Annotated in this window: 56 protein-coding genes and 1 pseudogene (1 of these 57 running past the window's edge); 30 read left to right on the forward strand and 27 right to left on the reverse strand. The window is 65.8% G+C overall.

Annotated elements, in window-relative coordinates:
• Window positions 1–234: 234 nt before the first annotated feature.
• From AC5Y4C_RS11660 to AC5Y4C_RS11675, 4 genes are read left to right on the forward strand one after another with little or no spacing between them, the layout of a single operon-like run.
• Window positions 235–1,416: an acyl-CoA dehydrogenase gene (locus AC5Y4C_RS11660; protein WP_499907479.1), complete on the forward strand. Its 1,182-nt coding sequence runs from the start codon at window positions 235–237 to the stop codon at window positions 1,414–1,416.
• Between the two features lie 9 nt (window positions 1,417–1,425).
• Window positions 1,426–2,523 (forward strand): acyl-CoA dehydrogenase family protein, encoded by a 1,098-nt coding sequence (locus tag AC5Y4C_RS11665; protein ID WP_499907038.1) that lies wholly within the window; start codon window positions 1,426–1,428, stop codon window positions 2,521–2,523.
• A gap of 4 nt (window positions 2,524–2,527) precedes the next feature.
• Window positions 2,528–4,036: a long-chain-fatty-acid--CoA ligase FadD17 gene (fadD17, locus tag AC5Y4C_RS11670; protein WP_499907040.1), complete on the forward strand. Its 1,509-nt coding sequence runs from the start codon at window positions 2,528–2,530 to the stop codon at window positions 4,034–4,036.
• Window positions 4,037–4,067: 31 nt separating this feature from the next.
• Entirely contained in the window at window positions 4,068–4,676 is a 609-nt protein-coding gene (locus AC5Y4C_RS11675; RefSeq protein ID WP_499961557.1) for a helix-turn-helix domain-containing protein, read from the forward strand.
• Here the strand turns inward: AC5Y4C_RS11675 and AC5Y4C_RS11680 are convergent.
• Window positions 4,626–5,621: an NAD-dependent epimerase/dehydratase family protein gene (locus AC5Y4C_RS11680; protein WP_499961556.1), complete on the reverse strand. Its 996-nt coding sequence runs from the start codon at window positions 5,619–5,621 to the stop codon at window positions 4,626–4,628. The genes AC5Y4C_RS11675 and AC5Y4C_RS11680 overlap by 51 nt on opposite strands.
• A gap of 30 nt (window positions 5,622–5,651) precedes the next feature.
• On the opposite strand from AC5Y4C_RS11680, the gene AC5Y4C_RS11685 reads away from it, so the two are divergent.
• Complete coding sequence (locus tag AC5Y4C_RS11685) at window positions 5,652–6,875, forward strand: NADH:flavin oxidoreductase (RefSeq protein WP_499961554.1); 1,224 nt, start codon at window positions 5,652–5,654, stop codon at window positions 6,873–6,875.
• Window positions 6,876–6,949: 74 nt separating this feature from the next.
• Here AC5Y4C_RS11685 and AC5Y4C_RS11690 read toward each other — a convergent pair whose 3' ends face one another.
• The 3 genes from AC5Y4C_RS11690 to AC5Y4C_RS11700 all read right to left on the reverse strand — a co-directional run bounded on the left by AC5Y4C_RS11690 (window position 6,950) and on the right by AC5Y4C_RS11700 (window position 10,108).
• Window positions 6,950–7,180 carry a hypothetical protein gene (locus tag AC5Y4C_RS11690; protein ID WP_499913806.1) on the reverse strand — a complete coding sequence of 77 codons (231 nt, stop codon included), beginning with the start codon at window positions 7,178–7,180 and terminating at the stop codon, window positions 6,950–6,952.
• Between the two features lie 157 nt (window positions 7,181–7,337).
• Window positions 7,338–8,459, reverse strand: coding sequence for an NAD(P)H-dependent flavin oxidoreductase (locus AC5Y4C_RS11695; RefSeq protein WP_499907048.1), 1,122 nt, complete (start codon window positions 8,457–8,459; stop codon window positions 7,338–7,340).
• Window positions 8,459–10,108, reverse strand: coding sequence for an acyl-CoA synthetase (locus AC5Y4C_RS11700; protein WP_499961552.1), 1,650 nt, complete (start codon window positions 10,106–10,108; stop codon window positions 8,459–8,461). Before AC5Y4C_RS11700 ends, AC5Y4C_RS11695 begins: the two co-directional genes overlap by 1 nt.
• A 49-nt stretch (window positions 10,109–10,157) precedes the next feature.
• Here AC5Y4C_RS11700 and AC5Y4C_RS11705 point away from each other — a divergent pair, with 49 nt between their 5' ends.
• Window positions 10,158–10,958, forward strand: coding sequence for a crotonase/enoyl-CoA hydratase family protein (locus AC5Y4C_RS11705; protein WP_499961551.1), 801 nt, complete (start codon window positions 10,158–10,160; stop codon window positions 10,956–10,958).
• Between the two features lie 169 nt (window positions 10,959–11,127).
• Window positions 11,128–11,964 carry a type IV toxin-antitoxin system AbiEi family antitoxin gene (locus AC5Y4C_RS11710; protein WP_499961549.1) on the forward strand — a complete coding sequence of 279 codons (837 nt, stop codon included), beginning with the start codon at window positions 11,128–11,130 and terminating at the stop codon, window positions 11,962–11,964.
• 56 nt (window positions 11,965–12,020) lie between these two features.
• On the opposite strand, the gene AC5Y4C_RS11715 is transcribed toward AC5Y4C_RS11710, so the two are convergent.
• Genes AC5Y4C_RS11715 through AC5Y4C_RS11725 form a run of 3 tightly spaced genes read right to left on the reverse strand, consistent with a single transcriptional unit; the run spans window position 12,021 to window position 15,069 of the window.
• Window positions 12,021–13,244, reverse strand: coding sequence for a cytochrome P450 (locus AC5Y4C_RS11715; protein WP_499961548.1), 1,224 nt, complete (start codon window positions 13,242–13,244; stop codon window positions 12,021–12,023).
• The gene (locus AC5Y4C_RS11720) at window positions 13,241–13,993 is read right to left on the reverse strand and encodes an acetoacetate decarboxylase family protein (protein WP_499961546.1); all 753 of its coding nucleotides are present in this window, start codon (window positions 13,991–13,993) and stop codon (window positions 13,241–13,243) included. Before AC5Y4C_RS11720 ends, AC5Y4C_RS11715 begins: the two co-directional genes overlap by 4 nt.
• Window positions 13,994–14,037: 44 nt before the next feature.
• Window positions 14,038–15,069 (reverse strand): LLM class F420-dependent oxidoreductase, encoded by a 1,032-nt coding sequence (locus AC5Y4C_RS11725; protein ID WP_499961545.1) that lies wholly within the window; start codon window positions 15,067–15,069, stop codon window positions 14,038–14,040.
• 68 nt (window positions 15,070–15,137) lie between these two features.
• On the opposite strand from AC5Y4C_RS11725, the gene AC5Y4C_RS11730 reads away from it, so the two are divergent.
• From AC5Y4C_RS11730 to AC5Y4C_RS11765, 8 genes are all read left to right on the forward strand, one after another.
• Complete coding sequence (locus AC5Y4C_RS11730; protein WP_499961544.1) at window positions 15,138–16,130, forward strand: Zn-ribbon domain-containing OB-fold protein; 993 nt, start codon at window positions 15,138–15,140, stop codon at window positions 16,128–16,130.
• 11 nt (window positions 16,131–16,141) lie between these two features.
• Window positions 16,142–17,206, forward strand: a complete 1,065-nt coding sequence (locus AC5Y4C_RS11735) for a thiolase family protein (RefSeq protein ID WP_499907064.1) — start codon at window positions 16,142–16,144, stop codon at window positions 17,204–17,206.
• Window positions 17,206–18,396 carry a thiolase family protein gene (locus AC5Y4C_RS11740; protein WP_499907066.1) on the forward strand — a complete coding sequence of 397 codons (1,191 nt, stop codon included), beginning with the start codon at window positions 17,206–17,208 and terminating at the stop codon, window positions 18,394–18,396. The genes AC5Y4C_RS11735 and AC5Y4C_RS11740 overlap by 1 nt, the downstream gene beginning before the upstream one ends.
• 5 nt (window positions 18,397–18,401) lie before the next feature.
• On the forward strand, window positions 18,402–19,283 hold the full coding sequence (locus tag AC5Y4C_RS11745; protein ID WP_499907481.1) for a TIGR03619 family F420-dependent LLM class oxidoreductase: 882 nt from the start codon (window positions 18,402–18,404) through the stop codon (window positions 19,281–19,283).
• Window positions 19,280–19,681, forward strand: coding sequence for a nuclear transport factor 2 family protein (locus tag AC5Y4C_RS11750; RefSeq protein ID WP_499907483.1), 402 nt, complete (start codon window positions 19,280–19,282; stop codon window positions 19,679–19,681). The genes AC5Y4C_RS11745 and AC5Y4C_RS11750 overlap by 4 nt, the downstream gene beginning before the upstream one ends.
• A gap of 218 nt (window positions 19,682–19,899) precedes the next feature.
• A complete protein-coding gene (locus AC5Y4C_RS11755) occupies window positions 19,900–20,229 on the forward strand; it encodes a hypothetical protein (RefSeq protein ID WP_499907068.1) in 330 nt (109 codons plus the stop codon).
• A 192-nt stretch (window positions 20,230–20,421) separates the two neighbouring features.
• Window positions 20,422–21,570: a 3-ketosteroid-9-alpha-monooxygenase, oxygenase component gene (locus tag AC5Y4C_RS11760; RefSeq protein ID WP_499907070.1), complete on the forward strand. Its 1,149-nt coding sequence runs from the start codon at window positions 20,422–20,424 to the stop codon at window positions 21,568–21,570.
• 47 nt (window positions 21,571–21,617) lie between these two features.
• Complete coding sequence (locus AC5Y4C_RS11765; RefSeq protein ID WP_499907485.1) at window positions 21,618–22,019, forward strand: hypothetical protein; 402 nt, start codon at window positions 21,618–21,620, stop codon at window positions 22,017–22,019.
• Here AC5Y4C_RS11765 and AC5Y4C_RS11770 read toward each other — a convergent pair.
• The 3 genes from AC5Y4C_RS11770 to AC5Y4C_RS11780 are packed head-to-tail and all read right to left on the reverse strand — an operon-like array spanning window position 22,016 to window position 25,077.
• Window positions 22,016–23,164, reverse strand: coding sequence for a sulfotransferase family protein (locus tag AC5Y4C_RS11770; protein ID WP_499907072.1), 1,149 nt, complete (start codon window positions 23,162–23,164; stop codon window positions 22,016–22,018). The genes AC5Y4C_RS11765 and AC5Y4C_RS11770 overlap by 4 nt on opposite strands.
• Window positions 23,161–23,946, reverse strand: coding sequence for an SDR family oxidoreductase (locus tag AC5Y4C_RS11775; RefSeq protein ID WP_499907074.1), 786 nt, complete (start codon window positions 23,944–23,946; stop codon window positions 23,161–23,163). Before AC5Y4C_RS11775 ends, AC5Y4C_RS11770 begins: the two co-directional genes overlap by 4 nt.
• Window positions 23,947–23,949: 3 nt before the next feature.
• Complete coding sequence (locus tag AC5Y4C_RS11780; protein WP_499907076.1) at window positions 23,950–25,077, reverse strand: hypothetical protein; 1,128 nt, start codon at window positions 25,075–25,077, stop codon at window positions 23,950–23,952.
• A 62-nt stretch (window positions 25,078–25,139) separates the two neighbouring features.
• Between AC5Y4C_RS11780 and AC5Y4C_RS11785 the strand changes: the two genes are divergently transcribed.
• Both AC5Y4C_RS11785 and AC5Y4C_RS11790 read left to right on the forward strand, forming a co-directional pair.
• Window positions 25,140–26,045 carry an IclR family transcriptional regulator gene (locus tag AC5Y4C_RS11785; protein WP_499907078.1) on the forward strand — a complete coding sequence of 302 codons (906 nt, stop codon included), beginning with the start codon at window positions 25,140–25,142 and terminating at the stop codon, window positions 26,043–26,045.
• Window positions 26,046–26,108: 63 nt separating this feature from the next.
• Window positions 26,109–26,672: a hypothetical protein gene (locus tag AC5Y4C_RS11790; protein WP_499907487.1), complete on the forward strand. Its 564-nt coding sequence runs from the start codon at window positions 26,109–26,111 to the stop codon at window positions 26,670–26,672.
• Window positions 26,673–26,761: 89 nt separating this feature from the next.
• Here AC5Y4C_RS11790 and dmpG read toward each other — a convergent pair whose 3' ends face one another.
• From dmpG to AC5Y4C_RS11805, 3 genes are read right to left on the reverse strand one after another with little or no spacing between them, the layout of a single operon-like run.
• The gene (dmpG, locus tag AC5Y4C_RS11795) at window positions 26,762–27,802 is read right to left on the reverse strand and encodes a 4-hydroxy-2-oxovalerate aldolase (protein ID WP_499907080.1); all 1,041 of its coding nucleotides are present in this window, start codon (window positions 27,800–27,802) and stop codon (window positions 26,762–26,764) included.
• Window positions 27,799–28,731 (reverse strand): acetaldehyde dehydrogenase (acetylating), encoded by a 933-nt coding sequence (locus tag AC5Y4C_RS11800; RefSeq protein ID WP_499907082.1) that lies wholly within the window; start codon window positions 28,729–28,731, stop codon window positions 27,799–27,801. Before AC5Y4C_RS11800 ends, dmpG begins: the two co-directional genes overlap by 4 nt.
• A gap of 14 nt (window positions 28,732–28,745) precedes the next feature.
• Entirely contained in the window at window positions 28,746–29,531 is a 786-nt protein-coding gene (locus AC5Y4C_RS11805) for a 2-keto-4-pentenoate hydratase (protein ID WP_499907084.1), read from the reverse strand.
• Between the two features lie 74 nt (window positions 29,532–29,605).
• On the opposite strand from AC5Y4C_RS11805, the gene kstD reads away from it, so the two are divergent.
• Window positions 29,606–31,288, forward strand: coding sequence for a 3-oxosteroid 1-dehydrogenase (gene kstD, locus AC5Y4C_RS11810; RefSeq protein WP_499907086.1), 1,683 nt, complete (start codon window positions 29,606–29,608; stop codon window positions 31,286–31,288).
• 1 nt (window position 31,289) lies between these two features.
• The gene (gene chsH3 / locus AC5Y4C_RS11815) at window positions 31,290–32,150 is read left to right on the forward strand and encodes an enoyl-CoA hydratase ChsH3 (RefSeq protein WP_499907088.1); all 861 of its coding nucleotides are present in this window, start codon (window positions 31,290–31,292) and stop codon (window positions 32,148–32,150) included.
• 144 nt (window positions 32,151–32,294) lie between these two features.
• Here chsH3 and AC5Y4C_RS11820 read toward each other — a convergent pair whose 3' ends face one another.
• The 7 genes from AC5Y4C_RS11820 to AC5Y4C_RS11850 form a co-directional block, all read right to left on the reverse strand.
• The gene (locus AC5Y4C_RS11820; protein WP_499907090.1) at window positions 32,295–32,846 is read right to left on the reverse strand and encodes a hypothetical protein; all 552 of its coding nucleotides are present in this window, start codon (window positions 32,844–32,846) and stop codon (window positions 32,295–32,297) included.
• A gap of 578 nt (window positions 32,847–33,424) precedes the next feature.
• Window positions 33,425–34,585 (reverse strand): 17-hydroxy-3-oxo-4-pregnene-20-carboxyl-CoA lyase, encoded by a 1,161-nt coding sequence (gene ltp2 / locus AC5Y4C_RS11825; RefSeq protein ID WP_499913779.1) that lies wholly within the window; start codon window positions 34,583–34,585, stop codon window positions 33,425–33,427.
• A complete protein-coding gene (locus tag AC5Y4C_RS11830; protein ID WP_499951711.1) occupies window positions 34,582–34,983 on the reverse strand; it encodes a MaoC family dehydratase in 402 nt (133 codons plus the stop codon). The genes ltp2 and AC5Y4C_RS11830 overlap by 4 nt, the downstream gene beginning before the upstream one ends.
• A complete protein-coding gene (locus AC5Y4C_RS11835; protein ID WP_500008424.1) occupies window positions 34,980–35,939 on the reverse strand; it encodes a bifunctional MaoC family dehydratase N-terminal/OB-fold nucleic acid binding domain-containing protein in 960 nt (319 codons plus the stop codon). Before AC5Y4C_RS11835 ends, AC5Y4C_RS11830 begins: the two co-directional genes overlap by 4 nt.
• Window positions 35,936–37,099, reverse strand: coding sequence for an acyl-CoA dehydrogenase FadE29 (gene fadE29, locus AC5Y4C_RS11840; RefSeq protein WP_499961541.1), 1,164 nt, complete (start codon window positions 37,097–37,099; stop codon window positions 35,936–35,938). Before fadE29 ends, AC5Y4C_RS11835 begins: the two co-directional genes overlap by 4 nt.
• On the reverse strand, window positions 37,099–38,121 hold the full coding sequence (locus tag AC5Y4C_RS11845; RefSeq protein WP_499961539.1) for an acyl-CoA dehydrogenase family protein: 1,023 nt from the start codon (window positions 38,119–38,121) through the stop codon (window positions 37,099–37,101). The genes fadE29 and AC5Y4C_RS11845 overlap by 1 nt, the downstream gene beginning before the upstream one ends.
• On the reverse strand, window positions 38,121–39,410 hold the full coding sequence (locus tag AC5Y4C_RS11850; protein ID WP_499907102.1) for a cytochrome P450: 1,290 nt from the start codon (window positions 39,408–39,410) through the stop codon (window positions 38,121–38,123). The genes AC5Y4C_RS11845 and AC5Y4C_RS11850 overlap by 1 nt, the downstream gene beginning before the upstream one ends.
• 116 nt (window positions 39,411–39,526) lie before the next feature.
• Here AC5Y4C_RS11850 and AC5Y4C_RS11855 point away from each other — a divergent pair, with 116 nt between their 5' ends.
• Window positions 39,527–40,690, forward strand: coding sequence for a steroid 3-ketoacyl-CoA thiolase (locus AC5Y4C_RS11855; protein ID WP_499907104.1), 1,164 nt, complete (start codon window positions 39,527–39,529; stop codon window positions 40,688–40,690).
• A 57-nt stretch (window positions 40,691–40,747) separates the two neighbouring features.
• On the opposite strand, the gene AC5Y4C_RS11860 is transcribed toward AC5Y4C_RS11855, so the two are convergent.
• Entirely contained in the window at window positions 40,748–41,128 is a 381-nt protein-coding gene (locus AC5Y4C_RS11860; protein WP_499961538.1) for a DUF8021 domain-containing protein, read from the reverse strand.
• 23 nt (window positions 41,129–41,151) lie between these two features.
• Here AC5Y4C_RS11860 and AC5Y4C_RS11865 point away from each other — a divergent pair, with 23 nt between their 5' ends.
• The gene (locus AC5Y4C_RS11865) at window positions 41,152–41,610 is read left to right on the forward strand and encodes a nitroreductase family deazaflavin-dependent oxidoreductase (protein WP_499907108.1); all 459 of its coding nucleotides are present in this window, start codon (window positions 41,152–41,154) and stop codon (window positions 41,608–41,610) included.
• Between the two features lie 7 nt (window positions 41,611–41,617).
• Here the strand turns inward: AC5Y4C_RS11865 and AC5Y4C_RS11870 are convergent, their stop codons facing one another.
• A complete protein-coding gene (locus AC5Y4C_RS11870; protein ID WP_499961537.1) occupies window positions 41,618–42,517 on the reverse strand; it encodes an SDR family oxidoreductase in 900 nt (299 codons plus the stop codon).
• Window positions 42,518–42,529: 12 nt separating this feature from the next.
• Window positions 42,530–43,309, reverse strand: coding sequence for an SDR family oxidoreductase (locus tag AC5Y4C_RS11875; protein ID WP_499907112.1), 780 nt, complete (start codon window positions 43,307–43,309; stop codon window positions 42,530–42,532).
• Window positions 43,310–43,365: 56 nt separating this feature from the next.
• Here AC5Y4C_RS11875 and echA20 point away from each other — a divergent pair, with 56 nt between their 5' ends.
• From echA20 to AC5Y4C_RS11910, 7 genes and pseudogenes are all read left to right on the forward strand, one after another.
• Window positions 43,366–44,124 carry a (7aS)-7a-methyl-1,5-dioxo-2,3,5,6,7,7a-hexahydro-1H-indene-carboxyl-CoA hydrolase gene (gene echA20 / locus AC5Y4C_RS11880; protein ID WP_499907114.1) on the forward strand — a complete coding sequence of 253 codons (759 nt, stop codon included), beginning with the start codon at window positions 43,366–43,368 and terminating at the stop codon, window positions 44,122–44,124.
• Window positions 44,121–45,002, forward strand: coding sequence for a cholesterol ring-cleaving hydrolase subunit IpdA (gene ipdA / locus AC5Y4C_RS11885; protein WP_499961535.1), 882 nt, complete (start codon window positions 44,121–44,123; stop codon window positions 45,000–45,002). Before echA20 ends, ipdA begins: the two co-directional genes overlap by 4 nt.
• Window positions 44,999–45,748: a cholesterol ring-cleaving hydrolase subunit IpdB gene (ipdB, locus tag AC5Y4C_RS11890; protein WP_499907119.1), complete on the forward strand. Its 750-nt coding sequence runs from the start codon at window positions 44,999–45,001 to the stop codon at window positions 45,746–45,748. Before ipdA ends, ipdB begins: the two co-directional genes overlap by 4 nt.
• Window positions 45,745–46,806, forward strand: a complete 1,062-nt coding sequence (gene ipdC, locus AC5Y4C_RS11895) for a (3aS,4S,5R,7aS)-5-hydroxy-7a-methyl-1-oxo-octahydro-1H-indene-4-carboxyl-CoA dehydrogenase (protein WP_499961533.1) — start codon at window positions 45,745–45,747, stop codon at window positions 46,804–46,806. The genes ipdB and ipdC overlap by 4 nt, the downstream gene beginning before the upstream one ends.
• Before the next feature lie 104 nt (window positions 46,807–46,910).
• Window positions 46,911–47,558 (forward strand): SatD family protein, encoded by a 648-nt coding sequence (locus AC5Y4C_RS11900; protein ID WP_499961532.1) that lies wholly within the window; start codon window positions 46,911–46,913, stop codon window positions 47,556–47,558.
• Window positions 47,555–48,286, forward strand: a complete 732-nt coding sequence (locus AC5Y4C_RS11905; protein WP_499961531.1) for a hypothetical protein — start codon at window positions 47,555–47,557, stop codon at window positions 48,284–48,286. The genes AC5Y4C_RS11900 and AC5Y4C_RS11905 overlap by 4 nt, the downstream gene beginning before the upstream one ends.
• 107 nt (window positions 48,287–48,393) lie before the next feature.
• Window positions 48,394–48,996: pseudogene (locus AC5Y4C_RS11910) on the forward strand (cutinase family protein); the annotation flags it as partial.
• Window positions 48,997–49,302: 306 nt separating this feature from the next.
• Here the strand turns inward: AC5Y4C_RS11910 and fadA6 are convergent.
• The 4 genes from fadA6 to ipdE1 are packed head-to-tail and all read right to left on the reverse strand — an operon-like array spanning window position 49,303 to window position 53,023.
• Window positions 49,303–50,451, reverse strand: a complete 1,149-nt coding sequence (fadA6, locus tag AC5Y4C_RS11915) for a steroid 3-ketoacyl-CoA thiolase FadA6 (RefSeq protein WP_499907129.1) — start codon at window positions 50,449–50,451, stop codon at window positions 49,303–49,305.
• A gap of 11 nt (window positions 50,452–50,462) precedes the next feature.
• Window positions 50,463–51,059: a TetR family transcriptional regulator KstR2 gene (gene kstR2, locus AC5Y4C_RS11920; protein WP_499961530.1), complete on the reverse strand. Its 597-nt coding sequence runs from the start codon at window positions 51,057–51,059 to the stop codon at window positions 50,463–50,465.
• Window positions 51,056–51,844 (reverse strand): (5R,7aS)-5-hydroxy-7a-methyl-1-oxo-2,3,5,6,7,7a-hexahydro-1H-indene-carboxyl-CoA reductase, encoded by a 789-nt coding sequence (gene ipdF, locus AC5Y4C_RS11925; RefSeq protein WP_499961528.1) that lies wholly within the window; start codon window positions 51,842–51,844, stop codon window positions 51,056–51,058. The genes kstR2 and ipdF overlap by 4 nt, the downstream gene beginning before the upstream one ends.
• Window positions 51,845–53,023 carry an acyl-CoA dehydrogenase IpdE1 gene (ipdE1, locus tag AC5Y4C_RS11930; RefSeq protein ID WP_499961527.1) on the reverse strand — a complete coding sequence of 393 codons (1,179 nt, stop codon included), beginning with the start codon at window positions 53,021–53,023 and terminating at the stop codon, window positions 51,845–51,847.
• Between the two features lie 47 nt (window positions 53,024–53,070).
• Here ipdE1 and fadD3 point away from each other — a divergent pair, with 47 nt between their 5' ends.
• Entirely contained in the window at window positions 53,071–54,639 is a 1,569-nt protein-coding gene (gene fadD3 / locus AC5Y4C_RS11935; protein WP_499961526.1) for a 3-((3aS,4S,7aS)-7a-methyl-1,5-dioxo-octahydro-1H-inden-4-yl)propanoate--CoA ligase FadD3, read from the forward strand.
• Window positions 54,639–55,391, forward strand: partial view of an acyl-CoA dehydrogenase family protein gene (locus AC5Y4C_RS11940; RefSeq protein WP_499961524.1) — the 5' portion only. Its footprint extends 381 nt past the window's final position; only the first 753 of its 1,134 coding nucleotides appear in the window; its start codon is at window positions 54,639–54,641; its stop codon lies beyond the right edge, outside the window. Before fadD3 ends, AC5Y4C_RS11940 begins: the two co-directional genes overlap by 1 nt.

The raw sequence follows: 55,391 nt of genomic DNA on the forward strand, positions 1-55,391 counted from the left end.
ATTCCCACGCACACCGCGTTACCTTCACAGCGATCGCGGTCCACTTCAACCCGCACGACAACCTCCTCGCAATCACCTGGGCACTGCCGTTTTAGCGCAGCACCCACAATACGGACCAGGCTGGCGCGCAGCTGGCGGAAACCATGCCTGGACCGCAAGACTAGAACGTGTTACAACCAGGAATACGCCGGGGTAGCGGCCCGGCGGTTGTCAACGACGAAGGACGACGACGCGATGCGGATCAGCTACACCCCTGAGCAGGAGGAGTTGCGCCGCGAGCTGCGGTCGTACTTCGCCAAGCTCATGACACCGGAGCGCACCGAAGCGCTGTCCATGACGTCGGGCGAATACGGGTCCGGCAATGTCTACCGGGAGACGGTCGCGCAGATGGGGCGCGACGGCTGGCTGGCGCTGGGCTGGCCCAAGGAGTACGGCGGGCAGGCCCGCTCGGCGATGGATCAGCTGATCTTCACCGACGAGGCCGCGATCGCCGGCGCACCGGTGCCGTTTCTGACCATCAACAGTGTCGCGCCGACGATCATGGCGTACGGCACCGACGAGCAGAAGCGTTTTTATCTGCCCAAGATCGCGGCGGGCGAGATCCACTTCTCGATCGGCTATTCGGAGCCGGGTGCCGGTACCGACTTGGCCGCGCTGCGCACCACCGCCGTCCGCGACGGCGACGACTACGTGATCAACGGCCAGAAGATGTGGACCAGCCTGATCCAGTACGCCGACTACGTGTGGCTGGCCGTGCGCACCAACCGGGAAGCCAAGAAGCACCGAGGGATCTCGGTGCTGATCGTGCCGACCGATGCACCCGGCTTCTCGTGGACGCCGGTGCACACGATGGCCGGGCCGGACACCAGTGCCACGTATTACCAAGACGTTCGGGTGCCTGCGACCAATTTGGTCGGCGAGGAGAACGGCGGCTGGAAGCTCGTGACCAATCAGCTCAACCACGAGCGGGTCGCACTGGTATCGGCGCAGCCGATCTTCTTGGCGCTCAACGCCGTTCGCGAATGGGCGCAGAACACCAAGGACGTGCACGGGTCGCGGCTGATCGACTCTGAGTGGGTGCAGCTGAACCTCGCCCGAGTGCACGCGAAGGCCGAGGTGCTCAAGCTGATCAACTGGGAACTGGCCTCCGCGGGGGAGGCTGCGCCGTCACCGGCAGACGCGTCGGCGGCGAAAGTGCTCGGCACCGAACTGGCCACCGAGGCCTACCGGCTGCTGATGGAAGTGCTCGGCACGGCCGCGACGCTGCGCCAGGACTCCCCCGGCGCGCTGCTGCGCGGACGCGTCGAGCGGATGCACCGCGCCTGCCTGATCCTGACCTTCGGCGGCGGCACCAACGAGATACAGCGCGACATCATCGGCATGGTGGCGCTGGGCCTGCCTCGAGTGGATCGCTGAGAGGACGTCATGGATTTCTCGCAAACCGAAGCCGCCGACGATCTCGCCGGGCTGGTACGCACCATCACCGAGGCGGTGTGCACACCCGAGCATCAGCGTGACCTCGACGGCTTGGAGCAACGGCTCGACCGCGAACTGTGGTCGAAACTGATCGACGCTGACGTCCTCAGCGCTGCCGCGCCGGAACCATTGGGCGGCGGTGGCTTCGGGGTGCTGGAGCAGGCTGCGGTGCTGACAGCGCTGGGCCGGCAGCTGGCGGCCGTGCCGTACCTGGAGTCGGTGGTGCTGGGGGCCGGTGCCCTGGCGCAATTCGGCACCAGCGACCTACAGCAGGCGTGGGCGGTGCCTGCCATCTCCGGCGAGAAGATCATCACCGTGGCACTCGACGCCGAGATGGGTGAGGGGCCAGTGCAGGCGACGCCGAGCGGAGCGGGCTACCGGCTCACCGGCACCCGCACCCAGGTGAACTACGCTCCCGTGGCCGACGCATTCCTGGTGCCCGCCGAAACCGATTCCGGCACAGGGGTTTTCCTCGTCGCATCGTCTGACCCCGGCGTGTCGGTGACCGCACTGCAGACCACCGGGCAGGGCAGTGTCGGACATCTCGACCTGCACGGCGTCGAAGTCGACGCGGGCCGGGCAGCCGGCGGCACGGACGCCGTCGACTGGCTCACCACGCTGGCCACGCTGGGCCGCGCCGCGTATCAGCTGGGGGTCTTGGAGCGGTCGCTGGAGCTGACCGCCGAATACGCGCGCACGCGCGAGCAATTCAACCGGCCGATCGGGAGTTTCCAGGCGGTGGCGCAACGTCTCGCCGACGGCTACATCGACGTAAAAGGACTGCGCCTGACGCTCACTCAGGCGGCGTGGCGGTTGTCCGAAGGCCTGCCCGCGGACGTCGAGGTGGCGACGGCCGCGTTCTGGGCGGCCGACGCCGGCCATCGCATCGCGCACACCACCGTGCATGTGCACGGCGGCGTCGGAATCGACATCGACCATCCCGTGCACCGCTACTTCCTGGTGGCCAAGCAGATCGAGTTCGGGATCGGTTCCGCCACAGGCCAACTGCGCCGGATTGGCCGCGAGCTGGCCGACACGCCGGTGTGACCGCGTGACCGACGAGCTTCCGACCGTCACCGAGCTGGTGACTCCGCTCGTCGAGGTCGACGACCGTGGAGTGTTCTTCGAAGACGAGTTCATCAGCTGGCGCAACCACATTCAGCAGGGCGCCGCGGTAGCCGCGGCACTGCATGCGCGTCTCGATCCGACCCGCGCGCCGCATGTCGGTGTGCTTCTTCAGAACACGCCGTTCTTCTCGTCGGTGCTCCTCGCAGCGGCGCTCACCGGGATCGTTCCGGTGGGGCTGAACCCGGTGCGCCGCGGCGCCGCTCTGGACCGCGATGTCCGTCATGCGGACTGTCAACTGGTACTTGCCGATTCCGCATTGGCCGAGGGTCTGGGCGACACGGACTACGTCGACGTCGACTCCGCCGAGTGGGCAATCGAACTCGAGAAGTTCGCGGATGCACCGGTGGTCGCGCAGACCGCGAAACCGTCGGATCCGTTCATGTTGATCTACACGTCGGGCACCAGCGGTGACCCGAAGGCGGTGATCTGCAGTCACGGAAAGGTGGCGATCGCCGGTGTCACGATGACCGAGCGCTTCGGCCTGGGCCCCGCTGACGTGTGTTACGTGTCGATGCCGTTGTTCCACTCCAACGCAGTTCTCGTCGGATGGTCGGTCGCGTTGGCGTGCCGCGGGTCAATGGCGTTGCGCCGCAAGTTTTCTGCGTCGCAGTTCTTGGCTGACGTCCGCCGATACGGTGCGACGTACGCAAACTACGTCGGCAAGCCGTTGTCGTATGTGCTCGCCACCCCCGAACGTCCCGACGACGCCGACAACCCGTTGCGCGTGGTGTACGGCAACGAGGGTGCACCTCGTGACATCGAGCGGTTCGCCCGCCGCTTCGGCACGCTGGTGGTCGACGGATTCGGCTCGACCGAAGGCGGGGTGGCGATCGCGCGGACTCCTGACACACCAGCTGGGTCGTTGGGGCCGCTGCCCGACGGCGTCGAGATCGTCGACGTCGACACCGGCGAGCCGTGCCCGCCCGGGGTAACCGGCGAGCTGGTCAACATCTCAGGCGCAGGCCGATTCGAGGGCTACTACAACGACCCGAATGCCGATGCCGAGCGGATGGCCGGCGGCGTGTACCACAGTGGCGATTTGGCGTACCGCGACGAAGCCGGCTATGTGTACTTCGCGGGCCGGCTAGGCGACTGGATGCGGGTGGACGGCGAAAATCTGGGCGCCGCACCGATAGAACGCGTGCTGCTGCGCCACCCGGATGTCGTCGAGGCCGCGGTGTATCCGATACCGGCCCGCGACGTCGGCGACCAGGTGATGGCAGCGCTGGTGTTGCGCGACGGCGCGGCATTCGACCCACAAGCGTTCCGCGAGTTCCTCGCGGACCAGCCCGATCTGGGACCCAAGCAGTGGCCGTCGTTCGTGCGGATCAGCACAGATCTCCCCCGCACGCACACGTTCAAAGTGCTCAAACGGCAGCTTTCGGCGCAAGGCGTCCAATGCGACGACCCGGTGTGGGAGATCGTGCGGTAGAACCTGCGCGCTTCTGCTGTTCAATGGCTTGGTGGAACGGGACACCGGTACCAGAGGCAGGCCACGCGATTCGTCTATCGACGATCGGGTCCTGGCAGCGACGCGCGAGTTGCTGGTCGAGGTCGGATGGCATCGGCTCAGCGTGCGGCTGATCGCGGCGCGAGCGGGTGTCGGCCGGGCAAGCCTGAACCGGCGCTGGCCGTCGAAGGCCGCCCTGGTCCTGCATGCAATTCTCGGCGAGTCACCGGATCTCACGCCGTTCGACGGAACCGACGTGGCGGGCTGGATCGACTGGGTGGTCCGCGGCAGTCATGAGCTGTTCAGCCGCCCGGACGTGAAGGCCGCCGTGCCGGGATTGCTTCTGGCGCTGCAAGACAACGAGGAGTTGCGACGGTCGCTGTGGTTGTCGTTCAGCGGGCCTGCGGTGGAGTTGTTCGTCGCCGACGTCGATGCCGTGGGGCACGACCAGCGTCGCGAGGCGGATCTCGACGCGCGGGCAGTGCTTGCGATGGCTGCAGGCGCGGCGCTGTTCCTTACGTCGGTAGCCACCGACGACGACACCGATGCGCTGTACGAGCGGATCGCTGAACTATTGAGGACGGCCATCGCTGCGTCCGCTACGCAGCGACTCGACAATTGACTCCTCGGGCGAACGCCATTCGATGCCGAGGTCGGTGAGCGTCGCCGAGTCGTCGGTAGGGATGGCCGCGGTCAGCAGCAGAGCCGCTTCGTAGCTCAACCCGGCACCCACCGGCACGAACCGGCTGGCGATGTCGCAGCACCGTCCAATGCCGCGAAACACACTCGTGCGCAAGGGAATCCGCTTCACACGCCGACCGGTCCCCTTTTCCAGTGCGGTGATCATGTCGTCGAACGCGACCATCTTTCCGCCGCACAGGTAGCGCCGAGGCCCTCGACCCGGCTGCATCACTCTGCGATGGACCTCCGCGACGTCGCGAACGTCGACCATAGCCATTCCGCCGTGCAATCGCGGTGCAATCCCGGCTCGCACGATCGGCGCCCATCCGCTTTCGGTCACGCCGGGTCCGCTGCAGAACGCAGGCCCCACCACGCTCGATGGGTAGGTGATGACCACCGGCGCCCCGGCATGCTGCAGGCGCCGGGCAACCCGGTCGGCGTACGCCTTGGTCTTCCCATAGGCCGTCCGACCTGTCACAGGAGGGCTGTCAGGTCCAATCACCTTGTCAGGCGGCGGAAACAGCGCACTGTAGCTACTCACCGAAACAATCGGGTCCAGCCCCCGCTCGACCGCCCGCGTCAGGATCGTCTCGGTCGCATAGGCATTGATCTCCCACATCAATTTGGCGCGCCGATTGTCTGTGCCGACGACGCCGGCGGCGTGCAGCACGGCGTCGGAGCCGTCGAGAAGCCGGTCAATGGATTGCGCGTCGCGGACATCACCGTCCAGCGGCGTGACGTCGCCCAGCTCTCGCAGGCGGTTCACCAACCCCCCGCATTCTTCACCGGGTGCGACGAGCAGTCGAACGGCGTGACCGTCCTCGACTAGCGCACGGACGGTGTGGGCGCCGAGATAGCCGGTGCCACCTGTCACTGCGATCTGCATGTCACCCCTGTCTGCAGCGTGTATATTACGATGCCAATGGTATCGAAAAGCAGCCCGAACGCGGGATCCGCGGCCTTCACCCCGATGACGCTGGGTCCATTGACCTTGAAGAACAGGTTCATCAAGGCGGCCACCTTCGAAGGGGTGATGCCGCGCGGCCAGGTCACCGACGAGCTGATCGGCTTCCACACCGCCGTCGCCCGAGGTGGCGCCGCGATGACCACAGTGGCCTACTGCGCGATCTCGCCGGGTGGCCGGGTGCACCGCGACACAATCGTCATGAACCGTGAATGCGTGCCCGCACTACGTCGGCTGACGGACGCCGTTCACCACGAAGACGCGCTGGTGTGCGCGCAAATCGGACACGCCGGCCTGGTGGCCAACACCTTGTCCAATCGCACGCCAACCCTGGCACCCACCACGCGTTTCAGCGCACCAGCGATGGCGCGGGTCAGAGGCGCCTCGCGCGAACAGCTCGAAGCCGTGGTCGACGACTTCGGAAGTGCGGCTCGCACTGCGGTCGAGGCTGGGTTCGACGCCATCGAGATCCACATGGGACACGGCTACCTGCTCAGCTCGTTCTTCAGCCCGAATCTGAACAAGCGGACCGACGAATTCGGCGGAGACGTCCGACGGCGCGCGGAGCTGGCACGCCGGGTCGCCGAACGCGTGCGCTCGGTGGTCGGTGGATCAGTCGCCGTCACCGCGAAGTTCAACATGGACGACGGTGTGCGAAAGGGCTTCTGGCTGGCCGACAGCCTGCCCACCGCCGCGATGCTGGAATCCGACGGCCATTTGGACGCCTTGCAACTGACCGGTGGCAGCTCGCTTCTCAACCCGATGTATTACTTTCGTGGCGACGTGCCGATGGAGGAGTTCATCGCTGTGCAGCCCGCGGCCGTCGGTGCGGGATTGCGGATGATCGGTCAGCGTCTGTTCCGAACGTATCCGTTCGAGGAAGCATTCTTCTTCCCGCAAGCCCGTCAGTTCCGCGCGGTGTTGCGCATGCCGCTGATCCTGCTCGGCGGCATCAACCGGCTCGACACCGTCGAAAGGGCGCTCGGCGAAGGGTTCGAGTTCGTCGCGATGGCACGCGCACTCCTGCGAGATCCCAATACGGTCAACAAGTTTCGTGACGGTCAGACCACCGAGGGCTTGTGTATCCACTGCCAGAAGTGCATGCCCACCGTCTACACCGGCACACGTTGCGTCATCCGTGACACGCAGGCGGAGATCGCTGCGTCGCCTCGCTAGGCGAACTCCGGCGTTCGCTCGACACGAGAGACAAACCCGGATGCCTTTCGCATCCGGGCTTGGGGTCTGTCAGCTCATCGGTACCAGGACTGGATGTCGGCGGCATGGCGCTGGTGCCATGACTGCAATTCGCCCTGCTGGTATTGCGTCGTGTGGCTTGGCGCCGGTGCATACGACGGAGATGTCGAGGGCGTTTCGGCGTGGCTGGCGGTGGCGGTGCCGAGCGCGATCAGCGCGGGGGCGGCGGCCAGCACCGCACCGGCAGCAACTCGGCGCATCCACGTGGCGGTGGTCTGAGTGGTCATTGCAATTCTCCTGTCTGCGTTGGCATTTCGGTCCGTCTCCCGGTGTGTTCCGGTGATGTACCTACTGTGCCGCAGCAGAAGAGAGGTGTCTGTCAGGCGACCGGCCCCTGCGCCGGAGTAATCCGGCGTCCCCTGATCGGGGGACGGTCGTCAGCCGCTACCGGCCGGCGATCTCGTCGAGGCGCCGGGTGGCCGCCTCGAAGCCGTCGACCAGCTCGGCGATGATCTCGGCGACCGGGCGGATCTCGTTCATCCGGCCGACGATCTGGCCGACCGGCATTGCGACGACCGTGGGGTCGTTCGACTCGTTCATCCGCTGATGCGCCTCGGACACCAAGATGTTCTGCAGCGGCATCGGCAGCGGCTCGGGCGCATCAGGCGCGTCCCAGGCATCGGTCCAGCGGCTCTTCAGCAGCCGGGCCGGCTTGCCGGTGTAGATACGGCGCCGCACCGTGTCACTGGACGTGGCGTTGAGGAGCGCCCGCTGGATCGTCGACACCCCGGATTCGTCGCGCGCGCCCAAGTGGTACTCGGCCGACGTCAGAAACGCCGAACCCATCCACACCCCGGAAGCGCCGAGTGCCAGCGCCGCCGCCACCTGGCGGCCGGTGCCGATGCCGCCGGCCGCGAGCACCGGTGCCCGGCCTTGCAGCGCGTCGACGATTTCCGGCCACAGCACCATCGAACCGATCTCGCCGGTGTGCCCGCCGGCCTCATGGCCCTGGGCGACGACGATGTCGACGCCGTTGTCGACGTGCCGTTGCGCGTGCTTTGCGCTGCCGGCCAGCGCCGCCACCGGCACACCGGCCCGATGCGCCTGGTCGATCACGTCCACCGGCGGGGAACCGAGCGCGTTCGCGATCAACGAGATGGGGTGCTTCAATGCCACCTCGACGTGGCTGCGGGCCACCGAATGCAGCCAGCCCAGAACACCTTCCGAGCGCTTCTCGTCATCGGGTAGCGGTGGCACACCAAGGTCCGCCAGCGTCTTGTCGACGAAGTCGCGGTGGCCCTGCGGGATCAGCTTGTTGATGTCGACGGCGGTGCCCTCCGTCGGCACCTTCGCCGGCATCACCACGTCCACGCCGTAGGGCTTGCCGTCGGTGTTGTCGTCCATCCACCGCAGGACGGCTTCGAGATCCTCGGGGTCGTTGAACCGCACGCAGCCGAGCACGCCGAGTCCACCGGCCTTGCTCACCGCAGCTGCTACCCGCTCCGACGGGGTGAAGACGAAGATCGGGTATTCGATGCCGAAGCGGTCGCACAGTTCGGTGCGCATCAGGTTTTCGCCCCGACATGTCGGGTGCTGACTTCGTCGGCCGGCCGGGCCTCGGTCTGCTCTTTGGCCCAGCGGTAGTCGGGCTTGCCGGCCGGTGAGCGTTTCACCTCGTCGGTGTACCAAAGCGCCCGCGGCACTTTGTATCCCGCGATCTCGGACCGTACGAACGCGTCGAGCTCGGCCAGTGTGGGCCGCGTTCCTTCTCGCGGCTGCACCACGGCCGCCACGCACTGCCCGTACCGGTCGTCGGGAACGCCGACCACGAGCGCGTCGAACACGTCCGGGTGGCCTTTGAGCGCGGCCTCGACCTCTTCGGGGTAGATCTTCTCGCCGCCGCTGTTGATCGACACCGATCCGCGCCCCAGCATGGTCACCGTGCCGTCGGCCTCGACCTGCGCGTAGTCGCCGGGAATCGCGTAACGCACACCGTTGATCACCCGGAATGTCTCAGCGGACTTCTTCTCGTCCTTGTAGTAGCCGACGGGCACGTGGCCTTTCTTGGCCAGTACGCCGCGCACTCCAGAGCCGGGCTTGACCTCGTTGCCGTCCTCGTCGAGCACGACGGTCCACTTGTCGATGGTGACTCGCGGTCCGCCGGTGTGCGCTTGGCCCTTGGCGACCAGGCTGGTGCCGCCGAAGCCGGTTTCCGAGGAGCCGATGGAGTCGGTGATCACCCGGTTGGGCAGCAGTTCCAGAAGCTTTTCTTTGATGCTCGGCGAGAACAACGCCGCGGTGCTGGCGAGCAGGAACAGCGACGACAGGTCGTAATCGTTGTCCTGGGTCAGCGCGTCGAGCAGCGGCCGGGCCATTGCGTCGCCGGTGAAGAACAGCAGGTTCACCTTGTGCTTGTGTACGGTCCGCCAGACCTCTTCGGCGTCGAATTCCGGTGCGAGAACGACGGTTCCGCCGGAGAACAGCGCCATCCAGGTGGCCGACTGGGTGGCACCGTGGATCATCGGTGGGATCGGGAAGCGGACCATCGGCGGCCCGGCGGCGGCTTGCTTGGACAGGTCGTATTCGTCCTTAACGTACTCGCCGGTCGCGAAGTCGGTTCCGCCCAACAGCACGCGGTAGATGTCTTCGTGACGCCACATCACGCCTTTGGGGAAGCCGGTGGTGCCACCGGTGTAGAGCAGGTAGATGTCGTCGGGGCTGCGCTCACCGAAGTCGCGCTCGGGTGAGCCTTGCGAGAGCGCGTCGTAGAACTCCACGCCGCCGTAGCGCTGGTAGTCGTTGTCGCTGCCGTCCTCGACCACCAGGATGGTCTTGATGTTCGGAGTCTCCGGCAAGACGTTGGCCACCCGGTCGGAGTATTGGCGTTCGTGGACCAGCGCCACCATGTCGGAGTTGTCGAAGAGGTAGCGAAGCTCGCTTTCGACGTAGCGGAAGTTGACGTTCACCAGGATCGCGCCGGCTTTGACGATGCCCAGCATCGCGATCACGATCTCGATGCGGTTGCGGCAGTACAGCCCGACCTTGTCGTCTTTCTTGACCCCGTGATCCAGCAGGTAGTGCGCGAGGCGGTTGGCCTTCTCCTCCAGCTCTGCGTACGTGATCTGCTCGTCGCCGCAGATCAGCGCGACACGATCAGGCACGGCGTCGATGGCGTGCTCGGCAAGGTCTGCGATGTTCAAGGCCACGGAGCCCAAATTAGAACGTGTTACATTTCATGACAAGTCTGCAGGAAGGTGAGCGACTGTGAGCGAGTCCGACAAAGACGCCGACGCCCTCATTGAGCAGCGCGGACACACCCTGATCGTGACGCTGAACCGGCCGGAGGCGCGCAACGCGCTGTCCACCGAGATGCTCTCGATAATGGTCGAGGCGTGGGACCGCGTCGACAATGATCCGGACATTCGCTCCTGCATCCTGACGGGCGCCGGTGGCTACTTCTGCGCGGGCATGGACCTCAAGGCGGCGACGGCCCGCCCGCCGGGCGAGTCGTTCAAAGACGGCAGTTACGACCCGTCGCGCATCGACGCGTTGTTGAAAGGCCGGCGGCTGACCAAGCCGTTGATCGCGGCGGTCGAAGGCCCGGCGATCGCGGGTGGGACTGAGATTCTGCAGGGCACCGACATCCGCGTGGCCGGTGAGAGCGCGAAATTCGGTGTGTCCGAAGCGAAGTGGAGCTTGTACCCGATGGGCGGGTCAGCCGTGCGGCTGCCGCGGCAAATCCCGTACACGCTGGCCGCAGACATCCTGCTGACCGGGCGGCACCTCACGGCTGCCGAGGCGAAGGAGATCGGACTGATCGGGTACGTGGTGCCGGACGGTCAGGCGCTGAACAAGGCGTTGGAGATCGCCGAGACGATCAACAACAACGGCCCGCTGGCAGTGCAGGCGATCCTGCGCTCCATCCGCGAGACCGAGGGCATGCCCGAGAACGAGGCGTTCAAGATCGACACGCAGCTGGGTATCCAGGTCTTCTTGTCCGAGGACGCGAAAGAGGGCCCGCGCGCCTTCAAAGAGAAGCGCAAGCCGGAGTTCAAGGGCCGCTAGCTCATTCCCTCTCACGCTTTCCCTCTCACGCTTTCCCTCTCACGCTTTCCCTCTCACTCTTTCGCTCTCACCCTTTCGCCGAGCGTGAGCGCACTGCGACATCTCGGCCGATTTTTCGCAGTCGGCTCACGTTCGGCGACGTGTCGGTCGCTGTCAGCAGACTTCGGCCATGGACGAGCCACTTATCGGGAGCGAGGCCGTCGCATCCGGACGCCTCACGCCGTATCAATTGCGCAGCAGGTTCGTCGCGGTCCACAAGGACATCTACCTCCCGCGCGACACAAAGATGACCGCTGTCTCGCGAGCCAAGGCGGCGTGGCTGTGGTCGAGACGGGAAGACGTGATCGCCGGCCGGTCCGCTGCCGCGCTGCACGGTGCGAAATGGATCGATGCGCATCTGCCCGCAGAGGTGTTGTCGGACAACCGAAGACCGCCGAAGGGAATACGCACCTGGTCTGATCGCTGGGCCGACGACGAGGTGGAGTGGAAAAGCGGCATCCGCTTGACGACGCCGGCCCGCACGGCACTCGACATTGCGTGCCGGTATCCGCTCGACAACGCAGTCGCGGCCGTCGACGCGCTGGCCCGTGCCACCCAGCTGAAGGCGGCCGACGTCGAGTTGCTGGCTGAACGGTATGCGGGCCGAAGGGGCATTCGGAATGCGCGCAGGGTGCTCGAGCTCGTCGACCCGGGCGCCGAATCCCCTCGCGAAACGTGGCTGCGGCTCTTGCTGATTCGGGCAGGCTTTCCGCGCCCCCAGACCCAGATCCCGGTTTACGACGAATACGGGGTGCTGATTGCCGTCGTGGATATGGGGTGGGAGGACATCAAGGTCGGCGCGGACTACGAAGGCGATTATCACCTGGACCGGCGGCGGGCCAACAAGGACATCCGTCGCGCCGAGGGCTTGGCCCAGCAGGGCTGGATCGACGTGCGCGTCACCGTTGAGGACTGCGCACCGGACATCATCCGCCGGGTCAGGGACGCTCGCGCCCGCCGAGCGTGAGCTGGTTGCGAGAAATCAGCCGAGATTTCGCAGTGCGCTCACGCTCGGCGAAAAGGCTAGGCGCCGACGGGCTTGGTGGGCGTGAACCGCACCGGCATCTTCTCCAGCCCGCTCACGAAGTTCGCCGGCCGCAGCGGCAGCGGATCATCAGAGGCCAGCTCCAAGTCCGGCAGCCGCTGCAGGAGCTTGGTCTGCATCACCGAAAGCTCAAGGCGCGCAAGCTGATTGCCCAAACAGAAGTGGGTCCCGAAGCCGAACGCCATGTGGTTGTTGGGATAGCGGTCGATTCGGAAGTTCTCCGGGTCGCCGAACACCTTCTCGTCGAAGTTCGCCGACTCGAACAGCAGGATGACCTTTTCCCCCTGCTTCAACTGCGTGCCGTGGAACTCGACGTCTGCAGTGATAGTGCGCGCCATGTTCTTCACCGGTGAGGTCCAGCGCAGCATCTCTTCAATTGCATTGGGCAGCAGCGATAAATCGTTCACCAACCGCTGATGCTGATCGGGATGGCGAAGCAGCTGCGCGGTGCCACCGGACAACGTGTGCCGGGTGGTCTCGTCGCCGCCGATCAACAGCAGCAGCACCTCAGTGACGATCTCGTGGTCAGCCAGCTTCTCGCCGTCCACTTCGGCGTGCACCAGCACACTCACCAGGTCGTCGGTGGGCTCTTTTTTCCGGGCCTCGATCATGCCGGTCATGTATTCGGTGTAGGCCGCGAATGCGTCCATCGAGACCTGGAAGTCTTCTTCTGCGGTCGTGCTGCTCAAGAAGCTCACCATGTCGTCGGACCACTTGAGGAACATCTCGCGTTCCTCGGGCAGCACACCAAGCATGTCACCGATCACCGCCATCGGCAGCGGCGCGGCGATGTCCCAGACGAAGTCGCATTCGCCGCGCTCGCAGACCGCGTCGATCAGCCGGTCGCACAGCGCGGCGATGGCCGGCTCCCTGTCCCGCACCCGTTTTCGCGTGAAGCCGGCGTTGACGAGCTTGCGGCGCAACAGATGTGCGGGATCGTCCATCGCGATCATCATCGGCGGCGCTTCTTGGTCCGGCCTGATGCCGCCGGCATTGGAGAACAGCTCCGGCTGACGCTCGGCGTCGATCACCGCCTGGTAGGACGCGACGCCGGCCAGCCCGTTGCGATCGCGAAACACCGGCTCGTGCTCCCGCATCCACTTGTACACCGACCGGGAGTCGCCGGCGTAGAAGGCACCGTCGGTGAGATCTACGTCAGGCCTGGTCGCCTTCGGCGGAGCCGAAGAAACAGATTCCGTCACCGCACAACCTCCCGGGCGTCACCGAACGACATCTCGACGTTCTCAACGGAACTGGACAGCATCGCCCGCTTCGGTAAGCCCAGTGATGCTAGTTCCTTGGCATAGGGATGGTCCCCCAGCCACATTCGAACGCCGCCCACGCGATTGCGCACACCCGTACTCGACATCTCGAATTCCGTTTCGCGCGTGACGCCGTCGCGACACGAGTACGTGCGCTGCGCTTGGGTCCGTGGAGTCAGCGCAATCGGCAGGCCTCGCCGGAACTCCATGCCGACGACGAACTGCCCATCGATGTTCAGGTCGAAACCGAATTGGCGGCCTTCGCGAATCGTGAACTCGCCCATCACTTTTGGATAGCCCCAGATGGTGGTGCCCGCCTCCAGCGTGAACTCCTGGTCGACGGGAAGGTGATGGATGAAGGCACCGGCGGACTGCAGGGCGCGGGGACCGCTGGCCGTCGAGCCGGGTGGGTTGACCATCACGTTGGTGCCGAACTCGTAGTACTGGCCCAGGTCGCCGTCGATGTAATGCATCAGCATCAGGATCACCACAGCGCGGCCGGGCAGCACCCGGCAGACCTTAAGGCCGCTGTAGTCGATGAGCCGTTGCGCGGCGTCGGCGTCCACGAAGAACATCGCCATGTGCTGCTGCGCTTTGCGGATCTCGACTGGCATGGTGAGCACTTGGCCGGCGATCGTGTGCCGGGAGGCTGCCCGCGATGAGCCACTCGGGCGAAGAGCATCGGACATGGCGCTCACTGTAGAACGTGTTCTAAATCACCGACAAGCAATAGCTAGATCAACTCGGCCAGGCGCTTGATCTCGTCGGCACTGCGCGCGGTCACCACCATCATCGTGACCCCCGCGGCTTCCCAGACGGCAACCTGCTTACGCACGTAGTCAACGTCGCCGACGATCGCGGCGTCGTCGACCACCTCGTCGGGGATGATCTTGGCGGCTTCGTCCTTGCGGTTGGCGCGGAACAGCTTGGTGACCTCGTCCACCACCTCGCCGTAGCCCATGCGGCGGTAGACGTCGGCGTGGAAGTTGGTGTCCTCTGCACCCATGCCACCCATGTACAGGGCGAGGAAGGGCTTCATCGCCTCGAACGTTGCCGCGCGGTCGTCGGTGATCACGATGTTCGCGGTGGCGCACACCTCGAAGGTGTCGCGGGTGCGACGCGCGCCCGGTCGGGCGAACCCTTCGTCGAGCCACTCGTTGTACATGTCCGCCAGCCGCGGGGTGTAGAAGATCGGCAGCCAGCCGTCGCAGATTTCCGCGGCAAGCGCAATGTTCTTCGGTCCTTCGGCGCCCAAAAATATCGGGATGTCGGCGCGCAGCGGATGGGTGATCGGCTTGAGCGCCTTGCCGAGTCCGGTGGTGCCCTCTCCCCGCAGCGGCAGCGGATAGTGGGGGCCGTCGCTGGTCACGGGAGCTTCGCGAGCCCAGACTTGGCGCACGATGTCGATGTACTCGCGGGTACGGGCCAGCGGTTTGGGGAACTTCTGCCCGTACCAGCCCTCGACCACCTGCGGCCCCGACACGCCGAGCCCGAGGATGTGCCGGCCGCCGGACAGGTGGTCCAAGGTGAGCGCGGCCATGGCGCACGCCGTCGGGGTGCGAGCCGACAGCTGCACCACCGAGGTACCCAGCCGAAGCCGCTGCGTCGACGACCCCCACCAGGCCAGTGGCGTGTAGGCGTCAGAACCCCACGCTTCGGCGGTGAAGATCGCGTCGAACCCAGCCTCCTCCGCCGCCGCGACGAGTTCGGGGGCGTTCGTCGGCGGCTGAGCACCCCAGTACCCCAATTGCAAGCCGAGCTTCATGACTCACCTCTCTTGGCCGCCGCCACCGCTTCTTGCGACAGTTCTTAGAACCTGTTCTACTCGTTGGCGTGACTGTCAGCCAAAGTAGTCCGGCCTCGATTGACACATCCCAACCGCCCCTTTCGGCGCCTTTGAAACTGGCCTTTGACTACACCCGTTCGGTCGGGCCGGTCCTTGGCCAGTTCTTCACCGCACTGCGCGAGCGGCGCATCGTGGGGGTCCGCGGATCCGACGGGCGCGTGTACGTGCCGCCGGCCGAGTACGACCCCGTCACGTACGAGCCGCTGCGCGAGATCGTACCGGTGCAAAGCGTCGGCACCGTGGTGTCGTGGACGTGGCAGCCGCAGCCGCTGGAGGGACAACCGCTGCAACGACCCTTCGCGTGGGCGCTGATCAAGCTCGACGGCGCCGACGTGCCGCTGCTGCATGCGGTCGACGCGCAGACACCAGACGCGATCAGCACCGGCACTCGAGTGCATGCGCACTGGGTCGACGAGCCGGTGGGTGCGATCACCGACATCGCGTACTTCGCGCTGGGCGAAGAAGCCGAACCCGGCGGGCAGACCACCGACGACCGGGACCCGGTGAAGATCGTCGTGATCCCGTCCAGCATCGAGGTCCAGCACAGCGCGTCGCATCCGGAAAGCGCGTATCTGCGTGCGCTGCGAGAGGGCAAGCTGCTCGGCGCGCGGTCCGGCAAGAACGGCAAGGTGTATTTCCCCGCGCGCGAAGCCGATCCGGCCACCGGGGAGCCGCTCGACGAGTTCGTCGAACTGCCGGACAAGGGCACGGTGACCACATTCGCCGTCATCAACATCCCGTTCGCCGGACAGCGGATCAAGCCGCCGTACGTCGCGGCGTACGTGCTGCTCGACGGCGCCGACATTCCGTTTTTGCACCTGGTCACCGAGATCGACGCGTCGGAGGTCCGGATGGGCATGCGTGTCGAGGCCGTGTGGAAACCCCGCGAGGAGTGGGATTTCGGCATCGACAACATCGACCACTTCCGGCCCACCGGCGAGCCCGACGCCGACTACGACACCTACAAGCACCACCTCTAGAAGGACCGCCCGTGACTGAACGCGACATTGCGGTCGTCGGATTCGCGCACGCCCCGCACGTGCGCCGCACCGACGGCACCACCAACGGCGTCGAAATGCTGATGCCGTGTTTCCACCAGCTCTACGACGACCTGGGCATCACCAAGGGCGACATCGGATTTTGGTGCTCCGGCTCTTCGGATTACCTTGCTGGACGGGCTTTTTCGTTCATCTCGGCAATCGACTCGATCGGCGCGGTGCCGCCGATCAACGAGTCGCACGTGGAGATGGACGCGGCATGGGCCCTCTACGAGGCCTACATCAAGCTGCTCACCGGCGAGGTCGACACCGCGCTGGTGTACGGGTTCGGCAAGTCGTCGGCCGGCACCTTGCGCCGAGTGCTGGCGCTGCAGACCGATCCCTACACCGTCGCTCCGCTGTGGCCCGACTCGGTGTCGATCGCGGGACTGCAGGCGCGGCTGGGCCTCGACGCCGGCAAGTGGACCCAAGAAGCGATGGCGCAGGTGGCGCTCGAGTCGTTCGCGGTGGCCCAGCGCACGGATTCGGAGAAGCCGGCCAAGTCGATCGACGAGTTGCTCGCGCGGCCGTTCTTCGCTGACCCGCTGCGTCGCCACGACATCGCCCCGATCACCGACGGGGCATCGGCGATCGTGCTGGCCGCCGGGGACCGCGCCCGCGAGCTCCGCGAAAACCCCGCGTGGATAACCGGATTCGAGCACCGCATCGAGACCCCGGTGCTCGGTGCTCGCGACCTGACCACGTCTCCGTCGACGGCGGCCGCGGCTCAGGCGGCGACCGGCGGCGACGCCGGCGCCATCGACGTGGCCGAGATCTACGCGCCGTTCACCCATCAGCACCTGATCCTGGTGGAGGCGATCGGGCTGCCGTCGTCGACGACAATCAACCCGTCGGGCGGGACGCTGGCGGCCAACCCGATGTTCTCCGCAGGTCTGGAGCGTATCGGCTTTGCCGCGCAACACATTTGGAATCGCTCGGCGCAGCGGGTGCTGGCGCATGCCACGAGCGGCCCTGCGCTGCAACAGAATCTGGTCGCGGTACTGGAGGGAAAGAACTAGTGGCCGGACAACTGGCCGCGGTGCTGGGCACCGGGCAGACCAAGTACGTCGCCAAGCGTCAGGACGTGTCGATGAACGGCATGGTGCGCGAGGCGATCGACAGGGCGCTCGCCGACTCGGGTTCGACGTTCGACGACATCGACGCCGTGGTCGTGGGCAAGGCGCCGGACTTCTTCGAGGGCGTCATGATGCCCGAACTGTTCATGGCCGACGCGGTCGGCGCCACGAACAAGCCGTTGATCCGCGTACACACTGCAGGCTCGGTCGGCGGGTCCACCGGTGTGGTGGCGGCCAGCCTGGTGCAGTCGGGGAAGTACCGCCGCGTGCTGGCGATGGCCTGGGAGAAGCAGTCTGAGTCGAATGCGATGTGGGCGTTGAGCATTCCGGTGCCGTTCACCAAGCCGGTCGGTGCCGGCGCGGGCGGCTACTTCGCGCCGCACGTGCGCGCCTACATCCGGCGATCCGGGGCACCCACGCACATCGGCGCGATGGTGGCGGTCAAGGACAGGCTGAACGGCGCCAAGAATCCGCTGGCACACCTGCAGCAGTCCGACATCACGATCGAGAAGGTGCTCAGCTCCCAGATGCTCTGGGATCCCATCCGATTCGACGAGACCTGCCCGTCGTCGGACGGCGCGTGCGCGTTGGTGATCGGCAACGAGGAGATTTCAGATGCGCGGGTGGCCGAGGGTCATCCGGTCGCCTGGATTCACGCGACAGCCCTGCGTACCGAACCGCTGGCCTACTCCGGGCGCGACCAGGTCAACCCGCAGGCGGGCCGTGACGCGGCCGCAGCGCTGTGGAAAGCCGCCGGCATCAAGAGCCCGATCGACGAGATCGACGTGGCCGAGATCTATGTGCCGTTCTCGTGGTTCGAGCCGATGTGGCTGGAGAACCTGGGCTTCGCCCCTGAAGGAGAAGGCTGGAAGCTGACCGAGGCAGGCGAAACCGCGATCGGCGGTCGGCTGCCGGTCAACCCGTCCGGCGGCGTGCTGTCGTCGAACCCGATCGGCGCTTCTGGTCTGATCCGGTTCGCGGAGGCCGCAATACAGGTGATGGGCAAGGGCGAGGCGCATCAAGTGCCCGGCGCCCGTAAGGCGCTCGGCCACGCATATGGCGGTGGTTCTCAGTACTACTCGATGTGGGTGGTGGGCAGCGACAAGCCGGCCGCCGAGACGGCCGCGGCATGAGCCGGATGAAGTACACCTGCAGCATCGCGATGGGTCCCATCGACGAGTTGCTCGACATCGCGAGAACCGCCGAGGAAGTCGGCTTCGACTCCATCGCGCTGCCCGACTCGCTGTTCTACATGGAAAAGCAGTCGGCGGACTACCCGTACACGGCTGACGGCTCGCGGATGTGGGACGAGAACACCCCGTGGGTGGACCCGCTGATCGCGGCGGCCGCGATGGGTGCGGTGACGTCGACGCTGCGGTTCTACACCAACGTGATGAAGCTGGGCTCGCGCCAGCCGCTGCTGCTGGCCCGCCAGGTCGGCTCGGTGGCCAACCTGACCAACAACCGCTTCGGATTCGGTGTCGGGATCGGCTGGGCCCCCGAAGAATTCGAGTGGTGCGGGGTTCCGTACCGCAGGCGGGGCGCACGCGTCGACGAGATGATCGACGTGATCAAGCTGGTGCTCGGCGGCGGGATGGTGGAATTCCACGGCGAGTTCTTCGACTTCGGCCGACTGCAGATGAGCCCCGCGCCCACGCAGCCGGTGCCGTTCTACATCGGCGGCCACACCGACGTCGCGCTGAGGCGGGCGGCCCGCGTCGGTGACGGCTGGACCAGCGCGATGATGACTGCCGAGCAGATCGCCGAAACCGTCGGCAAACTCCACGCATACCGCCAGGAGTACGGCCGCGCCGACACGCCATTCGAGATCCAGGTTGTCTGCATCGACAAATTCGGTGTCGACGGACACCGCGAACTCGCCGAAATCGGCGTCACAGACAACATCGTCATTCCATGGGTTTTCGAGGGGCTGGGCTTCGACGCGCCGCTGTCGGCCAAGCAGGATTCGATGAAACGGTTCGCCGACACCTACATCCACTCGGGGTGGCAGAACGCGTGAACCAGGCCCACATCGCCGGCCAGCGCTCACGAGATGCGGTGGCGGCCCGAGACAAGCAGGCGTGGCTGGACGTATTCGCCGACGACGCGATCGTCGAAGATCCCATCGGTCCGTCCGCGTTCGACCCTGAAGGCAAGGGACACCGGGGCAAGGAAGCCATCGCGGCGTTCTGGGACAAAGCAATCGCTCCCACGGATCGCATCGAGTTCAATTTCGTCGACACGTTCCAGTGCGGCAACGAGGAGGCCAACGTCGGATTCATCGTGATCACGATGGGTGGTCACCAGATCACCGCCGACGGCGTCTTCACATACAAGGCCGACGACGACGGCAAGCTCGTCGCACTGCGCGCGTACTGGGAGATGGACCGGGCCGCCAAGACCGCCCGCAAGGTCTAGCGCGCCGGTTTGCCGCATCGCCCCGTCACCTGTGGCGCTTGATTTGCCATCGCGTTCAGCGACGCATCATTTGTTCCGTAATCATTTTGCTGACGGGTCTTGCCAGCGCGCCCTAGTGCGGCGCATGCTGTTTGCTAGCACGACGACCGCAGGGGGACGAAATCATGGCATCTGGACGGCATGGACGTTGGCTTCTGTTTGCAGGGATGGTCACCGCGGTGACTGTGGGAAGTGGCGTGTCGGCTGGATTCGCCGCCGCGCAGCCGGCCGTCGAGGATGCCTGCACCAGTGCGCTCGGCACCGCCCTGAGCGGCATTCCGTGGATGCCTGACTTGACCAGCCTGTTCGGCCCCGGCTACACCGGCCCGGGCGTGAACGTCAACAGCGGCAACAACATCTCGATCCAGACCGGACCCAACAATGTGACTCCGAGTCAGGTCTCCAGTGTGGGCAACAACACCAGCACGAATGACAGCGCCACCACCTGCTGCATCAACGGCCGCTGCTGCGTGAGCACCGGCGGAGGCCCCGCCAGCTGCACGCCCTGATTGCTACTCGGTAACGTGAGTTCGCTGCGGTAGCGGGCCCCGTAACGCTCGGGCGCTTGCCGGTCGGCGCGCCGTCGAACCCGAAGAGGACCCTCGGTCATATATGGAGCATCGCCGGCCTGCGCTTATTGCATCTGCATCCGGCAAAACTGTAACGTGTTCTAGTTAGAGAACACGACTGGAGGCGCCGACGTGACTACCGAAGCCGCGGGTTACCGCGAAATCGACTCGGGCACCCTGCCGGACAGGTATGCGCGGGGCTGGCACTGCCTTGGCCCGGTCAAGGAATTCACCGACGGGCAGCCGCACGCGATCGAGGCGTTTGGCACCAAGCTGGTGGTTTTCGCAGACTCGCACGGGGACTTGCATGTGCTCGACGGGTACTGTCGACACATGGGCGGTGACCTGACCCAGGGCACCATCAAGGGCGACGAGATCGCGTGCCCGTTCCACGACTGGCGCTGGGGCGGAGACGGCAAGTGCAAGCTGGTGCCATACGCCAAGCGCACCCCGCGGCTGGCCCGCACCCGGTCGTGGCATACCGACATTCGCAGCGGCCTGCTGTTCGTCTGGCACGACCACGAGGGCAACCCACCGCAGCCCGAAGTGCGGATCCCCGAGATTCCAGAGTGGGCCAGCGACGAGTGGACGGATTGGCGGTGGAACCGCGAACTGATTCCGTCGAACTGCCGCGACATCATCGACAACGTCACCGACATGGCGCACTTTTTCTACATCCATTTCGGGCTGCCGACGTACTTCAAGAATGTGTTCGAAGGCCACATCGCGTCGCAGTATCTGCACAACGTCGGCCGCCCTGACGTAGACCTCGGCGGTTCCGCCTATACGGAATCCCATCTGGATTCGGAGGCTTCGTATTTCGGCCCGTCGTTCATGATCAACTGGCTGCACAACAACTACGGCGGCTACAAGGCGGAGTCGATTCTGATCAACTGCCACTATCCGGTGACCCAGGAATCGTTCATGCTCCAGTGGGGCGTGATCGTCCAGAAACCCAAGGGCATGGGCGAGGACGTGACCGAAAAACTCGCCGAGGCAATGACGGTCGGGGTCAGCAAGGGCTTCCTGCAGGACGTCGAGATCTGGAAGAACAAGACGCGCATCGACAACCCACTGCTGGTCGAAGAGGACGGTGCGGTCTATCAGCTGCGCCGCTGGTATCAGCAGTTCTACGTCGACGTCGCCGACGTCACCCCGGAGATGACGGACCGCTTCGAGATCGAGGTGGACACCACCAAGGCAAACGAGTACTGGCAGAAGGAAGTCGAGGAAAACCTGCGGCGCCGGGAGACGCAGAAGGCGGAGCAGAGTTCGACGTGAGTGACGACGCGCAACGTCCCCCGGACGTCGACGAGCTCGCTCGCTCGATGCTGCTGGTGCACGGCGCGCACGACGACGACCATCCGCACCCGTCCGGCGGCGGTGGCGGGCCCCGCCCGCAGCCGGTCGTCGACCCGCACCGGGCCGCGCAGTTACGAGAGGCGACGCAGCGCGACCGCGAACGTTATCTGACGTGGGGCCTGCAGCCGGTGGATTGCCGGTTCTGCCACGTCTCCGTGCAGGTCAAGAAGCTGGGCCCCGGACACACCGCGGTGCAATGGGATTCGGCTGCCACACAGCGATGCGCTTACTTCACCGAAGTGCGCGAGTCAGGCGGGATGCCGCAGCGCGCCCGGACCTGCCCGAGGCTGGCGGACAGCATCGAGCACGCGATCGCCGAAGGGGTGCTGCCGCGGGTCCCCACCGCCCCGCCGCCGGGCGACGGCTAGGTCAGGCCCTCGAACCGGGCCTTGACCTGCTCGGCGGTCAGCCCGTAATCCTCGAGGGAATACGTGTGTTTCGGTGCGCGCGGCCCCTTCTGACTCTCGGCGTGCATGTGCTGCATCGCCGCCAGCGCTGCGTCGCTGAGCTCGATTCCGAAGTATTGGTAGATGGCCTCGACGGTGCCGATCGGGTCGGTGACGAAGTCCTTGTAGTCGACGTCGTAGAACTGTGCCGGATCATGTTGGGCCCGCACCGCGTTGAACCGCTCGAGACCACGCGCCCAGGTGTCCAGGGAGTCGGCGCCGATGGTGGCGCCGACGAACGTCGTCGACCAGCCCTCGGTGGCGTGCTCGGCCAGCGAGCACATCGATGCCATCAGCGTCTCCGCCGGTCGATGGCATTGCACCACAAGCGCATCCGGGAATGTGGCCATCAGCGCGTCGAGCGCATGTAAATGGCTGGGGTTCTTCAGCACCCAGCGCTTGCCGACGTCGTTGAGCCCGATCAATTGCAGATTCTTGCGGTAGCGCCGGTACGCCGGTGTCCAGTCCTCCTTCGCCAGCCACTGCGCATACGTCGGCAAGTGCGCGAGCGTCTCGTAGGCGACCGCGTGCAGCGACTGCCGCAGCAGCTGCCAGCATTCCTCGACCTCGTCGGCGCTCATGAAGTGCAGGCCCATGAACTCCGGATTCTCGACGTGGTGCTGTTCGAACTGCGCGTTGAGCCGCTGGAACACCGGATTGCTGTCCCACGTTTCGCGCGGCGGCCGGGGCTGCGGATATTCAGCCAGCCACATCTGAATGCCTTGGTGCGAGGGGTCGGCACTCAACAGCCGATGCAGTGCGGTGGTGCCGGTGCGTGGCAGTCCGGTGACGAAGATCGGCCGCTCGACGGGCACGTCGACGTAGTGCGGGTACTGTTTCCAACCTGCCTGGGCCAGCAGCCTCGCGGCAAGCGCGCCACGCAGATACACGCGGCAGATCTTGCTGCCGAACGGTGTCAGGCCGGCCTCGCGCCGATACGAGTCGAGGATGACGGCGAGGCCTTCCAGGTAGTTGTCGTCGTCGGGACCGAAGTCGTCCAGACCGACCAGCCGCGACGCAGATTCCAGCAGATCGTCGACCGTGCCGACGTCCGTGCGGTCGCTCACGCCTTGTACTCCCCGCAATTCACATCGAGCGTCTGCCCGGTGATACCACTCGACAGGTCGCTGGCGAAAAAGATGATGGCCGAAGTGACTTCGTCCTCGGTGGGCAGGCGTTTGAGATCCGAGTTCGCTGCCGTCGCGGCGTAGATCTGGTCCACCGTGGTGCCGTACTTTCCGGCCTGGTGGGTGAAGTACGCTTTCAACGTCTCACCCCAAATATAGCCTGGCACAACAGAATTCACTCGGATGCCGTTTTCGCCGAGCTCGGTCGCCAGCGACTGCGACATCGCCAGCAGCGCCGACTTGGCCATCTTGTAGGCGCCGTACTTCGCCTGGGAGTGGCGGATCACCATCGAGTTGACATTCACCACCGAGCCGTTGGCTTCCGCAAGAGTGGGCGTGAAGCCCTGGATCAATCGCAGTGCGCCCAGCACAGTCAGCTCGATCGCATCGCGGATGTGCTGAAACGTGGTGTCGGCCAAGGGCTTCATCGAGGGCACCCGAAACGCGTTGTTGATCAGCACGTCGACCCGCCCGTACGCCGCCAGTGACGCGTCGACGAGGTTCTTGACCTGGTCGTCGTCGGTGATGTCGGTGGCGACGGCCACGGCGCGGCGGCCGGTGTCGCTGATTTGTTTGGCGACATTGTCGAGCCGCTGCGCGGTGCGCGCCGCCAAGACCAGGTCTGCGCCGTTCTCCGCGCATCGCCGGGCCAGCGTCGTGCCCAGCGCCGGACCGACGCCGCTGATGCATACAACCTTTCCCGCTAGCAAGCCTTCAGGCATGCCTCACCCCAGCATTCTCGTGGCGATTGCGTGTTGCCGCTCGGCAATGCGCGCGCGCCAGTCTTCGTCGGAAATCTTGTTGTGTTCGTAGTACGGCAATGCCGCCGGCACGTCGTCGACGTTCACCACTTCGGCAGAGGGCCCGTCGGCCTCGGTGAGCTCCCGCGACACCCGCTGCCATCGGAACTGCAGAAAGCCTCTGCGGTGCCCGAGGGTCTCCACCCAATTGGTGACACCGGGATTGCGGTCGGCGACGACGATCCGGATCTTTCCGTCCGGATCCTTTTGCGCCTGAGTAGCATTCAGTGACGTCTGGTGGTTGATGTAGTCCAGCGAGATGTACCACATGCTGCCCAGCTGGAATCCGAGGTAGGGCGCGTCGGACACCGGGATCGTGATCAGCAGGGCCTGGTCCGGCGTCAAGTCGAAGTGGCCCACAGACGAATACTGGGTGGCCAAACCACCGGGCGTAAGCCGCGGTGGTGTCAGGGTGTTGACGGGCAGTTTGAGGTAAAACCATTGCGGGAACTGCAGCCACGTCTTGATTCGGTTCACCAGCTGCTTGCCTGCTGTGGCATAGCGCTTTTCGATCGTCTCGCGGGTCAGCGGCGGCGGCGCGGTGCCCGCGGTGTCGACACGCTTGATCGCGATCGTGCCGCGCCGCTGCGACCAGTCGCCGTACACCTCGCGCACCACGAGCTGAGCGGGCGCCTTCGGGGTGAACCGCCACTCGAAGCTGCCGTCGGGGGCGATGTCGAGCTCGCGGTCGTCGAACGCCGCCTCGCTGACCGGCACCCCTTCGTCGGTGTATTCACCGCCGAGCAGCTGGAAACTCAGATCAGTGGTCGTGCCGCGCACCCCGGACACGACGTACTGGTGACCGGCCTGCACACGCGTCCCGAAATACAGCGTGTCCGGGTTGTCCAGGCCCATCTTCGTGAACGGCCCTGTGCCGCTGAGGAAGAACGGGTGATCACGGTCGTAGTGGAACGACACGTGCGTGCACGCGGCGATTCCTTGCGCGAGATATTGCAGACCTTCGAGGAGGTCGGCTTCTGTCTCGATGTGAGGCGCGGCCGCGACGAGCTTCTCCGCCTCGGCGATCGCTTCGGTCAACGGGTCGGTGTACACCGGCCTGAGACTAGAACGTGTTCCAACTTCGCGTCAACATATTGGTCCAGTACGGTCCATATATGGACCATGATCCCGGAGCGACACGGCGGGCGTCACCGCCGACCGAACGGGTGGTGCGCATGCTCGACTTCTTGTCGCGCCATCCGCAGGACCGATTCGGCGTCTCGGAACTAGCCCGGCGGGTACAGCTGAGCAAGCCCACGTGCCTCGGCATGGTCGCGACGTTGACAGAGGCCGGCTACTTGATCAGAGACGAACGCGACAAGACATACCGGCTGGGCCCGGCGCTGATCACTCTCGGCCACCGCGCACAAGAGGCGATGCGGGTCAGCCCTGCCGCCCGTGACGAATTGCGCCGCCTGTCAAGACGATTCGGGACGACGGCAGCATTGTCGGCGGTGGTCGACGACCGGATCACGCTGCTGGAGCTGGTGAGCCCGCCGGGCGCGGGGGTGGGCGTCGAAGTGGGGCAGAGCTATCCGTTCGCGCCGCCCGTGGGGTTGATGTTCGTGCTCTGGGACGACGAAGCCGTCCACGACTGGCTGGCCAAGGAACCGACCATTCCGCTGCGCACCGACACCGAACGGCTGCAGCGGGTGATCGCCGAATGCCGCTCGGACGGCTACCTGGTCGAGCGCCTGACGCCCAGCGGTCAGCGGCTGTATGCGCTGATGGCCGGGGTGTCGAACAGCCTGCCCGACGAACTGCGCGCGCTGCTCGGCGAGATCGTGTCCGATATCGGTGAGCGGGTTTACTTGCGCAGTGAGAACTCTGGCCGACGGCAGCGCCACGAGATCAGCGTGATCTCCGCCCCAGTGTTCGACCACCACCGGCGCCAAGCCATGGTTGCCTCCCTGCACATCGGCCGGGCACTCACCGACACAGAGATCACCGAGCGGGCGCGCGGACTGGTCGATGCCGCCGACGCGCTGACGGCTCAACTCGGCGGAGTCAAACCCTTCTGAGCGCCGATCGGGCTGCTATACCGACGGGCGATCGCCCGGCGTTACCCTGCGTCCGTGTCCACGATGTCTGCCTTTCGACGTTCACCCAGCCTGATCACTCTGATCACGGTGGGCGTCGTGCTGACCGCGTGCGCACACTCCGCCGAGACACCCGCCACGACGCCGCCCAGCCCGACCAGGTCGCCCACGTCGCCCACGTCGCCCACGTCGCCCACGTCGCCCACGTCGCCCACGTCGACGGTGGTCACTCCGCCAAAGGCGCAGTCCAAGAAGTGGATTGACCTCGACGTCGGCGACTGTCTTGCCGATCCGCCGCCGAACGACCCGAGCGTCGTCACTGTGACAGTGGTCGACTGTGCCACACCACATCAGGCAGAGGTGTACTTTCGCGGACCGCTGACGGTCGACGCGGCCGTGCCCGAAGTGGCAAACCCTAAGTGCCGCAACGAGTTCAGAGCCTACACCGGGCAGTCAACCGATGTCGGCGGGTTTGCGATCACCTACCTGGTGGACTCCAATCAGGACCGCACGACGTTCGCGCCGACGGCAGGGCCCGCGCCGAGCACGGTGATCTGTTTGCTCGAACCCGCGAACCCGCGCCCCTTGACCGGGTCCGCGCGCCGCTGACGGACCGCACGGTCACTAGGCGCGAAGGTGCGCTGCGGTACGGCCGGTCTCGGTGTGTCGGCGTACAGACACGCGCGCTCGCGGAGGGACTAGACAGCCTGCTCGCGCTTGATTTCCAGGGCGATGTCGATCAACTGATCTTCTTGTCCACCAATGAGTTTGCGCTGCCCGGCCCGGTGCAGCAGCTGGTGCGCGGGCACCCCGTAGCGCTCGGCCTGGCGGATCGCATGCTTGAGGAAGCTCGAGTACACCCCCGAGTAGCCCATGATCAAGGCGTTGCGGTCGAGCAGGCATTCGGCGGGCATGGCCGGACGCACGACGTCTTCGGCGGCGTCGGCGATCTCGAAGAAGTCGATACCGGTCTTGACGCCGATCTTGTCGAACACCCCGATCAGCGCCTCGACGGGCGCGTTGCCGGCCCCGGCGCCGAATCGGCGGCAGCTGCCGTCGATCTGCTTGGCACCGGCCCGCACCGCCTCCACCGAATTCGCCACGCCCAAGCCGAGGTTCTCGTGGCCATGAAAGCCCACCTGTGCGTCGTCGCCCAGTTCGGCGACCAGCGCGGCAACCCGGTCGCGCACTCCCTCGAGGACCAGCGCGCCCGCGGAGTCGACGACGTACACACATTGGCAGCCCGCGTCGGCCATGATGCGGGCCTGCTTGGCCAGCGCCTCCGGCGGGATCGTATGCGCCATCATCAAAAAGCCGACCGTCTCCAGGCCTCGCTCGCGGGCCAGCCCGAAGTGCTGGATCGACACGTCGGCCTCGGTGCAATGCGTGGCGATGCGGCAGATCGACCCGCCGTTGTCCTGCGCCTCGATGATGTCTTCCTTGGTGCCCACGCCCGGAAGCATCAGAAACGCGATCTTGGCGTCCTTGGCCGTCTCGGCGGCCAGCTTGATCAATTCCTGTTCGGGCGTCTTGGAAAACCCGTAGTTGAACGACGAGCCGCCGAGTCCGTCACCGTGGGTGACTTCGATGACGGGCACGCCGGCGGCGTCCAGCGCCGCGACGATCGCGTGCACCTCGTCCTTGGTGAACTGGTGGCGCTTGTGGTGGCTGCCGTCGCGCAGCGACGTGTCCGTGATTCGGACGTCCCAGATCTCGTTGAAGAAGATGTCGGTGGTCATGCCTGACCTCCTGCTGGAGCGGACAGTAGTTCCTTGGCGATCTCCTCGCCCACCTTCGTGGCCGCCGCGGTCATGATGTCGAGGTTTCCGGCGTACGGCGGCAAGTAATCCCCCGCGCCTTCCACTTCGATGAAGGTGGTGACCAGCGCTTGACCGCCGGAGTTCAGCGACGGCGGGTCGAACTGCGGCTCGTTGAGCAGCCGGTAACCGGGTACATAGGTCTGCACCTCGGCGACCACGTCGTGAATCGACTGGGCGATCGCGTCGGTGTCCGCATCGTCGGGAATCGCGCAGAAGATTGTGTCGCGCATGATCATTGGCGGCTCGGCCGGGTTGAGGATGATGATCGCCTTGCCGCGCTGCGCGCCGCCGATCACCTCGACACCACGCTTGGTGGTCTTGGTGAACTCGTCGATGTTCGCGCGCGTCCCCGGCCCGGCGGACTTCGACGCGACCGACGCGACGATCTCGGCGTACGGCACAGCTCCACCTTGTTCGGTAACCGCACGAGACACCGCGTAGACGATCGGAATCGTCGCCTGTCCCCCGCAGGTGATCATGTTGACGTTGGGCGCATCGAGATGCTCGCGAAGGTTCGCCGGCGGGATCACCGCCGGGCCGACCGCAGCCGGCGTCAAGTCGATCGCGCGGATACCCGCTTCGGCGTACTTGGGGGCGGCCGCCTTGTGCACGTAGGCCGAGGTTGCCTCGAACAGCAGATCTGGTTTCTCGTCTTGGGCCAACAGCCAGTCCACCCCCTCATGGGTGGTCTGCAAACCCAGGTCACGCGCGCGCTTGAGGCCTTCGCTGTCCGGGTCGATGCCCACCATCCAGCGTGGTTCGAGCCATTCGGAGCGCAGCAGCTTGTACATCAGATCGGTGCTGATGTTGCCGGAGCCGACGATCGCGACGCTTGCTTTGGACGGCATAGTGCAATGCTCCTCTATTCGAAACTCAACCGCACGGACCCGAGTCCGTCGAACTCGGCGACGAAATGGTCGCCGGGCCGGGCGTCGATCGCGCGGGTGCACGAGCCCGGCAGGACGATGTCGCCCTTGCGCAGTCGCACACCGAAACTCTCCACCTTGCGGGCCAGCCACGCGACCGCGGTCACCGGATTGCCCAGCACGGCGTCGCTGCGGCCCTTGGCCACCACTTCGCCGTTGCGGGTGAGCACCGCGTCGATGCTCTTGATGTCGACGTCGCTCGGCTTCACGCGCTCCTTGCCGAGCACGAACCCCGCCGATGACGCGTTGTCGGCGATCGTGTCGCACAGCTTGATCTTCCAGTCGGTGATGCGGGTGTCGATCAACTCGATCGCCGGCGCGAACGCTTCGGTGGCGGCCAGTACGTCGTCTTCGGTGCAGCCCGCGCCGGGCAGGTCTGCGCCGAGGATGAATCCGACTTCCACCTCGACCCGCGGGTGCAGGTACCGGCTGGTCTCGACCGGCTTGTCCTCGAAGACCTCCATCTCGTCAAGCAAATGCCCGTAGTCGGGTTCGTCGACCCCCATCATCTGTTGCATCGCTTTGCTCGACAGGCCCACCTTGTGGCCGACCACTCGCGCCCCTTCAGCGACGCGCTGGCGGATGTTGATCAGCTGGATCTCATACGCGTCTACCACGTCTATCGTGGGGTTTCGGTCTGTCAGCGGGGCGATCGGCACCCGGCTGCGCTCGGCTTCGGCCAGGTCGGCAGCCAGTTCGTCGCGCCGTTGAACGCTGAGCATCTTCTGGTCGCCCCTCTGGTCGATCGGCGGGGTCGGTGGCGCCCGGCCGGGCCAATTCTATAACGTGTTCTAGTATGACTGTTCAGGAGTACGACGTCGTCGTCGTGGGAAGCGGTGCTGCCGGCATGGTAGCCGCGCTCACCGCCGCCCACGAGGGCTTGTCGGCCGTGGTGATCGAGAAGGCGCCACACTTCGGCGGCTCGACCGCTCGATCCGGCGGGGGCGTGTGGATCCCCAACAACGAGGTGCTCAAACGAGACGGTGTCACCGACACACCGGAGGCCGCGCGCACCTATCTGCACACGATCATCGGCGACGTCGTCGAGCCCGAACGCATCGACGCATACCTGGACCGAGCGCCGGAGATGTTGTCGTTCGTGCTGAAGCACACGCCGTTGAAGATGTGCTGGGTCCCTGGCTATTCGGACTACTACCCGGAGGCTCCCGGTGGGCGCCCCGGCGGGCGCTCGATCGAGCCGAAGCCGTTCGACGCGCGCAAGCTGGGTCCTGACGAGCCTTATCTAGAGCCACCATACGGCAAAGTGCCGATGAATGTTGTTGTGATGCAACAGGATTACGTGCGGCTCAATCTGTTGAAGCGCCACCCGGGCGGTGTGCTGCGCAGTTTGAAGGTCGGCGCCCGGACCATGTGGGCGAAAGCGACGGGCAAGAACCTGGTGGGAATGGGCCGCGCGCTCATTGCGCCCCTGCGGATCGGGCTGCGCGACGCCGGTGTGCCCGTACTGCTCAACACGGCGCTGACCGAGTTGTACGTCGAGGACGGTGTGGTGCGCGGCGTGTATGTCCGCGACACTACCGCCCCCGAAAGCGCAGATCCGCAACTCATTCGGGCGCGCCGCGGGGTGATCCTCGGCTGCGGCGGCTTCGAGCACAACGAACAGATGCGTGTCAAATACCAGCGCGCACCGATTTCCACCGAGTGGACCGTGGGTGCGAAGGCGAACACTGGCGACGGCATCCTGGCGGCCGAAAAGCTCGGTGCGGCACTGGAATTGATGGAAGACGCCTGGTGGGGGCCGACGGTGCCGCTCGTCGGTGCGCCGTGGTTCGCGTTGTCCGAACGCAATTCACCGGGCTCGATCATCGTCAACATGGCCGGTAAGCGGTTCATGAACGAGTCGATGCCGTATGTCGAGGCATGCCACCACATGTACGGCGGCGAGTACGGGCAAGGGCCCGGCCCCGGTGAGAACGTGCCCGCTTGGCTGGTGTTCGACCAGCGCTACCGCGACCGCTACATTTTCGCCGGACTGCAACCCGGACAACGCATCCCGAAGAAGTGGCTCGAGTCGGGTGTCATTGTGACTGCCGATACCCTCGACGAGTTGGCACAGAAGGCGGGGTTGCCGGCCGACGCCTTGAAGGCGACGGTCGAACGGTTCAACGGGTTCGCGCGGTCCGGAGTCGACGAGGACTATCACCGGGGGGAAAGCGCCTACGACCGCTACTACGGCGACCCGACCAACAAGCCCAATCCCAACCTCGGCGAGATCAGCCACCCGCCGTACTACGCGGCCAAGATGGTCCCGGGCGACCTCGGCACCAAGGGCGGCATCCGCACCGACGTGCACGGCCGTGCATTGCGCGACGACGGCAGCGTCATCCCGGGCCTGTATGCCGCCGGAAACGTCAGCGCGCCGGTGATGGGTCACACCTATCCGGGACCGGGTGGCACGATCGGTCCGGCGATGACGTTCGGCTACCTGGCCGCCCGGCACATCGCCGGAAAGGACTGAGATGCCGATCGATCCGTCTGTTGCCATCGGCGCGGAGCTGCCACCGGCCGAATTCAGCTGGACAAGTAGCGATGTGCAGCTGTACCACCTTGCGCTGGGCGCCGGTGCGGACCCGATGAACCCACGTGAGTTGAGTTATCTGGTGGACAACACCCCCCAGGTGCTGCCGACGTTCGGCAACGTGGCCCAGAGCTTCCATCTCACCGAGCCGCCGACCGTGCCGTTCCCGGGCATCGACATCGAGCTCGCCAAGATTTTGCACGGCGCCGAATCGGTGACCGTCGCCGGCCCGCTGCCGCCATCCGGCACCGCCCGCAGCACCAGCCGCGTCGTCGACATCTGGGACAAGGGCAAAGCCGCGGTGATCCTGACAGAGTCGACGGTCACCACCCTCGACGGCACGCCGCTGTGGAGCACCACACGGTCAATCTTCGCTCGCGGCGAGGGCGGTTTCGGCGGCGAACGCGGTCCGTCGCTGTCGTCCGCGCCGCCGGACCGGCCAGCTGATCACGAGATCCCGCTGCCGACGCTGCCGCAGCAGGCGCTGCTGTATCGGCTGTGCGGCGACCGCAATCCACTGCATTCCGATCCCGAATTTGCTGCGGCAGCGGGTTTTCCGCGGCCCATCCTGCACGGGTTGTGCACCTACGGCATCGCGTGCAAGGCGATTGTCGACGCGTGCCTGGACAGCGACGTCAGCCGGGTGCGGTCCTACGGCGCCCGCTTCGCCGGCGTGGTGTTTCCCGGCGAGATGCTGCGCGCGCGCATCTGGGAGGACGATGACCGACTGGTCGCCGTCGTCACCGCGCCCACACGCGACGACGAGCCGGTCCTCTCTGGTGTGGAACTGCTTCCGGCATAAGCACTTTCACCGGCGGCCCGGATTAAGGCGTGCCGGCGCTGCGCCGCCGCCGTCGCACAACGCACTGGGCCGCCGGCATGGTGCCGACGGCCCAGTGTGGGTCGCTCCTGCCCCCCCCCTCGTCAGGAAGCGAGTTTCAGCCGATCAGCGGACGGCTCCGGCATCGACCGAACCGACAGTGGTCGGGCTGTCAGTTGTGGTGCTGGTGTTGTTGCCGGTGTTGGACCGCTGGCCGCCCACGTTCCCGTTCGCACCGAACACACTGAACTGAGTGTTGATGTTATTGCCGGACAGGAAGTTCACCGTGTTCGGGCTGTTCGGCCCCGTGTTGTTGGCGAATCCGAAACTCGGGAACGAGAACGGGTTCGGGTTGGCGACGACGCAGGTCGTCCCGCTGCCGGTGGTGGTGCTGCTGTTGTTTCCAGTGCGTGAACGCTGACCGCCGTTGAGGTTGGCCCCGAGGCCGCTGCCCTGGAAATTGAAGTTGTTGCCCGAGCCGATGTTGAACGTGTTCGGGCTGTTCGAACCGGTGTTGCTGAACGCCGAGATCCCGTTGCCGCAGGCGGCGTTGGCTTCGATCGGGGCGGCCGCGGTCGACAGCGCGACGCCGCCGAGGGTCAGACCACCGACGACCAGGCCGCCGCCGAGGGCGCGGGTCAGGGTGATGTGCTTGCGTGCGATGCGGTGCTTGCTCATTGTGGTAGCTCCTTTTGCCTTGTTGTGAGCAGCCTTGATTGAGCCGGGATTCGGCCGGCTTCGATAACGGACGAGAAACAGATGGCGGATGCCAGATCGATTTGCGTTGCTCTGTGATGCGCGCCGAGCAAATCAGTGACGCATCGGCGGCGCCCGACCGGGTAGTGACCGTCGGCGCCTCGTATCGGCCCTGCCTGTGAGCATTTCGACGGCCCCTAACCCTTGGTCTGTGGCCCTCCGGTGAGAGCCCCCCGGTAACTGCTGAGCAAACGATATGGCTTTGCTGAGTCTTGTGTCAAGCATCACAAACGATCGAGTTCAGCGAATCACGAAATGATCACTAGCAAACCTATTGACACAGTCGTCAGCATCGCGGCACGGATTCCGTTGCACACTGGCAAACACCGGTGAAGCCGCAGGTAGGAACCCCACATGGGGATTGATCTTGAAATTGCCCGTGAGCGCAATGCGGGCACGCCGCGATCGGAGTCCGCTCGCTACGGATCCCAGCAATTGAGGATGTGCTCGCGGCAACGGACACGAATCACGCCCGCAAGCCGTGCGAAATGTTGCTGGAATTAACCCAGGATCAGGCCGGACGTGGGTACGCCCGTGCCCGCGGTGACGAGGACGTGCTCGACATCTGGTACCTGGTTGACCGATGTGCCGCGCAATTGGCGCACGCCTTCCGCGATGCCGTTCATCCCGTGGATGTAGGCCTCACCGAGCTGGCCGCCGTGGGTGTTGATCGGCAGTCGGCCGCCGATTTCGATCGCGCCGTCGGCGATGAAGTCCTTGGCTTCGCCCCAGCCGCAGAACCCCAACTCCTCCAGCTGAATCAGCGTGAACGGCGTGAAGTGGTCGTAGAGGATCGCCGTTTGGATGTCGGTGGGCTTGAGCCCGGACTGCTGCCACAGCTGCCGGCCTACCAAGCCCATCTCCGGCAAGCCGTCGAGTTCGTCGCGGTAGTAACTGACCATCGTGTACTGGTCGGGGCTGGAGCCTTGAGCGGCCGCCTCGATGACTGCGGGCCGATGCTTGAGGTCCTTCGCCCGATCCGCAGAAGTCACCACGATAGCCACCGCACCGTCGGTCTCCTGACAACAATCCAGCAACCGCAGCGGTTCGGCGATCCACCGCGAGTTCTGGTGATCCTCGATGGTGATCGGCTTTTCGTAGAAGTAGGCCTTGGGGTTCTTGGCCGCATGCTTGCGGTCGGCCACCGAGATCGCACCGAAGTCGCGGCTGGTGGCCCCCGACAAGTGCATGTAGCGCTTGGCGATCATGGCCACCTGGGCAGCCGGCGTCGACAGTCCATGCGGGTACGAAAAGGAATTGTCGACGCCGGTGGAGTCGGCGTTTTCCGTCAGCCGGGTCTGCACCTGTCCGAATCGCATTCCCGAGCGCTCGTTGAAAGCCCGGTAAGCCACGACGACGTCGGCGACTCCGGTTGCGACGGCCATCGCCGCCTGCTGCACGGTCGCGCATGCGGCGCCGCCGCCGTAGTGGATCTTCGAAAAGAACGTCAGCTCACCCATTCCCGTCGCGCGCGCGACCGCAACTTCGGTGTTGGAGTCCATGGTGAACGTCGTCAGCCCGTCGACGTCTGCAGGCGTGAGCCCCGCGTCGTCGAGCGCGTCGAGCACCGCCTCTGCCGCCAATCGAAGTTCACTGCGTCCCGAGTTCTTGGAGAAGTCGGTGGCACCGATGCCGACGATCGCCGCGGTGCGGGACATCACGCTCCTCCTAGAGCCAACTTGACGGTCGCGATCACGTGGTCGCCTAAGCTGTTGCGGCCCAATACCTTGACCGTGACCAACCCGTCTTCCACCGCTGTCACCTCACCAGAGAACGTCACTGTGTCGTAGGCGTACCACGGCACACCCAGCCGCAGACTGATCGACTTGACCAACGCCGACGGTCCGGCCCAGTCCGTCACGAACCGCTCCACGAGTCCCGTGTCAGTGAGGATGTTGACGAAGATGTCCTTCGAGCCCTTTGCCTGCGCCTTGTCGCGGTCGTGGTGGACGTCCTGGAAATCCCGCGTCGCCAGTGCGGTCGAGATGATGAAGGTGGGGTCGCCGTAGAGCTTGAGCTCCGGCAGCTTGGTGCCGACTTGCACAGTTGGCGTACTCATGCGGCCGGCTCCCATGCGTACAGCGTCCACGCCGGTCCGGCAGTGCTGGCCGGAAAGTCGAGAAACGTTGCGCGGACGGGCATTCCGACTTCCACCGCCGACGGGTCGACGTTGCGCAGCTCGCCGAGCATCCGCACCCCTTCCTCGAGTTCGACAAGCGCGATGACGAACGGAAGCGTCCGGCCCGGGACCTTCGGGGCATGGTGCACCACGAAGCTGAACACGGTGCCCTTGCCGCTCGCGACGACGTAGTCGGTGGGCGCCTCTTTGTCCTGCCACACCGCAGGCAGAGGCGGGTGCTGCAAAGTGCCGTCGGGCTTGCGCTGGATGCGCAGCTCGTGCTCCTTGACGCCGTCCCAGAAGAACTGGGTGTCGCGTGACACCGCCGGGCGCATCAACGCATCGGGGTCCAGGTCATCAGGCACGTCGCTTACTTGGTCGCGGTCCTTGGGCCGGAATTTGAGGATGCGCCAATTCATTTCGGCGACGTCCTCGTCACCGACCTGCCAGGTGATGCGCTGGTTGATGAAATAGCCCTCGCCCAGCGCGGTCTGCTTCGGCCCGATCACGTCGGTCAGCTCGGCGGTGACACTGACCCGTTCGCCGGGCTGCAGGTAGCGGTGGTAGGTCTGCTCGCAATTTGTGGCCACCACACCGACGTAACCGGCCTCGTCGAACACGTTGATGATGCGGCCCAGCGGGTCGTCGTCGGGACGCTGCCCGCCCAGACCGAACATCGTCCAGACCTGAATCATGGCCGGCGGAGCCACGATCCCGGGGTGACCGGCCGCCCGAGCTGCCTGCTCGTCGACGTAGACGGGATTGCGGTCGCCGATCGCCTCGACCCAGTTGTTGATCATCGGCTGGTTCACCGGATCGCGGGCGACGCGCGGCTTGCTGCGCCCCGAGGCCTTGACCTCTTCGACAGCCGCCGCGATGTCCTCGTGCCCGCTCACCTCGGCACCCTCGGCACTTTCAAGCCCGACGCCGCGATCATTTCTCTCATCACTTCGTTCACGCCTCCGCCGAACGTGATCACCAAGTTGCGCTTGGTCTGCTGGTCCAGCCAATACAGCAGGTCCGCGGTGTCGGGCTCGGCGGGGTTGCCGTACTTACCGACGATCTCCTCGGCGAGCCGCCCGATGTATTGAATGCGTTCTGTGGCAAACACTTTCGTTGCCGCCGCGTCGGCCACGTCGATGGTCTCACCCGCCGCAGCCACCTGCCAGTTCAGCAATTCGTTGATGCGCCAGGTCGCGCGAATCTCGGCGAGTGCGCGCCGTACGTCGTCGTGGTCGATCGGCAGGACCCCGTCACCGCCGGGCTTAGCCGCCCAGGCATGCACGCGGTCGTAGATGCCGGCGAACTTGCCGGCCGGTCCCAGCATCACCCGCTCGTTGTTGAGCTGGGTGGTGATGAGCCGCCAGCCACCGTTCTCCTCGCCCACCAACATGTCGACCGGCACGCGCACGTCGTTGTAATAGGTCGCGTTGGTGTGATGGGCGCCGTCGGACAGGATGATCGGCGTCCAGGAGTAACCGGGATCCTTCGTGTCGACGATCAGGATCGAAATGCCTTTGTGTTTCACGGCATCCGGGTCGGTTCGGCACGCCAGCCAGATGTAGTCGGCATCGTGGGCGCCGGTGGTGAAGATCTTCTGACCATTGACTATGTACTCGTCGCCGTGGCGAACAGCGGTGGTGCGCAGCGACGCCAAGTCGGTGCCGGCCTCCGGCTCGGTGTAGCCGATCGCGAAATGAACCTCGCCGGCGAGGATGGCGGGCAGGAACTTCTTCTTCTGCGCCTCGCTGCCATATACCTGCAGGGTTGGTCCCACCGTCTGCAACGTCACGGCCGGCAGCGGCACATCGGCACGCTGGGCCTCGTTGACGAAGATCTGCTGTTCGATGGGCCCAAAACCCAAGCCGCCGAACTCTTTCGGCCACCCCACGCCGAGCTTGCCGTCCTGGCCCATCCGACGGATCACGGCGCGGTAGGCCTTACCGTGCCGGTCGTTCTCCATCTCCTCGCGCTCCTCCGGCGAAATGAGATTCGAGAAGTATTGCCGCAGGTCGGCTTGGAGCTGCCGCTGTTCGGCAGTCAGGTCGACGAACATTACGCTCCCACGCTTTCCAGACCCGAAAGGACATCGAGACGATGCGACGGGCCGCCCAGCAAGCGGGTCAGGTCCTTGATCGTCGAGTAGTACCGCGGCATCGGGTAGGTGATGTCCATACCCATCCCGCCGTGCAGGTGGTGACAGATCTGCATGACCCGCGGCGCCTGCGACGCCAGCCAGTAACCGAGCACAGCGAGGTCGTCGTCGGCGTCACGCCCCTCGGACAGGCGCCAGGCCACCGACGTCGACGCCAAATCGATGGTGCGCGAAGCGATGTACACCTCTGCCAACTGCGCGGCGACTGTCTGGAAGGTCGACAGCGGCTTGCCGAATTGCTGACGGGTTCCGACGTAGTCGGCGGTGAGCCGCAACGCGCCGGCGACCAGACCGGCCGCATACGCGCCGATCATCGCCAGCGCCAATTGGTTCACGCGCTGCACAGCCGCGCCCTCCAGAACGTCTTCGGATGCCACCGCGACTTCGGAGAACGTGACAACATACTCGTCGCTGCCGTTCGACGTCCGCGTCTCGACCAACTCGACGCCCTCGGCCTTCGGTGACACCACGACCACCCTGCTGTCGGCCGTCACGATCATCCAGTCGGCCTGTTCTGCGTACGGCACACCGATTTTGGTGCCGCTCAACGTGTTGTTGGCGAACGTGGTCGTCGGCCGGTCCGGCAGTGCTGCGCCCGGCTCGTTGAGCGCCGCGGTGAGCACGGCGCCGTCCGCAACACCGGCCAGGTACCGGTCCTGCTGCGCGTCGGAGGCGAGGTCGAGCAGCGGCACCACCGCCAGGCCGAGCGTCGCCAGTGCGGGACTGATGGTGCCGTGGCGCCCGATCTCGGTGAGGGCCGTCGCCACCTCAGCCAGGCCCACCCCGTCGCCGCCCAGACGCTCGGGCACCGGCAGCGCGGTCACGCCGCCGGAAATCAATGCGTCCCAACTGTTTTCGCGGTCCAGGACAGCGCTGACGACGTCGACCACCGCCTGCTGGGCAGGTTCGAGCGTGAAGTCCATCAGACGGCGCCTGTGTGCGTCGGCGACGCGCCGGCGGGCGCGTGATCCACCGGGCACTTACCCGTGTAGTCGACCTGCCAGTGCTTGATCCCGTTGAGCCATCCGGACCGCAGCCGGTCCGGCGCGGACAGCGGCTTCAGATCGGGCATGTGGTCGGCGACCGCGTTGAAGATCAGGTTGATCGTCATCTTGGCCAGGTTCGCGCCGATGCAGTAGTGCGCGCCGGTGCCGCCGAAGCCGACGTGCGGGTTGGGCTGGCGCAGGATGTCGAATCGGTGCGGGTTCTCGAACACTTCTTCGTCGAAATTGGCTGAGCGATAGAACATCACCACCCGCTGCCCCTTCTTGATCTGCACCCCGGACAGCTCGGTGTCCTCGAGCGCGGTGCGCTGGAACGCGGTCACCGGGGTTGCCCAGCGCACGATCTCGTCGGCAGCGGTTTCGGGGCGCTCGCGTTTGTACAGCTCCCATTGGTCCGGGTTCTGCGAGAACGCGATCATGCCGTGGGTGATGGAGTTGCGGGTGGTCTCGTTGCCGGCCACCGCAAGCATCACGACGAAGAAGCCGAACTCGTCGTCGGAGAGCTTCTCTCCGTCGATGTCGGCCTCGATCAGCTTGGTGACGATGTCGTCGCCCGGGTTCTTGCTGCGCTCCTCGGCCATCTTCATCGCGTACATGATCAGTTCGGCCGACGACTGCGCGGGATCGATGTGGGCGTACTCGGGATCCTCGTTGCCGGTCATCTCGTTGGACCAGCGGAAGATCTTGTCCCGGTCGTCCTGCGGTACGCCCAGCAATTCGGCGATCGCCTGCAGCGGCAGTTCACACGAGACCTGCTCGACGAAGTCGCCGGACCCCTGCGCGGCCGCGGCCCTCGCGATGTTCTGCGCACGGCGATCGAGCTCGTCGCGCAGCCGGCCGATCGCCCGCGGTGTGAAGCCGCGAGAGATGATCTTGCGCAGCCGGGTGTGGTGCGGGGCGTCCATGTTGAGCAGCACGTTGCGCTGCAGGTCGATCGCCTCGCGGGTCATCTCCTGAGGCCAGACGGGGATCGCCCCGTTCTGCCAGCTCGAGAAGACGTCGCTGCGCAGCGACACCTCCTTGACGTCTTTGTGCTTGGTGACTGCCCAATAGCCGGCGTCCCGGAAGCCGCCGGTGCCGCCCGGCACCTCGACCCAGTGGACAGGCTCCGCCTTGCGAAGTTCGGCCAGCTCAGCGATGGGAAGCCCCTTGACGTTGACATCCGGGTCGAGGAAGTCGAAGTTGGGGGGCAGGTTGGGGCAGGACATCCGCACTCCTTACTGCAACGTGTTCTAGTGCCATTGAAACACGCCTCATACGCAGATCAAAGGCACCGTTGCAAGGCAGCTTGGCATTCTAATGAAACGTGTTCTAGCCTGGCGGAATGGGTAACCCTGTCATCGTCGAAGCCACCCGCAGCCCGATCGGAAAGCGCAATGGGTGGCTGTCTGGACTCCATGCCACCGAGCTGCTTGGCGCTGTGCAAAAGGCGCTCGTCGAGAAGGCCGGCATCGACGCGGGCGAGGTGGAGCAGGTCATCGGCGGCTGCGTCACGCAGTTCGCCGAGCAGTCGAACAACATCACTCGCGTGGGCTGGCTGACCGCCGGCCTGCCCGAGGAGGTGGGCGCCACCACCGTCGACTGTCAGTGCGGCAGCGGCCAGCAGGCCAACCACCTGATTGCCGGGCTGATCGCCGCCGGCGCCATCGACGTCGGCATCGCGTGCGGCATCGAGGCGATGAGCCGCGTCGGGCTTGGCGCCAATGCCGGCCCCGACCGTTCGCTGATCCGCGCGGCGTCGTGGGACATCGACATGCCCAACCAGTTCGAGGCGGCGGAGCGGATTGCCAAGCGGCGCGGCATTACTCGCGAAGACGTCGACGAGTTCGGATTCGAGTCGCAGCGCAAAGCCAAGCAGGCGTGGTCCGAGGGCCGGTTCGACCGGGAGATCAGCCCGATCGAGGCGCCGGTGCTCGACGAGAACAAGCAGCCGACGACCGAGCGGCACCTGGTGAGCCGTGACCAGGGTCTGCGCGACACCACCCTGGAGGGCCTTGCGTCGTTGAATCCCGTGTTAGAGGGCGGTATTCACACGGCCGGCACGTCGTCGCAGATCTCCGACGGCGCGGCCGCGGTGCTGTGGATGGACGAAGACAAGGCCCGGGCGCTCGGTTTCACGCCGCGTGCCCGCATCGTTTCGCAGGCTCTGGTCGGCGCAGAGCCCTACTACCACCTCGACGGTCCGGTGCAGTCGACGGCCAAGGTGCTGGAGAAGGCCGGCATGAAGATCGGCGACATCGACATCGTCGAGATCAACGAGGCGTTCGCATCGGTGGTGCTGTCGTGGGCGCGGGTGCACAACCCGGACATGACCCGGGTGAACGTCAACGGCGGCGCAATCGCGTTGGGCCATCCGGTGGGATCGACGGGCAGCCGCTTGATCACCACCGCGCTGCACGAGCTCGAGCGCTCGGACAAGTCGACCGCGCTGATCACGATGTGCGCCGGTGGTGCGCTGTCCACCGGCACGATCATCGAGCGGATCTAACGCCTAGCTTCGAGAGCGACGTTTGCAGACAACGTGCGAGTGGAGGCCTGCAAGACGTCACTCTCGACGAAGAGCCGGCATCACTCTCGCGCGGATGTGGTGGATCTTGCCGTCGGAAGACGGGATCACAAACGTCTCGTCGACGTGGGCGACTACCCGGCGGCCGGCGACAGCCGCTTTGGTGACGATCGTGAACGTCGCGTGCACCTCGTCGCCGCGCACGGTGAAGTCACGATCGGTGGCGGCTGCGATGACGCGGTACTGCAGTCCGCGAGTCAGGCTGCGGCGCAGGTGTTTTCCCGAAAACCCCGTCTTGAGACCGTTCTCGACGCGGGTGCATTTGTCGGCGAACGGGACGGCCGTGGCGTCGTGGCTCACCAGCGCGTCGAGGTACGTCTGCGCGGCGGCGATGCGATCGGTGTCGGAAACGGCGACCATCGCCTCAGCATAGGATGACGCCTATGCCGAAATCAGCGCCACGCAACCTGAACCACCCGGTCACCGACTTCGTCATCAAGTGGATGTCGCGTGGAAACGCGGCTGTCTACAAGCTCAGCAGAGGCAAGCTCGGCGGCACGTTCAAGAAGGCCCCGGTTGCGTTGCTCACCACCATCGGCCGCAAGTCCGGACAACCGAGGGTCAGCCCGCTGCTGTACCTGCGCGACGGCGACCGCGTCATCGTCGTCGCGTCGCGCGGCGGCTCCGACCGCCATCCACTCTGGTACCTGAACCTCAAGGCAAATCCGAAGGTGACGGTTCAGATCAAAGACGAGGTGCTGCACATGACGGCCCGCGACGCCACCGACGAAGAGCGAGAGACGTTGTGGCCCAAGCTCGTCGAGATGTATCCGGACTTCGAGGATTACCAGTCCTGGACCGATCGGCGCATTCCGATCGTCGTGTGTGAACCCGCGCGCTGAGGCTGTGTCAGGCCCCGTACACCGGCACGGGTGGCCTGGCCTTGGCCAGCAGGTCGGCGACGACGGGTCCGAGTTCCGACGGTTCCCAGCGAGCGCCCTTGTCCACCTGTGGCCCGTGTGCCCAGCCTTCGGCCACCCGGATCAATCCGCCCTCGACCTCGAAGACTTTGCCTGTCACGTCGCGTGATTCGGCACTGCCGAGCCATACCACAAGCGGCGAAACGTTTTCCGGTGCCATCGCGTCGAAGCCGTCGTCGGGCCTGGCCATGGTTTCGGCGAACACCTTCTCGGTCATGCGCGTGCGCGCGGCGGGGGCGATCGCGTTGACGGTGACACCGTAGCGGCCCATCTCGGCTGCGGCGACCAGTGTGAGTGCGGCGATGCCGGCCTTGGCGGCCGAGTAATTGCCTTGCCCGACGCTGCCCTGCAAGCCGGCACCCGAGCTGGTGTTGATCACCCGCGCGTCCACGGTCTCTCCGGCTTTTGACTTCGCGCGCCAGTACTCGGCGGCATGGCGCAGCGGCGCGAAGTGGCCCTTGAGGTGCACGCGGATCACCGCGTCCCACTCTTCTTCACTGGTATTGGCCAGCATGCGGTCCCGAATGAATCCCGCGTTGTTCACCAGCACGTCGAGGCCGCCGAACTCCGAGATCGCGGTGCGGATCAGATTCTGGGCGCCGGACCAGTCGGCGACGTCGTCACTGTTCGGGATGGCTTCTCCGCCCGCGGCGGTGATCTCGTCGACCACTTCCTGGACGGGACTGGTTCCCGCAGAGCCGTCGAGCGCTACGCCGACGTCGTTGACTACCACCCGGGCGCCCTCCGCGGCGAACGCCAGCGCATGGGCCCGCCCGATTCCTCGTCCGGCGCCCGTCACCACGACTACGCGCCCGTCGACCAATCCCATTCACTCACTCCCTTACTTGATCGCACTGGTGGCGGCCAGATACGGCGGTGGTTCACCACCGCCGTGCACCGCCATCGTCGTACCACTGATGTAAGACGCTGCATCCGACGCCAAAAACGCTGCTGCCCAGCCAATCTCGGTGGGCTTGGCCAGCCGGCCGAGCGGCACCGTGGTCGACACCGCGGCCTGCGATTCCGCGTCGCCGTAGAACAGCTCGACCTGCTCGGTTTCCACCATGCCCACCGCAAGCGCGTTGACGCGCACCTTCGGGGCCCACTCCACGGCCAAAGTGGCGGTCAGGCTTTCCACACCCGCCTTGGCCGCGCCGTAGGCCGCAGTGCCCGGCGATGGCCGACGCCCGCTCACGCTCGACACCGACACGATTGCGCCGCCAGTCTCCTGGTCCTGCATCACGGCGTTGGCACGTTGCGAAACGTGAAGCATGCCAAGCAGATTCAGCGCAATGATCTTCTCGTGGAATTTCGGTGACGCGTCGGCGGCCAGCGCGTAGGGCGATCCGCCGGCGTTGTTCACCACGATGTCGAGGCGCCCGTGCCGGTCGACGATCGTGTCGACGAGCCGGCCGACAGAATCGGGGTCACGCACGTCGCACTCGAGGAATTCATACGGCGACCCTTCGACGGGGCGGCGCGCACAGGTCACGACAGTTGCGCCCTGATCGGCGAAGACGGCGCTGATGCCGGCGCCCACACCGCGGACACCACCTGTCACGAGGACGATCCGACCGGCGAGCCCGAAATCGAGGGGAACCGCTGGGCCGGGATCAGTCACTGTGCTAGCTTACCAAGCAAGTGCTTGCTTAGGTAGCGACCCCAGGAAGAGTCCTCATGACCATCACGTCCGCCACCGTCGAGCCGGGCATCGTCGCCGTCACCGTCGACTATCCGCCCGTCAACGCGATCCCTTCCCGCGGCTGGTTCGACCTGGCCGATGCGCTCACCGGGGCGGGGGAAAACTTCGAGACCCACGTCGTGATCCTGCGCGCCGAAGGCCGCGGCTTCAACGCCGGTGTCGACATCAAAGAGATGCAGAACACCGAGGGCTTCACGGCCTTGATCGACGCCAACCGCGGCTGCTTTGCGGCGTTTCGGGCGGTGTACGAATGCGCGGTACCGGTGATCGCGGCGGTCAACGGATTCTGCGTCGGCGGCGGAATCGGCCTCGTCGGCAACGCCGACGTGATCGTCGCCTCCGATGACGCGACGTTCGGGCTGCCTGAGGTGGAACGTGGCGCGCTCGGCGCAGCGACACACCTGTCGCGGCTGGTGCCGCAGCACATGATGCGACGCTTGTTTTACACCGCCGCCACGGTCGACGCCGCGACACTGCACCACTTCGGATCCGTGCACGAGGTGGTGCCCCGCGAGCAGCTCGACGAGGCGGCACTGAAGGTGGCACGCGACATCGCCGCCAAAGACACCCGCGTGATCCGGGCGGCCAAGGAAGCACTGAATTTCATTGACGTGCAACGGGTCAACTCCAGCTATCGGATGGAGCAGGGCTTCACATTCGAACTGAACCTCGCCGGCGTCTCCGACGAGCACCGCGACGCGTTCGCGGGGACGGCGAAGGGCAAGAAGGCGTGACGGACAAGCTCACCACCCTCGGCGACGCCGTTGCGCAGGTGCGCAGCGGCATGACGATCGGGATCGGCGGCTGGGGCTCGCGACGCAAGCCAATGGCCTTCGTCCGCGCTCTGTTGCGGACAGACGTCGAGGATTTGACCGTCGTCACCTACGGCGGGCCGGACATCGGACTGCTGTGCTCGGCCGGGAAGGTACGGCGGGTGTACTACGGCTTCGTGTCGCTTGACTCGCCGCCGTTCTACGACCCGTGGTTCGCGGCGGCGCGCACCAGCGGAGCGATCGAAGCACGGGAAATGGACGAAGGCATGCTGCGCTGCGGATTACAGGCGGCCGCACAGCGATTGCCGTTTCTGCCGATTCGCGCGGGCCTGGGCAGTTCGGTGCCCGACTTCTGGGAAGACGAGCTCAAGACCGTCACGTCCCCGTACCCATTGGCGGACGGGTCGTTCGAGACGTTGATCGCGATGCCGGCGTTGCGGTTGGACGCGGCGTTCGTCCACCTGAACCTCGGCGACGCCCGCGGAAACGCCGCATACACCGGCGTCGACCCCTACTTCGACGACCTGTTCCTGATGGCCGCCGATCGGCGCTACCTGTCTGTGGAGAGGGTGGTGTCCACCGAGGAACTGGTGAAGGCCGTTCCGCGGCAGGCGCTGATCGTCAATCGGATGATGGTCGACGCGGTGGTGGAGGCACCCGGTGGCGCCCACTTCACCACCGGCGCAGCCGATTACGGTCGCGACGAGAAGTTCCAGCGGCACTACGCCGAGGCCGCGAAGTCGCCCGAATCGTGGGACGCCTTCGTGCGGACCTATTTGTCGGGCAGCGAGGACGACTACCAGGCCGCGGTGCGGCGATTCGCAACGGAGGCATCATGATTCACGTGAGCCGTGCCGAAGTATGCGTGACGGCCTGCGCGGATTTGTTTCGCGGCGTCGGGGAGATCATGGTGAGCCCGATGACCACCGTGGTTTCCGTCGGGGCTCGTCTTGCTCGCCTGACATTCTCTCCCGACATCCTGCTGACCGACGGCGAGGCGCTACTGCTCGACGACACTCCGGCACTGGGCGCGTCGGGCGCTGTCGAGGGGTGGATGCCGTTCGGCCGGGTCTTCGAGACGCTGGCATGGGGCCGACGCTATGTGGTGATGGGCGCCAACCAGATTGACCGGTACGGCAATCAGAACCTGTCGGCGTTCGGGCCGTTGCAGCATCCGACCCGGCAGATGTTCGGCGTGCGAGGCGCGCCGGGCAACACGATCAACCACGCGACCAGCTACTGGGTGGGAAACCACTCCCCGCGCGTCTTCTGCGACGCCGTCGACGTCGTCTGCGGAATCGGCTACGACAAGGTGGACCGCGACAATCCGGCGTTCCGGTTCATGGACGTGCGTCGGGTGGTGACCAACCTGGGGGTCTTCGACTTCGGCGGCCCCGATCACACGATGCGAGCGGTGTCGCTGCACCCGGGTGTCGAGCCGGACGACGTGCGGCAGGCAACCTCGTTCGACGTACACGGCTTGGACTCGGTTGACGTCACGCGCCTTCCCACCACTGAAGAGCTGGACCTGATCCAAAACGTCATCGACCCGAAGTCTCTGCGGGACAAGGAAGTACGAGTATGAGAATCCGTACCCCGCTCACTGAGCTGGTCGGCATCGCGCATCCCGTGGTGCAGACCGGCATGGGATGGGTGGCGGGCGCACGACTGGTGTCTGCGACCGCGAACGCCGGCGGACTGGGCATTCTGGCTTCGGCAACGATGACGCTGGACGAATTGGCCTCGGCGATCAGAAAAGTGAAGTCGGCGACAGACCGCCCGTTCGGTGTCAACATCCGGGCCGATGCGTCCGACGCCGATGACCGTGTGGAGTTGATGATCCGCGAAGGCGTGAAAGTGGCCTCCTTCGCGCTGGCGCCCCGCCAGGAGCTCATTGCGCGGCTGAAAGAGACAGGTGCAGTGGTGATTCCGTCGGTCGGCGCGGCCAAGCATGCCCGCAAGGTGGCCTCCTGGGGTGCCGACGCGGTGATCGTGCAAGGCGGCGAGGGCGGCGGGCACACCGGGCCTGTGGCCACTACGCTTCTGCTGCCGTCGGTGCTTGACGCTGTCGACATTCCCGTTGTCGCGGCGGGCGGTTTCTTCGACGGACGCGGTTTGGCGGCGGCACTGTCGTACGGCGCCGCGGGCGTGGCAATGGGCACCCGATTCCTGCTGACGTCGGATTCGACGGTGCCCGATGCCGTCAAGCAGCGCTACCTGCAGGCCGGCTTGGACGGCACGGTGGTGTCCACGCGCGTCGACGGCATGCCGCACCGGGTGCTGCGCACGCCGTTGGTGAATCGGCTCGAAAGCGGTTCGCGCGTAAGGGGTTTCGCTGCGGCAGTGCGAAATGCCGCCAAATTCAAGAAGATGTCGGGCATGACGTGGCGCACGATGGTGCGTGACGGGCTGGCGATGCGGCACGGCAAAGACCTGACGTGGTCTCAAGTGTTGATGGCCGCCAATACGCCGATGCTCTTGCGGGCCGGGCTGGTCGAGGGCAACACCGAGGCGGGAGTACTGGCATCGGGCCAGGTGGCCGGAATCCTCGACGACCTGCCGTCATGTGCCGAGCTGATCGAGTCGATCGTCGCGGATGCGGTGAAACATCTGCAAGCCGCTGCCGCGCTGATCGAGGAGTAGCTTGGCCGAACGACCACACACCACGCGGGTCGTGGTGCTGACCACGTTGACCGTGCGGTTAAGCAAATAGCTGAAGTCCCGTGGAATGAAGATATAGTCTTCATATGGCACGGATGAAGGCTACAGCTTCAGCGCAGCCGTGTGCTGCGCTGCTCGGCGACGTGGTCGGATCGCGACAGGCTACGGACCGCGCCGAGCTGCACCTCCGGCTATCCGCCGCGCTGCGCGCCGTTGCCGCGGGCGCGATCGATGCGCCGGCCGTCACGGTCGGCGACGAATTTCAGGGAAGCTATCCGTCCGTCGGCGCAGCGATCGACGCCGCACTGCGCGTGCGGCTGGCCGTCGCACCCTCGATCGATGTGCGGTTCGGGATCGGATGGGGCGATGTGCGGGTGCTCGACGAGCGGGCGCGGATTCAGGACGGCCCGGGCTGGTGGGCGGCACGCGACGCGATCGAGCAGACGGCTGCAGCCCAGCGGCAACCCGGCCTCGCGCTGGTGCGTACGACGTTTCGCGCCCCTGACCGCGATGACGTGGATGCGGTCAACGCGGCGCTGATGTGTCGGGACCATCTGCTTGGATCACTCGACGACCGATCGTTGCGAATTCTCAGGGCGCTGATGGACAACCAAGCGAAGAGGGACATCGCCGCCGCGGAGGGCATCAGCCCGTCCGCGGTGTCACAGCGCGCCGGGCGCGACGGGCTCGATCTGATCGTGGCAGCGTCACAGCATCTGCGGAGCATCCCGTGAGCGTGTTGGCGGTCATGCTCATCGCGGTCGGCCTCGCCGATGCGCTGCGGGGCTTTCGGCGGGTGGCAGTTGTGGTCGGCCCGTTGGTGGTGGCGGCGGTTGCGGCGCTGTCGGCGCTGTGGCATGCCGGCGATGTCGTGCTGCTGCTCGTTGCCGCGGTCGCGACGGTGGCGTGGCATGTGCTGTGTCGACGGGCCGAGCGCAGCGGCACGCACGTGCTCGCACCGCTGCTGACATTCTTCGGGTCGGGCTTGCTGTTGATCGTGTTGTCGGGCTGGGCATCTCCGGTGCGCGGCGTGGTGGCGCGCTGGGTTCACTGGACTGATCTGCCCCTCGGTCACATTTCGCCGACCCAGCTGCTGATGACCGTTGGTGTGGTCCTGTTGCAGCTGGTCACGGGTAACCAATTCGTGCGGCTGGTGCTGGGTTCCGTTGGCGCAGTGCGCCCGGCCGGTGTGCCGCAGCCGTCAGATCGACTCAAAGGTGGGCGGCTCCTCGGGCCGATGGAGCGGCTGCTGATCCTGGGGCTGGGCGTGAGCGGTCAGCTGGCGGCGGCCTCGGCGGTGGTGGCCGCCAAGAGCATCATCCGGTTCCCGGAGATCAATGCGCAGAAGGCCCGCGAGAACGGCACGATCGGCATCGACGACGTCACCGAGTACTTTCTGGTCGGCAGCTTCGCCAGCTGGATCGTCGCGCTTGGCGGCGTGTGGTTGGTTCTGGCGCAATGACTTTCGCCACTTCTCATGCGCCCGGCCCTCGAGCGGCGACCGCAGTTCACCCAGCGTTTATTTGCCGTTGACCTTTGCGGTCGCGGCCGTCAACACCGTGTGTCAGCATGTCCGCCGTGGGCACAGGCCATCTCATCTTCTTCGGGGGTGCCACCGCGATCGCAGCGGCACTGAGCCCGATCGGACCGGCGGCGTCCGCTCAACCGTGCCCGGATGTCGAGGTCGTATTCGCGCGGGGCACCACCGAGCAACCTGGTGTCGGCTACACCGGTCAGGCCTTCGTCGACGCACTGCAAGCCCGCGTCGGCCCGAAATCCATCAGGGTGTATCCGGTCGACTACCCGGCCACCACCGACTTTCCCACCGCGGTGGACGGAATCACCGATGCACGAACCCATATCACGTCGATGGCGGCGAACTGCCCCGCGACGAAACTGGTGCTGGGCGGTTTCTCCCAAGGAGCGGCTGTGATGGGTTTCGTCACCGCCGCCGTCATCCCGGACGGCGCACCCGAGGGAGTGCCCAACCCGATGCCGGCCGACGTTGCCGACCACATCGCCGCAGTGGCCCTGTTCGGCAAGCCGAACAACCGGTTCATGCGGGCGATCAACCAGCCGCCGATCACGATCGGGCCGCTGTATGCGGACAAGACCATTGACCTGTGTGTCGACGACGACCCGATCTGCTCTGCCGGCAGCAACTTCAATGCGCACATGCACTACGAGGAAGCCGGGATGGTCGACCAGGCAGCGACTTTCGCGGCTGGCCACCTCACCGCCTCGACGCCAGCGCCCAGCGCACCACCGGCTCGTCCCGCCAACTCGCCGCCGCCGTCCGGCTCGTCCCGCCAACTCGCCGCCGCCGTCCGGGACGTTGTTGTCGTGCTCGACGACGTGCCGTGTGATCGAACCGGAATGACATCAGCGTGCGTAGCCTTCGCCGCGAGGGTGCGCCGTGGTACGGATTCGGCCGGCGTGTCGGCGTGCAGACACGCACGCTCGCGGTGCTGCGGGGCGCTACAGCCGCTCGATGATCGTGACGTTGGCGGTGCCGCCGCCCTCGCACATGGTCTGCAAACCGTAGCGTCCGCCGACACGTTCGAGCTCGTTGAGCATCGTCGCGAACAGCTTCGCGCCAGTGGCACCCAGCGGATGGCCCAGGGCGATCGCGCCGCCGTTGGGGTTCACCCGCTCCGGATCGGCCTTGATCTCTTTCAACCAGGCCATCACCACCGGCGCAAACGCCTCGTTGATCTCGACCACGTCGATGTCGTCGATCGACAGCCCCGTCTTCTCTAGGGCGTACCGGGTGGCCGGGATAGGGCCGGTGAGCATGAACACCGGGTCGGCGCCGCGCGCGCTGATGTGATGAATGCGGGCACGTGGCTTGAGCTTGTGATCGGCGACCGCCTGCTCGGATGCCAGCAGCACCGCACTAGCCCCGTCGGAGATCTGGCTGGCCACTGCCGCCGTCAACCGGCCGCCCTCGGAAAGCGTTGGCAGCGCGGCCATTTTCTCTAGCGAGGTCTCGCGCGGGCCCTCATCGACGCTGAACCCGTTGACCGGGATGATCTCGTTGTCGAAACGCCCCGCGCGGATCGCGGCCAGCGCACGCTGGTGGCTGGTCAGCGCATACTGCTCCATTTCCTCGCGGGACAGGTTCCACTTCTCGGCGATCAGCTCTGCACCGCGGAACTGCGAGATCTCCTCGTCGCCGTAGCGATGCCGCCAATTCTCCGACTCCCCCGTCGGCGAGGTGAACCCGAACTCTTTACCGACCACCATCGCCGAGGCGATCGGGATCTGGCTCATGTTCTGCATGCCGCCGGCAAGGATGACGTCTGCTGTGCCGGACATGATCGCTTGCGCGCCAAATGAAATCGCTTGCTGGCTGGAACCGCACTGCCGGTCGACGGTAACACCGGGCACCTCTTCGGGGTACCCGGCGGCCAGCCATGCGTTGCGGCCGATGTTGCCGGCCTGCCCGCCGATCGCGTCGACGCATCCGACGATCACGTCGTCGACAGCCGCCGGGTCGATGTCGACCCGATCGAAGATTCCGCGAAATGCGTGCACGCCCAAGTCGATGGGATGCACTTTGGCCAGCGCGCCGTTGCGCTTGCCGACGGCGGTGCGCACGGCATCGACGATGTATGCCTCGGGCATGTTGAGACTCCTCACCCTGACTGCTCGGCTTCGATTCCGCCGAGGACGATCGAAAGATACTGGCGGCCAACCTGTTCGGCCGTCAGAGGTCCGCCGGGCTGATACCAGCGCACCGAGACCCACGTGGTGTCCCGGATGAACCGGTACACCAAATCGACGTCGAGGTCGGGCCGGAAGTATCCCTCCTTGATGCCCTGCTGGAGCACGTCGACCCACATCTGCCGCTGCTGTCGGTTCAACTCCTCCAGGTAGGAAAACCGTGGCTGCTCCAGCAGTCGCTTGGCCTCGTCCTGGTAGATCACCACCTGGGCGTGGCGATTCTCGATCGCGTCGAACGACGCCATGAACAGGCCCTTGAGCCGTTCCAGCGGATTCGGCTCGGTGTCGATGATGTGCTGGTACCGCGCGAACAGCCAGTCGAGGAAGTCGCGCAGCACCTCGTCGACCATTTCTTCTTTCGACGCGAAGTGGTGATACAGGCTGCCCGAGAGGATGCCGGCGCGGTCCGCGATGTCGCGCACCGTGGTGGCGCGCAACCCCCGCTCGGCGAACATGCTCGCCGCGAGCTCCAGGAGCTCGTCGCGTCTGCTGACCTGCTGCTCACTCATGGATGCTGGCTCGATACCGAAATCACTTCGCCGGTAAGGTAATTCGAGTAGTCGCTGGCCAGGAAGGCGATCGTGGCCGCCACCTCCCACGGCTCTGCGGCGCGGCCGTACGCCTCACCGGCGGAGAGCCTGTCCAGCAACTCGGGCGAGGTGACCTTGTCCAGGAACTTGTGCCGGGCGATGCTGGGCGCCACCGCGTTGATCCGCACCCCGAACTCCACCGCCTCGATCGCCGAGCAGCGGGTCAGCGCCATCACCCCGGCCTTCGCGGCCGCGTAGTGCGCCTGGCCGTACTGTGCCCGCCAGCCCAGCACGCTGGCATTGTTGACGATCACACCGCCGTGCTTGGCGTCGCGGAAGTAGGCCAGCGCCGCACGGGTGGCACGGAACACCGAGTTCAGCGTCACGTCGAGCACGCGGTCCCACTGCTCGTCGGTCATGTCGACCACGGGTGTCTCACCGCCCAGCCCGGCATTGTTCACCAGCACGTCGAGCCGACCCAGCCGCGCCGTCGTCGACGCGATCAGCGCGTCGACCTGGACGCTGGACGTCACATCGCACAGCACACTTTCCACTCGCCCCAGACCGAGCGCGATCAACTCGTCCCGGGTCTGTTCCAGCCGGCGCTCGTGGTAGTCCGACACCACCACGTCGGCGCCTTCCAGCAGGGCCCGACGTGCGGTAGCGGAGCCGATTCCGGTGCCTGCCGCAGCCGTCACGACGACGACCTTGCCGGCCAGAAGCCCGTGTCCGTCAATCTCTTTCGGGGCATGCGTCAACGTCATTCAGCCCTTCACCTCCCGGGGCAGCCCGAGCACCCGCTCGGCGATAATGTTGCGCTGGATCTCGTTCGACCCGCCGTAGATGGTGTCCGCGCGCGAGAACAGGAACAACCGCTGCCATTCGTCGAAGTCGCCGTCCGGCTTGACCATGCCTGCCTTGCCTTCGATGTCCATGGCGAGCTCGCCGAGATCGCGATGCCAGTTGGCCCACAATAACTTCGACACATTGTCTTGGCCCTTGTAGATGTCGCCGGCCATCCGGCTCCCGGCTTTCTCGACGTCCATGGTCGCCAACGCGTAGGACCGCATCGCACGCAACCCGGCCCACGCACGGGCCAGCCGCTCGCGAATCAGCGGGTCGTCGGCAGCGCCGTTGCGCTGCGCCAGCTCGGCGATCCCGGACAGCTCTCGGGCGTAGACGATCTGCTGGCCCAATGTCGAGACCCCGCGCTCGAACGTCAGCGTGCCCATCGCGATGCGCCAGCCGTCGCCAGGTTCGCCGACCACCAGATTCGCGTCGGTGCGCGCGTCGTCGAAGAAGACCTCGTTGAACTCCGAGTCGCCGGTGAGCTGGTTGATCGGCCGGATGTCGACGCCGGGCTGGTCGAGCGGCACCAGTAGATAGGACAGGCCGGCGTGGCGCTTGGAGCCCTTTTCGGTACGCGCGACCACGAAGCACCACTGCGCCCACTGCGCCAGCGACGTCCAGATCTTCTGCCCGTTGATCACCCACTGGTTGCCGTCGAGCACCGCGGTGGTCGACACGTTGGCCAGGTCGCTGCCGGCGCCGGGCTCGGAGTAACCCTGACACCACAACTCGGTGACATCGAGGATTCTGGGCAGAAACCGCTGCTGCTGTTCGGAGGTTCCGAACTCGATCAGCGTCGGCCCCAGCAGTTCCTCGCCGAAGTGGTTGACCTTGGCGGGCGCGTTGGCCAGCGCGTACTCCTCGTAGAACGCGACCCGATGCGCCACCGACAGGCCGCGGCCACCGTGCTCCTTCGGCCACCCCAGGCAGGTGAGCCCGGCGGCAGCCAGTCGGCGGTTCCACTCGAGTCGTTCCTCGAACGCCTCATGCTCTCGGCCTGGACCGCCGAGCCCCTTGAGCTGGGCGAAGTCCCCGACGAGGTTGTCGGCCAGCCACGCGCGCACCTCGGCCCTGAACTCCTGGACCTCGTTCACCCCTGTAGGCTAACCTACCAAGCACTTGCTTTGTTAGAGGAGCGTCCATGACGTGGGCCCACGCCCGGAAGGCAGGGGACGATCCGCTCACCGTTCCGGCGGTGCTGGAGCGGATGGCACGACAGTTGCCCGATCACGAGGCGCTGGCCTCACCGGATCGCCGCTTCACGTTTCGACAGCTGCGCGACGAGGTGCGACGAGCCGCGGCGGCGATGATCGCGCTCGGCGTGCAGCCCGGTGACCGGATCGCCATCTGGTCGCCCAACACCTGGCATTGGGTGGTCGCGTGCCTGGCCGTCCACCACGCGGGTGCGGTGATGGTGCCGCTGAACACCCGCTACACCGCGAACGAGGCGGCCGATATCCTGGCCCGCACCAGCGCGCCGCTGCTCGTGGCAATGGGCCCATTTCTGGGCGCCGACCGGGTCGCCGGATTGCCGACGGACGCGCTGCCGTCGTTGCGCCACATCGTGCGCGTTCCGGTCGAAGGCCCAGTCTCAGATCACCTTCCGTGGGACGAGTTCGTCGCGCTCGGCACCGACCTCGACGCCGTCGACGCCCGGGCGGCGAACGTGCGCGGCGACGACGTCAGCGACATCTTGTTCACGTCCGGCACCACCGGCCGGAGCAAGGGCGTGCTGTGCGCGCACCGGCAGTCGCTCTCGGCGTCGGCTGCGTGGGCGGCGTGCGGCAAGGTCACCAGCGACGACCGCTATCTGTGCATCAACCCGTTCTTCCACAACTTCGGTTACAAGGCCGGCATTCTGGCGTGTCTGCAAACAGGGGCCACGCTGATTCCGCAGCTGACGTTCGATCCGGTGCAGGCGATGCGGGCGGTGCAGGACCAGCGGGTCACGGTGCTGCCCGGGCCGCCGACGATCTATCAGACACTGCTGGACCATCCGGGCCGCGCGGACTTCGACCTGAACTCTCTGAGGTTCGCGGTGACGGGCGCGGCCACGGTGCCGGTGGTCTTGATCGAGCGCATGCAGTCCGAACTCGACATCGACGTCGTGCTGACGGCGTACGGGCTCACGGAGGCAAGCGGATTCGGCACCATGTGCCGTCCGGAGGACGACGCAGTCACGGTCGCGACGACGTGTGGTCGCCCGATCGCCGACTTCGAGCTGCGCATCGACGCCCCCGACGAGACGACGCCGGGTGAGGTGCTGCTGCGCGGGCCGAACGTGATGCTCGGCTATCTCGACGACCCCGAGGCCACTGCGGCGGCGATCGACGCCGAGGGCTGGCTGCACACCGGGGACGTCGGAACCCTGGATGCGGCAGGGAATCTGCGGATCACCGACCGGCTCAAGGACATGTACATCTGCGGCGGGTTCAATGTGTACCCGGCTGAAGTCGAGCAGACGTTGATGCGCCTGGACGGGGTCGCCGACGTGGCGGTGATCGGCGTGCCCGACGAACGCCTCGGCGAGGTGGGCAAAGCGTTCGTGGTGCGCCGGCCCGGTGCCGACCTTGTCGAACAGGACGTGATCGCGTTCAGCCGAAAGCAGTTGGCGAATTTCAAGACTCCGCGGTCGGTGGTGTTCTGTGACTCACTGCCGCGCAACCTGGGCGGCAAAGTGCTCAAGACACAACTGCGAGAGATGGCGTGATGGATCTGGATTTCGACGAAGCCACCGAAGACTTCCGCGCTGAAGTCCGCGACTTCCTGGCGGCCAACAAGGCGTCATTCCCGACGAAGTCGTACGACACAGCCGAGGGGTTCGAGCAGCACCGGCATTGGGACAAGGTGCTGTTCGATGCCGGGCTGTCGGTGGTCACATGGCCCCGAAAGTACGGCGGCCGCGACGCCAGCCTGCTGCAGTGGTTGGTGTTCGAGGAGGAGTACTTCCGCGCGGGTGCGCCGGGACGCGCCAGCGCGAACGGCACGTCCATGCTCGCGCCCACGTTGTTCGCGCATGGCACCGAGGAGCAGCTCGACCGTGTGCTGCCGAAAATGGCAAGCGGCGAGGAGATCTGGGCTCAGGCGTGGTCCGAACCGGAGTCGGGCAGCGACCTCGCGTCGCTGCGGTCGACAGCCACCAAGACCGACGGCGGCTGGCTGTTGAACGGCCAGAAGATCTGGAGCTCACGAGCGGTGTTCGGCGACAAGGCCTTCGGGCTGTTTCGTTCGGACCCACAGGCCGAACGGCATCGAGGATTGACCTATTTCATGTTCTCGTTGCGGACCGAAGGCGTGACCGTGCGGCCGATCGCACAACTAAACGGCGACACCGGGTTCGGCGAGATATTCCTCGACGACGTGTTCGTGCCAGACGAGGATGTGATCGGCACACCGCACGACGGCTGGCGCGCGGCGATGAGCACGTCGAGCAACGAGCGCGGCATGTCACTGCGAAGCCCG

Source organism: Mycobacterium sp. NGS35, from assembly GCF_059812855.1.

Excerpts from the sequence above, each read along its gene's own strand:
- fadD3 (WP_499961526.1), top strand. The coding sequence starts at position 53,071 with ATGACGTGGGCCCACGCCCGGAAGGCAGGGGACGATCCGCTCACCGTT.
- AC5Y4C_RS11710 (WP_499961549.1), top strand. The coding sequence starts at position 11,128 with ATGGACGAGCCACTTATCGGGAGCGAGGCCGTCGCATCCGGACGCCTC.
- echA20 (WP_499907114.1), top strand. The coding sequence starts at position 43,366 with ATGACCATCACGTCCGCCACCGTCGAGCCGGGCATCGTCGCCGTCACC.
- AC5Y4C_RS11695 (WP_499907048.1), bottom strand. The coding sequence starts at position 8,459 with ATGCGCACCGAACTGTGCGACCGCTTCGGCATCGAATACCCGATCTTC.
- AC5Y4C_RS11855 (WP_499907104.1), top strand. The coding sequence starts at position 39,527 with ATGGGTAACCCTGTCATCGTCGAAGCCACCCGCAGCCCGATCGGAAAG.
- AC5Y4C_RS11785 (WP_499907078.1), top strand. The coding sequence starts at position 25,140 with ATGGACCATGATCCCGGAGCGACACGGCGGGCGTCACCGCCGACCGAA.
- ipdB (WP_499907119.1), top strand. The coding sequence starts at position 44,999 with ATGATTCACGTGAGCCGTGCCGAAGTATGCGTGACGGCCTGCGCGGAT.
- AC5Y4C_RS11690 (WP_499913806.1), bottom strand. The coding sequence starts at position 7,180 with ATGACCACTCAGACCACCGCCACGTGGATGCGCCGAGTTGCTGCCGGT.
- AC5Y4C_RS11790 (WP_499907487.1), top strand. The coding sequence starts at position 26,109 with ATGTCTGCCTTTCGACGTTCACCCAGCCTGATCACTCTGATCACGGTG.
- AC5Y4C_RS11775 (WP_499907074.1), bottom strand. The coding sequence starts at position 23,946 with ATGCCTGAAGGCTTGCTAGCGGGAAAGGTTGTATGCATCAGCGGCGTC.
- AC5Y4C_RS11860 (WP_499961538.1), bottom strand. The coding sequence starts at position 41,128 with ATGGTCGCCGTTTCCGACACCGATCGCATCGCCGCCGCGCAGACGTAC.
- AC5Y4C_RS11850 (WP_499907102.1), bottom strand. The coding sequence starts at position 39,410 with ATGTCCTGCCCCAACCTGCCCCCCAACTTCGACTTCCTCGACCCGGAT.
- fadE29 (WP_499961541.1), bottom strand. The coding sequence starts at position 37,099 with ATGTTCGTCGACCTGACTGCCGAACAGCGGCAGCTCCAAGCCGACCTG.
- chsH3 (WP_499907088.1), top strand. The coding sequence starts at position 31,290 with ATGCCGATCGATCCGTCTGTTGCCATCGGCGCGGAGCTGCCACCGGCC.
- kstD (WP_499907086.1), top strand. The coding sequence starts at position 29,606 with ATGACTGTTCAGGAGTACGACGTCGTCGTCGTGGGAAGCGGTGCTGCC.
- AC5Y4C_RS11680 (WP_499961556.1), bottom strand. The coding sequence starts at position 5,621 with ATGCAGATCGCAGTGACAGGTGGCACCGGCTATCTCGGCGCCCACACC.
- AC5Y4C_RS11765 (WP_499907485.1), top strand. The coding sequence starts at position 21,618 with ATGCTGCTGGTGCACGGCGCGCACGACGACGACCATCCGCACCCGTCC.
- AC5Y4C_RS11800 (WP_499907082.1), bottom strand. The coding sequence starts at position 28,731 with ATGCCGTCCAAAGCAAGCGTCGCGATCGTCGGCTCCGGCAACATCAGC.
- AC5Y4C_RS11830 (WP_499951711.1), bottom strand. The coding sequence starts at position 34,983 with ATGAGTACGCCAACTGTGCAAGTCGGCACCAAGCTGCCGGAGCTCAAG.
- kstR2 (WP_499961530.1), bottom strand. The coding sequence starts at position 51,059 with ATGAGTGAGCAGCAGGTCAGCAGACGCGACGAGCTCCTGGAGCTCGCG.
- fadA6 (WP_499907129.1), bottom strand. The coding sequence starts at position 50,451 with ATGCCCGAGGCATACATCGTCGATGCCGTGCGCACCGCCGTCGGCAAG.
- AC5Y4C_RS11900 (WP_499961532.1), top strand. The coding sequence starts at position 46,911 with ATGGCACGGATGAAGGCTACAGCTTCAGCGCAGCCGTGTGCTGCGCTG.
- AC5Y4C_RS11685 (WP_499961554.1), top strand. The coding sequence starts at position 5,652 with ATGCCAATGGTATCGAAAAGCAGCCCGAACGCGGGATCCGCGGCCTTC.
- dmpG (WP_499907080.1), bottom strand. The coding sequence starts at position 27,802 with ATGACCACCGACATCTTCTTCAACGAGATCTGGGACGTCCGAATCACG.
- AC5Y4C_RS11725 (WP_499961545.1), bottom strand. The coding sequence starts at position 15,069 with ATGAAGCTCGGCTTGCAATTGGGGTACTGGGGTGCTCAGCCGCCGACG.
- AC5Y4C_RS11720 (WP_499961546.1), bottom strand. The coding sequence starts at position 13,993 with ATGTCCGATGCTCTTCGCCCGAGTGGCTCATCGCGGGCAGCCTCCCGG.
- AC5Y4C_RS11845 (WP_499961539.1), bottom strand. The coding sequence starts at position 38,121 with ATGGACTTCACGCTCGAACCTGCCCAGCAGGCGGTGGTCGACGTCGTC.
- ipdF (WP_499961528.1), bottom strand. The coding sequence starts at position 51,844 with ATGACGTTGACGCATGCCCCGAAAGAGATTGACGGACACGGGCTTCTG.
- ipdC (WP_499961533.1), top strand. The coding sequence starts at position 45,745 with ATGAGAATCCGTACCCCGCTCACTGAGCTGGTCGGCATCGCGCATCCC.
- AC5Y4C_RS11665 (WP_499907038.1), top strand. The coding sequence starts at position 1,426 with ATGGATTTCTCGCAAACCGAAGCCGCCGACGATCTCGCCGGGCTGGTA.
- AC5Y4C_RS11745 (WP_499907481.1), top strand. The coding sequence starts at position 18,402 with ATGAAGTACACCTGCAGCATCGCGATGGGTCCCATCGACGAGTTGCTC.
- AC5Y4C_RS11870 (WP_499961537.1), bottom strand. The coding sequence starts at position 42,517 with ATGGGATTGGTCGACGGGCGCGTAGTCGTGGTGACGGGCGCCGGACGA.
- AC5Y4C_RS11865 (WP_499907108.1), top strand. The coding sequence starts at position 41,152 with ATGCCGAAATCAGCGCCACGCAACCTGAACCACCCGGTCACCGACTTC.
- AC5Y4C_RS11820 (WP_499907090.1), bottom strand. The coding sequence starts at position 32,846 with ATGAGCAAGCACCGCATCGCACGCAAGCACATCACCCTGACCCGCGCC.
- AC5Y4C_RS11805 (WP_499907084.1), bottom strand. The coding sequence starts at position 29,531 with ATGCTCAGCGTTCAACGGCGCGACGAACTGGCTGCCGACCTGGCCGAA.
- AC5Y4C_RS11660 (WP_499907479.1), top strand. The coding sequence starts at position 235 with ATGCGGATCAGCTACACCCCTGAGCAGGAGGAGTTGCGCCGCGAGCTG.